Genomic DNA, 57,325 nt, shown 5'->3' with positions numbered 1-57,325 from the left:
GCACGATTGCCAGGATTTCCCTCACCAGCGCGTCGACCTGTTCGGCGGTGCGGGCCTCGACGTTGAGCCGCAGCAGCGGCTCGGTGTTGGAGGCGCGCAGGTTGAACCAGGCGCCGTCGGCGAGGTCGACGGTGACGCCGTCGAGCCGGTCGACCGATTCGGCACGATCGCCGAATGCCTCGAGCACGGCGGCGGTGCGCTCCGCGGCGTCGGCGACGGTGGAGTTGATCTCCCCGGACGCCGCGTACCGGTCGTAGCCGGCCATCAGCTCGGACAGCGGCCGGTCCTGCCCGGCGAGCGCGGCGAGCACGTGCAGCGCGGCGAGCATGCCCGAGTCCGCGCCCCAGAAGTCGCGGAAGTAGTAGTGCGCGGAGTGCTCCCCCCCGAACACGGCCCCGGTCTCGGCCATCTGCTGCTTGATGAACGAGTGCCCGACGCGGGTGCGGACGGGCTTGCCGCCGAGTTCGGCGACCAGTTCCGGCACGGCGCGCGAGGTGATGAGGTTGTGGATGATCGTCGACCCGGGTTCCTTGGCGAGTTCCCGCGCGGCCACCAGCGCGGTGACCGCCGACGGAGTGACCGGCTCGCCGCGCTCGTCGACGACGAAGCAGCGGTCGGCGTCGCCGTCGAAGGCGAGTCCGAGGTCGGCACCGGATTCGCGCACGAGCTTCTGCAGGTCCACCAGGTTGGCGGGATCGAGCGGGTTGGCCTCGTGGTTGGGGAAGGTGCCGTCGAGTTCGAAGTACAGCGGCACGAGGTCGATCGGGAGCGCGCCGAACACCGCCGGCACCGTGTGCCCGCCCATGCCGTTGCCGGCGTCGACGGCGACCTTCAGCGGACGCATCGCCGACAGTTCCACCCGCGAGCGGACGAACGCGGCGTAGTCGGCGAGCACGTCCCGTTCGGAGACGGTGCCGGGGGCGCCGTCGAAGTCCGGGACGCCGGCGACGAGTTCGGCGGCGATGGTGGCGAGGCCGGTCTCCTGCCCGACCGGCTTCGCCCCGGCCCGGCACAGCTTGATGCCGTTGTAGCGCGCCGGGTTGTGGCTCGCGGTGAACATGGCGCCGGGGGCCTCGAGGATGCCGGAGGCGAAGTACAGCTGGTCGGTGGAGGCGAGTCCGATGTGCACGACGTCGAGTCCCTGGGCGGTGACGCCGGCGGCGAAGGCCTGCGACAGCTGCGGGGACGATTCGCGCATGTCGTGGCCGATCACGATGCGGGTGGCGCCGCCGTCGCGCATCAGGCGAGCGAAGGAGGCTCCGACATCACGGACGAACCCCGCATCGAGCTGTTCTCCCACCACGCCACGCACGTCGTATGCCTTGACCACGGCGGACACGGACTCGGCAGATCTCGCCACTGTTGCTGCTCCTGATCGTCGACTGGCACCGCCGCCTCCGCGGCGGGGCACGGTCAGCCTAGTGGGCGACGATCAGGACGTGGGATCGGGCAACACGCGCAGGTGGCCACGGCGGCCGGTGCGGGCCGTGGGCGGCGCGGCCAGCGCCGTGGGGACACCGGAATCGGTGTCGTCGGAGTCGGTTCGGGCACGCTCGCCGAGACCGGCCTCACGCACCGCTTCGGCCAGGGCGGTCAGGTCGTCCTCGTCCGGAGTGCCGGTGGTGAAGGCACCCTCGTACCGGACCAGCTCCCACCCCTTCGGCGCGGTGATCCGCGAGCCGTGCGATTCGCACAGATCCCACGAGTGCGGCTCGGCGACCGTCGCCAGCGGACCGACGACCGCGGTGGAGTCCGAGTACACGTAGGTCAGCGTCGCAACAGCAGGGTTCTTGCACCCAGGCCGGCAGCATCGACGCAGTGATCTCACAGTCGGAGAGTAGCGCGCCGTCCGCCCGGGGACTATCCGGACACACCGGAGAACCCGGTACGGATTTTCGTGTCGTACTGTCCAGAGCATGCACCGATCGCGCCGTTCCCGCCCCGTGACGTCCCGCTCGGTCGCGCGACGCGGCCGCGGCGTGCGCGGGCCGTTGTTCCCGCACGAGTTGCCGGCGTGGCGCTCACGGGCGGAGAAGTTCGACCTGCTCGTGCTGGGGGCGTTCGCCCCGATCGACGCGCAGTGGCACGACCGGCTGACCAAGCTCGATATCGCCGTCGACGAGGTGCCCAAGATCCGCGCCCTCGACCCCGACTCGGTGAACTGGCCGTCGGAGGTGGTCGCGGACGGTCCGGTGCCGCTGTCGCGACTCGTGCCCGCGGGGATCGACCGCCGCGGCGCCGCGACGCGGGCCCGGATCGTGCTCTTCCGCCGCCCGCTCGAACTGCGGGCGAAGGATCCCGAGGATCTCACCGATCTGGTCCACGACGTGCTCGTGCACCAGGTCGCCACCTACCTCGGCGTGGAACCCGAGGTCATCGACCCCGAGCTCGGCGGCTTCGACGAGGACTGACGTCCTCAGACGATGCCGCGCTTGAGGCGCCGGCGCTCCCGCTCCGACAGACCGCCCCAGATGCCGAAGCGCTCGTCGTTGGCCAGCGCGTATTCGAGACACTCGTCCCGGACCTCGCAGCCCAAGCAGATCCGCTTCGCCTCCCGGGTCGATCCGCCCTTCTCGGGGAAGAACGCCTCGGGATCCGTCTGCGCGCACAGCGCGCGTTCCTGCCACTGTTCGTCGCCACCGTCGGACGGGTCGCCGAAACCATCGATCAGGCTGAGCACGGGTCGCGCGGGCGCGTCCCCCCCGATGCCGTCGATGTCGTCCCGAACGTCCTCGCCTGCAGTGTCGATGCCTGCAGTGTCGATCCGAGAGCTCTCGAACCATTCGCGCTCGTCGGCCATCGTTCGCCTCCTCACCTGCAGCGCTGCAACTCTCGTCGAAACCGGCCCACTCCGCGCCATCCCCGGTCGAACATGCGTTCGAATGCAGTTCACCACAACCGATCTCGGCCCCGGTTCACTGGAAATGACACTTATGTGATTAGACACGTGGGGCGTGTCGCGGTCAAGCCGAGCGGCGCCGCTGCCTTACCATCCGGGGTTCTCCACCGTGCCGGTGCGCACCCGCCGCCCGGGCGCGCAGGCACCCCGGCAGCCCACCCGGCGCACCGCCTAGGCTTGCCCTGTGAACGTGACTGTATTGGTCGGCGGCGTCGGAGGTGCGCGTTTTCTCACCGGCGTGCGCCGGCTCCTCGGCATCGAACCCGGCCGCGACCTCGACCCCGACGCCGCACACCGGGTCACCGCGATCGTCAACATCGGCGACGACGTCTGGATGCACGGGCTGCGGATCTGCCCCGACCTGGACACGTGCATGTACACCCTCGGCGGCGGGATCGACACCGAACGCGGATGGGGCCGGGCCGACGAGACCTGGCACGCGAAGGAGGAGCTGGCGGCCTACGGCGCCACACCCGACTGGTTCGGTCTCGGCGACCGCGACATCGCGACCCACCTGCTGCGCACCCAGTTGCTGAGCGCCGGATACCCGCTCTCGGCCGTGACCGAGGCCCTGTGCGACCGGTGGAAGCCCGGCGTCACCCTGCTCCCGGTCTCCGACGACCGCAGCGAGACCCACGTGGTCATCACCGATCCGGCCGACGGCGAGCAGCGCGCCGTGCACTTCGAGGAATGGTGGGTCCGGCACCGCGCGCAGGTCCCCACGCACAGCTTCGCGCACATCGGCGCCGAGAAGGCCGCCCCCGCTCCCGGAGTGCTCGCGGCGATCGAATCGGCGGACGTGGTGATCCTCGCCCCGTCGAACCCGGTGGTGAGCATCGGCGCGCTCCTCGCGATCCCCGGCCTGCGCGGCGCGCTGCGCACCACGTCCGCGAAGATCGTCGGCCTCTCGCCGGTGATCGACGGAAAGCCGTTGCGCGGCATGGCCGATGCCTGCCTCGACGTGATCGGCGTCGAGTCGACCGCCCAGGGCGTCGGGCGGCACTACGGCGCCCGCAGCGGCGCGGGCCTGCTCGACGGGTGGCTGATCCACTCCACCGACACCGCCGATGTGCCCGGCGTCGAGGTGCGCAGCGTGCCGCTGCTCATGACCGATCCGGACGCGACAGCCGAGATGGCTCGCGCCGCATTAGAACTGGCAGGAGTGACCCCGTGACCATGCCCACCGACACGGCCACCGGGACCGCCGCCGGAGTGCGCGACCACTCCCCCGGACGGCCGATCGAGATCCTCCCGGTGCCGGGCCTGCCCGAGTTCCGGCCCGGCGACGACCTCGCCGCCGCAGTGGCCACCGCCGCACCCTGGCTCGCCGACGGGGACGTCCTCGTCGTCACCAGCAAGGTCTTCTCCAAGGTCGAGGGCCGCATCGTCGACGCCCCCACCGATCCCGAGGCCCGCGACACGCTCCGGCGCCGCCTCGTCGACCAGGAGGCCGTACGCGTGCTCGCCCGCAAGGGCCGCACCCTCATCACCGAGAACCGGCTCGGGATCGTGCAGGCAGCCTCCGGGATCGACGGCTCCAACGTCGCCGCGTCCGAGCTCGCCCTGCTGCCCGAGGACCCGGACGCGAGCGCCGCGGCGCTGCGGGAGCGCCTGGGGACCCTGCTCGGCGTGACGGTCGCGGTGGTCGTCACCGACACGATGGGCCGGGCCTGGCGCGTCGGCCAGACCGACGCCGCGATCGGTGCGGCCGGGATCCCGGTCCTGCACGAATATGCCGGATCCCGGGACGCGCAGGGCAACGAGCTGTTCGTCACCTCCGTCGCCGTCGCCGACGAGATCGCCGCCGCGGGCGACCTCGTCAAGGGCAAGCTGGGCGGGGTACCGGTCGCGGTGGTCCGCGGTCTCGACCTGCCCGACAACGGTTCCACCGCACAGGAACTGATCCGCGGCGGGGAGGACGACCTGTTCTGGCTCGGCACCGCCGAGGCACTCGAGCAGGGCCGCCGTGAGGCGCTGCTGTTGCGCCGGTCGGTGCGCGAATTCTCCTCGGAACCGGTCGATCCCGAGGATCTGCGGGACGCGGTCGCCGAGGCGCTCACCGCTCCGGCGCCGCACCACACCCACCCGGTGCGGTTCGTCTGGGTCCGCACCGAGCAGGTCCGCCGGCGGCTGCTCGACCGCATGCGCGAACGCTGGGCCGCCGACCTCGCCGGCGACGGGCTCGACCCGGCGGCGATCGACCGCCGGGTCGGCCGCGGCGCCCTCCTCTACGGCGCCCCCGAAATGGTGATCCCGTTCTGGGTTCCCGACGGCGCACACAGCTACCCCGACGCCCGCCGCACCGCTGCCGAGGCCACGATGTTCACCGTCGCCGCCGGCGCTGCCGTGCAGGGGTTGCTGGTCTCGCTCGCCGTGCGCGGGCTCGGCAGCTGCTGGATCGGGTCGACGATCTTCGCCCCGGACGTCGTGCGGCGTGAACTCGGCCTGCCCGGGGACTGGTCGCCGCTCGGCGCGATCGCGGTCGGGCACCCCCTCGAGCCGGCGACGCCGCGCGTCGCCCCCGCGGCCGGCGACCTGCTGCTGGAGCTTTGAGGTGACCGCGTCCACGCTGCACGCCTCGGCCGTCGACCGGCTGCAGACCTGGCGGACCGACTCGGTGGATGCGGAGTCGCTGCGGCACACCATGCTCGCGTTCCTCGACGCCGCGCCCGAGGGGTGCCTCCGCAGGCACGTGCCCGGGCACGTCACGGCGTCGTCGCTCGTGCTCGACGCCGACCGCCGGCACGTGCTGCTCACCCTGCATCCCCGGGTGGGGCGGTGGATCCAGCTCGGCGGGCACTGCGAGGAATCCGACGAGACGGTCGTCGGGGCGGCGCTGCGGGAGGCGACCGAGGAGTCCGGCATCGAGAACCTGGTCATCGATCCGGAACTGCTCTCGGCGCACACCCATCCGATCACCTGCTCGCTGGGCCGCCCGACCCGGCACCTGGACCTGCGGTTCCTCGTCGTCGCGCCGCCCGGGGCCGTGCCCGTCCGCAGCGCGGAATCGACCGACCTGCGCTGGTGGCCGGTCGACGCGCTGCCGCCGGAGGCCGAGCACGACACCCTCGGGCACCTGCTCGGCCTCGCCGCCGTACGCACCGGGGCGGGCCCCGCCGTACGCACCGGGGCGGGCCGTTAGACCGGCTGCAGCGTGGGGCGTTTCGGTTCGATGCCGTCGCCCGAGGAGGTGCCGCGCAGGCGCCGCCCGACCCAGGGAATCAGGAATTCGCGTGCCCACCGGCGGTCCTCGGCCCGCTTCGCCGCCGAGACCACCGGCGCGGCATCGAATTCGGCCGGGGTGAGCGTGTGCGACACACCGAGGAGATCGAGCACGCGGATCGCCATGTTCCGGTGCCCGGCCGGCGACATGTGGAGCCGGTCGAAATCCCACATCCGCAGGTCGCGGTACTCGTCGAACCGCCAGAAGTCGACGATCGCCGCACCGTGGCGGTCGGCGATCGCCCGGACCAGCTCGTTGTAGACGGCCCAGCGGCCGCGCAGCACCCCGAACACCGGCGCCCAGCTGCCGTCGTAGGCCGTCCACACGAGCACTCGCGCACCCGTGGCGGCAAGCTTGCCGATCGCGTCGTCGTACTCGGCCGCCAACGCGTCGAGGTCAAGCTTCGGGCGCATGAGGTTGTTGCCACCGGCGTAGATCGTCACCAGGTCGGGTCGCATCGCGATCGCCGCGTCGAGCTGCTCGTCGAGGATCGGGCGCAGCAGCCGTCCGCGCACGGCGAGGTTCGCATACCCGAACCCGGGGTTGTCGCGGGCGAGCTCCTCGGCGACGAGGTCCGCCCAGCCACGCAACCCGTTGGGCCGGGCCGGATCCGGGTCCCCGACGCCTTCGGTGAACGAATCACCCAGCGCCACATACCGTTCGAACTTCATTCGTGGACCCCCCGTGCTCACACGTCGGTGCTGAAACGGATCCCCCCGTCGGGGATCTGCACACCGGGCCAGACCCGGGCGCCGCGCAGCAGCTCGCAGCGCGCCCCGATGTCGGCGCCGTCGCCGATCACCCCGTCGCGGATCAGGGCGCGGGGACCGACCCGGACCCCGAATCCGATGATGGACCGCTCGATCACCGCACCGGCCTCCACCCTCGCGCCGTCGAAGATCACCGCGCCGTCCAGGCGTGCGCCGGCGCCGATCTCGGCGCCGCGGCCGACGACGGTGCCGCCGATCAGCAGGGCACCGGGCGCGACGGAGGCACCGGGATGGACGAGGGATTCGCCGCGCTGCCCACCGAGCGCGGGCGACGGTGCGATGCCGCGCACCAGGTCTGCCGAGCCGCGCACGAAGTCCTCCGGCGTGCCCATGTCCCGCCAGTAGGCGGCGTCGACGTGCCCGTACACGCGCTTGCCCTCCGCCAGCAGGGACGGAAAGACCTCACGTTCCACGGAGACCGGACGACCCTCGGGGATCGACTCGATGATCTCGCGCTTGAAGACGTAACAGCCGGCGTTGATCTGGTCCGTCGGCGGATCCTGCGTCTTCTCCAGGAACGCGGTGACCCGGCCCTCCTCGTCGGTGGGCACGCACCCGAACGCGCGGGGGTCGCCCACGCGCACCAGGTGCAGCGTCACGTCGGCGTCGGTGCGCAGGTGCGTGTCGAGCACCGCACCGAGATCCGTGCCGCCGAGGACGTCACCGTTGAAGACCATGACGTTGTCGGCGCGCAGCCTGGGCAGCACGTTGCGGATGCCGCCGCCGGTGCCCAGCGGCTCCGCCTCGGTGACGTACTCGATCTCGAGACCCAGTTCCGAGCCGTCACCGAAGTAGTCCTCGAACACCTCCGCCTTGAAGGATGTTCCGAGCACCACGTGCTTGATGCCGGCCGCACGGATACGCGTGAGCAGGTGCGTAAGGAACGGCACGCCGGCGGTGGGCAGCATCGGCTTCGGCGCGGACAGGGTCAGCGGCCGCAGCCGGGTCCCCTGCCCGCCCACCAGGATCACCGCATCGGTGTGCGGCGCAGCATCGTTCGTCATCGTGTCCCCTGTTCCGTGGTGTTGCCCGCCTCGGCCGCCCGCGCCCGTTCGCGTGCCGCCGCGGCCACCGACATCCTCGACCGGGCGGCGAGCCCGGCCCGCAGCGCCCACCGCAGCGGCGCCTGCCACGGATGCGGGTGCCGGTCCGCCTGGAACCGGTACGCGCTGTCGTGGTGGGCCGGCAGCATGAGTTCGGGATGCCGTCCTGCGGCGTGCCCCTTCGCGTGGGTGACCTCTGCCGAGGGCACGTATACGTTGAGCCAGCCCGCCCGGCCGAACCGGTCGCCGAGATCGACGTCCTCCATGTACATGAAGTAGCGCGAGTCGAAGCCGTCGACCGCGTCGAACGCCGCCCGCCGCACCAGCAGGCACGACCCGGACAGCCAGCCCACCGGGCGTTCGGACACGGTCTCGTTCTCCTGCCGGTACCGCTGCGTCCACGGGTTCTTCGGCCACACCGTGCCGAGCAGCGCGTGCCCGGCGCCGGAGACCAGCCCGGGCACCGAGCGCGCCGACGGATAGACGGTGCCGTCGGGTTCGTAGATCAGCGGGCCGAGGGACGCCGCGCGCGGCCAGCGACGCGCCGCCTCGAGCAGCCGGTCCAGCGACCCGGGTCCCCAGCGCACATCGGGATTGGCGACGACGACGAACTCCTCCGCCGGATCGACCTCCGCGACGGCCCGGTTGACGGCCCCGCCGTAGCCGATGTTGCCGCCGGTGTGCAGCAGCCGCACGTTCGGGTGCCGGGCCGCGGCGTCTTCGGGGGCGCCGTCGGTGGACCCGTTGTCCGCCAGGATCACACGGGTGGGCAGGTTCGTCGCGCCGGTCAGCGAGGTCAGGAAGTGCTCCAGATGCTCACCGGGCGAGTAGGTCACCGTCACCACGGTCAGCTTCGAACTCACGCCGTCACCTTAGCCGCCGGGCGCGGTCCCGCCGAATCACGCCCTGGCCCGCAGGGCGCCGATCGCGGCGTGCAGCGCAGGCCGCCACGGCCGGAGCGGCGTCAGCCCGGCCGCGGCCCACGCGCTGCCGTCGAGGACGGAGTACGCCGGGCGGGGCGCGGGCCGCACGAACTCGTCGCTGCCGCAGGGCTGCACGCGGCCCGGGTCGGCACCCGCCTCGGCGAACACCGCACGGGCGAGGTCGAACCAGCTGGCCTGCCCGGAGTTCGTCGCGTGCAGGACCCCGCCGGGCACCGCACCGGCGCGGGTGGCGAGTTCGAGGAGGCCGTCGGCGAGATCGGCGGCGTAGGTGGGGCAGCCGACCTGATCGTCGACGACGCGCACGGTGTCGCGTTCGCGTTCGAGCCGCAGCATCGTCGCGACGAAGTCGTTGCCCTCGCCGGTGTAGAGCCACGCGGTGCGCACCACGTGGGCGGTCGGCAACCGGTCGAGCACCGCGCGCTCCCCCGCGAGCTTGGTCCGGCCGTAGACGGTGCGGGGCCCGGTCGGATCGCCGACCCGGTACGGACGGTCCCCGTCGCCGGCGAACACGTAGTCGGTGGACACGTGGATCAGGTGCGCTCCGGCGGCGGCGCACGCGGCGGCCAGATGGGCCGGTCCCCACTCGTTGACCGCGGTGGCGTCCTCCACATGGGTCTCGGCCGCGTCGACGGCGGTGTAGGCGGCGCAGTTGAGCACGACGGCGCCCGGTTCGACGAGCGCGGCGACGGCATCCGGATCGGTGATGTCCGCCTCCTCCGCGCCGACGCCCCGGATCGGGAGGCCTGCCGCGGCGCCGCGGGTGAGCAGGTGACGGCCCAGCTGTCCGCGGGCTCCGGTGACGAGAACGGTCTGCACGGGCACGAGTCTGGCACGCCGGGGCGGCTGTCACCCGGTAGCCGGCACGGCTGTCACCCGGTAGCCGGCGCGGCTGTCACCCGGTAGCCGGCGCGGCTGTCACCCGGTACGAGCCGGGCACGCCGCGGCGGGTGCCACAAGGGCCGCGGTCTCGGCAGTAGCCTGGGTGCGACCGCCGACGCCCGACGAGAGGACCGCCAGGTGCCGCCAGAGCCGCCCACACGCCGAGTGCCGGCGCGCGACGCGGGGGGAGGATCGGGGGTCTTCCGCGGCCGCCCGCTGCGGATCGCCGTCAGCGTCGCCGCGGCGCTCACCCTGGTCGTCACCGGCGTCGCATGGCGCGGCATCGATTCGCTGCGCTCGTCGCTCGCCACGGTGGGCGGGCTCACCCTGGGCGACGGCCGGGACGGCGCCCTCGACATCCTCCTGGTGGGCACCGACAGCCGCACCGACGCGCACGGCAATCCGCTGTCCCAGCGCGAACTCGACGCGCTGCGGGCCGGCGAGGAAGTGGCCAACAACACCGACACGATCATCCTGGTCCGGGTGCCGCTCGACGGCACCTCGGCCACCGCCATCTCCATCCCGCGCGACACCTACGTCGAGGTGCCCGACATCGGGATGTCGAAGATCAACGCCGCGTTCGGCGCCACCAAGGAGACCGAGCGGCTGCGGCTCGTCGAGGCCGGCGAGTCCGATGCGGCCGCCGAGAAGGCGGCCACGCAGGCGGGCCGGGAGGCACTGGTCGAGTCGGTCGCCGACCTGACCGGCGTCACCGTCGACCACTACGCCGAGGTCGGCCTGCTCGGGTTCGTGCTGCTCACCGATGCCGTCGGCGGCGTCGACGTGTGCCTGAACAACCCCGTCGACGAGCCGCTGTCCGGGGCGAACTTCCCCGCCGGCGAGCAGACCCTCGACGGCGCGGACGCCCTGAGCTTCGTCCGGCAGCGCCACGACCTGCCGCGCGGCGACCTGGACCGAATCGTGCGCCAGCAGGTGTTCATGGCCTCACTCGTACAGAAGGTGCTCAGCGCGAAGACGCTGAGCAACCCGTCCAAGCTGAACCAGCTCAGCGCGGCCGTGCAGAGGTCGGTGGTCCTGGACTCCGACTGGGACATCCTCGACCTGGCGACCCGGATGCAGGACCTCGCCGGCGGCGCCGTGCAGTTCTCCACGATCCCCGTCCAGGACCTCAACGCGATGACCGACTACGGCGAATCGGTGGTGCAGGTGGATCCGGAGGAGGTGCGCCGCTTCGTCGCCGACCTCGTCGATCCCGGCTCCGGCGACGACGGGTCGCAGCCGACGACGAGCGCGGCACCGGAGGTCGATGCCGGCACGATCACGGTGGACGTCGCCAACGCCGGTGGTGTCGGCGGCCTGGCCTCCCGCGTCGCGGCCGTGCTCGTCGGCGACGGCTTCGTCGAGGGCGGCGTCGGCAACCACACCGGCCGCGCGGTGGACGAGTCGACGGTCTTCGCCGCCGACCCCGAGTCCGACCAGGCGCGTGCCGTCGCGGAGGCGCTCGGCGGCCTGGCTACCGCCGCCGACCCGTCGCTCGACGCCGACACGGTGCGGGTGGTGCTCACCGCGGACTACGCGGGGCCGGGCACGGATGCGAACGTCACCTCCGTGGCCTCCGGATCGGATCTCGTGAGCGCCGGGGCCACCCCGACGTCCGTCCCGGCCGCCCCGCCGATCGACGCCGGCTCCGCCGGCCCCCGCTGCGTGAACTGAGGAACGAGGAAGCTGTGACCACCCTGACCGACACCCTGCTCGATCCGATCCTGGCCGCCGACCCGGCCGGCCCCCGCATCACGTGGTACGACGACGCGTCCGGCGCCCGGATCGAGCTGTCCGCGGTCACCCTGGCGAACTGGGCCGCCAAGACGGCGAACATGGTGCGCGACGAGTTCGGTCTGCTGCCCGGCGGCCGGGTGGCCGTCCTGCTCCCGGCTCACTGGCAGAGTGCCGCGGTCCTGCTCGGCGCATGGTGGGCCGGCGCCGAGGTGGTGCTCGAACCCGACGACGCGGACCTCGCGCTGGTCAGCGCGGACCGTCTCGACGATGTCGCGGACGTCGCCGAGGTCGCCGTCCTCTCGCTCGACGCGTTCGGCCGGCCCGTGCCGGACCTGCCGGTGGGGGTCACCGACTACGCGACGCACGTGCGGGTGCACGGTGACCAGTTCCGCTCCGCCGGGGACGGCGGACCGGTGCTCGACGGACGGACGGCCGGCGAAGTGATCGCGGCGGCCCGGGACGCGGCCGCGGCCGCCGGCATCACCGGCGCGGACCGGGTGCTGTCGAGCCGCGACTGGGGCACCCCGCAGGCGCTGATCGACGGCCTGCTCGCCGTCCTCGCCGTCGGCGCGTCGCTGGTGCAGGTGAGCAACCCGGATCCCGCCGCCACCGACCGACGGGTCGAGAGCGAGAAGGTCACCGCCCGGCTGAACGGCTGACGCGCGGCAGGCTCAGGCGACGTAGCCGCCGTCGGCGAGGCCGGCCTCGATCTCGAACCGGTTGCGGGCACCCGGGTGGCGTAGCTCCTCCCACACGTAGCGGACGGCGAATCCGGCCCCGTACCGCGCCCACTGATCGGCGTGGACCGCCTCGTGCCGCAGGATCCGGCGCGACGGTGGCCGGCCGGTGAGGAACACCCCGCCGATCGTCGTGCCCGAGCGGGCGTAGCCGCCGCGCATCCCGGTGCACACGTAGAGTCCGAACTCGTCGTCGAAGCCGACGCGGCCGCCCCATCCCCGAGCCCACAGCAGGGCCAGGGCCGTCACCGCCCGGGCCTGCGCGTCGCCCCGCGACGCGCGCGACCGTTGCAGGTCGGCACGCGCGTCGCGGGGGCTCACGGGCCCGAGCCTATCCGGCCGACAGTGCCTCCACCGGCGACACCGCCGCCGCGCGCCGCGCCGGAAGCAGCGCCGCGACCACACCGGCCACGCCGCCGGCGACGACGATCCCCAGCAGCTGCAGCCACGGCACCGACGGCAGGACGAGCTTGTCCACGCCGAACACCGACGCGGTCCCGGCGACACCGAGGATCAGTCCGAGCGCGACGCCGAGGCCCGAGGCCACCCCTGCCACGAGCAGCGCCTCCTGCACGAGCAGCGACCGGATGCCGCCGCGGCCGAGCCCGACGGCCCGCAGCAGTCCCGTTTCCCGGCGCCGCTCGAGCACCGACAGGGCCATGGTGTTGCCGACGCCGATCAGGGCGATGAGCACGGCGACCGACAGGAGGCCGCCCACCACGAGCAGCATCGTGTCGAGCACCTGCTCGATGGTGCGGCGCATCGCGACGGCGCCGCCGACCTCGCTGCCCGGGGCGGCCTCGGCCGCGGCGCTCGTGACGGCGCGCTGCGCGGCGGCGATCGCCGCGTCGTCGTCGATGTCGGCCAGCCGCAGCCACACCGCCTCGGTGCGCGTCGCCCCGGTCAGCGCGGGCAGGTCGGCGTCATCGACGAGGGCCGGGGCACCCTCGGTGCCGTCGACCACGGTGAGGGTCCGACGCCCCCGCTCTCCGGCGACGTCGAGCCGGGAACCCGCGGACACGCCGCGTCCGGCACGCTCGTCGGGCGACAGGGCGATCTCCCCCGGTCCCGGCAGCGTGATGTCGGTGCGCAGGGTGCGGCCGACGTCGACCCGATCCACGCCGAGCACGCGCAGGTCCACTCCGCCGACGGCGAGGGTGACCGCCTGCAGGTCCGCGGTCTCCGCGACCCCGTCGATCGTGTGCAGGCGTTCGCCGAGGCCCGCCGGAAGGCCCTCGTCGCCGGCGGCCGTGACGGTCACGTCGACGGGGAACTGGCCGTCGATGGCCGCGGGCGCGCTCGCCTTCACCGTGGCCACGCCCACGACGATCGTCGCGGTGAGGGTGACGCCGAGGATCAGCGCGGTTGCCGTGGCGGCGGTGCGGCGCGGATTGCGGCCCGCGTTGCCGGCGGCGAGCTCGCCCACGGGCCCGCCGATCCGCGCCAGGGCACGCCCCGCACCCTGCACGACCGCCGGGACGATGCGCCGGGTCGCGGCGAGGAATCCGACGAATGCGAGCAGCCCGCCCGCACACGCGACGAGGACGTTGACTCCCAGGACGCCCGCGGTCAGCAGCAGGGCCCCGGCGACGAGGCCGACCGTCGCGACGATGCGACGCAACCAGGACGACCGTGCCGGCTCCGGCGTGCTCTCCATCGGATGGAGCGCGGCCAGCGGCGCGACGCGGGTGGCGGCCCGTCCGGGGCCGGTGGCGGCCAGGACCGTCACGAGGATGCCGACGAGCAGGCCGACGAGGACGGTGAGGGGCCCGACGGCGAGCGATCCGATGGGCAGCGGTGCGTCCCACGCCCGGGCCGCCGCGACCACCGCCGCGGCGAGCCCGATTCCGGCGAGGACGCCCGCAACCGAGGCCACGGCGCCGACGAGCAGCGCCTCGAGCAGGACACTGCGCCGTACCTGTGCGGCGGTGACCCCGACGCAGCGCATGAGGGCCAGTTCCCGGGTGCGGGCGGCAAGCACGACCGCGAAGGTGTTGGCGATCACGAGCGCGGACACCACGACGGCGATCGCACCGAACGCGAGCAGCACGTTGCGCAGCAGGTCGGCGTCGCCGAAGTAGCGCGCGGCCACTGCGGCGGACCGTTCGGCGCCGGTCCGGACGGTCCATCCGGGCAGCGCCTCGGACACCCGGTCGACGAGGTCGGCGGCGGTGACGGTGCCGTCCCCCGCCAGGCGCAGTTCCCACCCCGGTGCGCCGCCGGCCCATCGGTCGACCTGCGCTCCGGTCCCGAACACCGCCGCGTCCGCGGCCTGCGGGGTTCCGGCCAGATCGACCTGCCCGACCACCGTCACGGTCGCGGGCTCGCCGCCCTCGGCATCCGTCACGGTCAGGACCGTGCCGAGCGGCACACCGGTGGTCGAACCGACCGCGATCTCGGAATCGGCGGCGGGCCATCGGCCGTCGGCCAGCCGCTGCCAGCGCAGGGCCTCGTCGCCCCCGGCGGAGGTGACGTCGGCGTACGAGGGCACACCCTCGGGACCGGTGTAGCGCACCGGCGCGGTCAGGTCCACCGCGACGGCGCTCACGCCGGGCACCGCGGCCGCCCGGGCCGCGAGCTCCTGCGGCCGCTCGACGGGCGCCGGCGGCGACTCGGGCGCGGTGACGACGGCGTCGGTGCCGCGGTACTGGGCCGCGAGCGAATCGGTCACCCCGGCGCGCACCGTGTCTCCGAGGACGAGAGTCGTCACGACGTAGGCGACCGCGACGAGGACGGCGAGGACCGAGGAGAGGTACCGGCCGGCGTGTGCCCGGGCCTGGGCGAGCGCCAGCCGTCGCATCAGCGCACCTCCTGGAGCGCGGCGGTGCCGAGGCGGCGCATCGTGTCGAGGACGGTGTCGGGCGTGGGCGCGGCGATCTCGCCGGCGGGCCGGCCGTCCGCGAGCAGCACGACGCGGTCGGCGTAGGACGCGGCCACCGGGTCGTGGGTGACCATGACGACGGTCTGACCGGTCTCGCGCACGCTCGCCCGCAGCAGGCCGAGCACCTCCGCCCCGGAGCGGGAGTCGAGGTTCCCGGTCGGTTCGTCGGCGAAGACCACATCGGGTTGGGGCAGCAGGGCCCGCGCGACGGCGACCCGCTGCTGCTGGCCGCCGGACAGTTCGTGCGGCAGGTGCCGCAGCCGCCCGTCGAGGCCGAGGCGGGTGACGACGTGGTCGCGCCATTCGTCGCTCGGTCGCCGCCCGGCCAGCCGCATCGGCAGCAGCATGTTCTCCTCGGCCGTGAGCACGGGCAGCAGGTTGAACGCCTGGAAGACGAATCCGATGCGGTCGCGCCGTAGTTCGGTCAGCCGCCGGTCCCCTGCCCCGCTGATCTCGTCGTCCCCCAGGAAGATCCGCCCCGAGGTCGCGGTGTCCAACCCGGCGAGACAGTGCATGAGGGTGGACTTCCCGGATCCCGACGGCCCCATGATCGCCGTGAAGGCTTCCTTCTCGAAGGCCACGCTCACCCCGTCGAGCGCACGCACCTCGGCGTCGCCCCGGCCGTACACCTTCACCAGCTCTTCCGCACGCACGGCGGCGGTTCCCACATCGTTGTCGTCCATGCCGTCGACGCTAGGAACCGCGCCGCACCGGCACATCGGAGCGCGGGCGGATCTTCCGGCCGCCGCGGGTCCTACCGTGGTATGACCGGCCGCGACCACGACGGGCGGACGGCCGGAGCCGCGCAGCCGTGCGCCCGCAGGTTCACGGTCCGTCCGCCGCGCCGAGCAGATCCTCCGGCCGGACCAGTCCCGCACGGAACGCGAACAGCACCGCCTGCACGCGGTCCCGCGACGCTGTCTTCGAAAGAACCCTCCCCACATGCGTTTTCACGGTGGCTTCCGACAGCACGAAGCGTTCGGCGAGTTCGGCGTTGGTGAGGCCGTGCGCCATCGCGACGAGCACCTCGAGCTCACGCGGGGTCAACTCCGGCGGAACCCGCACGGCCGGACGACGATCGGGCGCGCCGTCGCCCCCGAGCAGCGGACCGACGTGCCGCAGCAGACGGCGGGTGGCGCGGGGCGCGATCACCGCGTCGCCGCGGTGCACCGTGCGGACCGCGGCGAGCAGATCCTCCGGCGGCGCGTCCTTGAGCAGGAACCCGCTCGCGCCCGCGCCGAGCGCGGAGACGACGTACTCCTCGGTGTCGAAGGTGGTGAGCATCACCACCTTCGGCGCGTGCGGGCGGGTGAGCAGCCGGCGGGTGGTCTCGATCCCGTCCAGGCCGGGCATCTGCACGTCCATCAGCACCACGTCCGTCTCGGCCCGTGCGAGCGCGTCGAGGGCGGCGTGCCCGTCCGCCGCCTCGGCGACCACCGTCAGGTCCGGTTGCGAGTCGAGCACCATCCGGAAGCCGGCCCGCACGAGGTGCTGATCGTCGACGAGACCGACCCGGACGGGTCTCGGCTCCGGGCCCGAGTCCGGCACGGTCTCTCTCCTCTCAGTGGTACGGAAGCAGCGCATGGACACGGTAGCCGCCGCCCGGCGCCGGACCGGCGGACACGGCGCCGCCGTGCAGCCGGGCGCGTTCCGCCATGCCGATCAGTCCCTGCCCGCCCGGGCGGGGCTCGACGAGGGCCGCCGCGCCGCGACCGTTGTCGACGATCTCCACCTCCACGCGTTCGGGCAGCCATGCGAGGCGGACACGGGCGTGGGCGCGGGGGCCGGCGTGCCGCAGCACGTTGGTCAGCGCCTCCTGCACGATGCGGTACACGGTCAGGCCCGTGCCCGCGGGCAGGTCGCGCCGCGGACCGGTGACCGTGAACTCGACGTCGAGCCCGCCGCCCCGCAGATCGGCGATCAGCTCGTCGAGGTCGTCCGGCCCGGGTGCGACGCGGAACTCGCGGGGTCCGTCCTCGCGCAGCACCGCCAGCAGCGAGCGCATGTCGCTCAACGCGCGCCGGCCGGTGTCGGCGATGGCCGTCAGCGCGGACACGGCCTCCTCGGGGTGCTGCGGGGCGGCGTACCGGCCACCGTCGGCCTGGGCGATCACGACGGTCAGCGAATGCGCGACGATGTCGTGCATCTCCCGGGCTATGCGGGTGCGCTCGCCGAGCGCGGCGAGCTCGGTCTCCTTCTCCCGTTCGAGTTCGAGAAGGCGGTTGCGCTCGCTGAGGTTCGCCATCTCCTCCAGGCGCAGATTCCGGATACGCCCGAACGCCCATGCCCCGGCGAGGAATACGACCACGAACACCGCGGACACGGCCATGCCGAGGGCGGAGCGGTCTTCGATGTTCCCGAGGTAGCGGATGCCCGCGAGGGCACCGCCGGCGACCGCCGCGGCGAGGCCGAGGGTGCTCGCCCACCGCGGGCCGTAGGCGGCGAGGGCGTAGACCGCCGCCGGGACGGCCACCGGGGCGACGGGGCTGACCGTCGGCACGGTCGCCAGGTGCACGAACGCGGCGGCGGCGACCACGGCCGTGGCCGGCACCACCCGGGTGCGCCGCCACGCCAGCGGCACGCTCAGGACGAGCACGAGGACCGCGTCCCACCAGCCGGGCTCGGAGGTGGCGACGACGAGCAACCCGAAGGCGGTCAGCAGAGCGGCCAGGACCGCGTCGATGGTGCCGGTGTGGGTGCCGCTCCACCGGTACCACCGCTCGAGGCGAGTGGGGGCGGGCACGGCGCGGCCGTCAGCCCAGCAGCTTCCGCCGCAACGCGTCGTCCTTCTCGAGCACCATCTGCTCGAGGCCCGCCTGGAACTGCTCCATCCGGCCCCGCAGCGCGGGGTCGGCCGCGCCGAGGATACGGGCGGCGAGCAGGCCGGCGTTGCGGGCGCCGCCGATGGAGACGGTCGCGACAGGCACCCCGGCAGGCATCTGCACGATCGACAGCAGCGAGTCCATGCCGTCGAGGTACTTCAGGGGGACGGGCACGCCGATCACCGGGAGCGGGGTCGCGGAGGCGACCATGCCCGGAAGGTGGGCGGCACCACCGGCGCCGGCGATGATCACCTTGATGCCGCGTCCGGCGGCGTCGCGGGCGTAGTCGAGCATGCGCTGCGGGGTGCGGTGGGCCGAGACGACCCCCACCTCGAAGCGGATGCCGAACTCGACGAGCGCCTCGGCGGCGGCCTCCATCGTCGGCCAGTCCGAGTCGCTGCCCATGATCAGGCCGACCTGTGCTCCGTCAGTCACCGTGAGAATCCCATCCGTCGGTCCACACTCCGTGCGAGAGCCAGTGCGCCGCGCGTTCCGCGCGTTCGCGCACCGCCGCCACGTACTGCGGGTCGTCGATCGACCCGGACGCGTCCCCGAGCACGTTGACGTGCCCGATCTTGCGGTCCTTGCGCTCGCCCTTGCCGTAGAGGTGCACACGCACGTCGGGCATCCGGGCGAACAGGTGGTGCAGCCGCTCGTCCATGCTCATCGCGGGCGCCTCGGGGGCGCCTAGGACGTTCGCCATCACCGTCACCGGGGCGATCGGTGACGTGTCGCCGAGCGGGTAGTCCAGCACCGCGCGCAGGTGCTGCTCGAACTGCCCGGTGCGGGCGCCGTCCATGCCCCAGTGCCCGGAGTTGTGCGGCCGCATCGCGAGCTCGTTGACGATCAGCTCGCCGGTCTCGGTCTCGAACAGTTCGACCGCCATGACTCCGACCACACCGAGCTCGGCGGCGATGCGCAGGGCCAGCTGCTCGGCGCCGGCCTCGATGTCGGCCCGCAGGTTCGGGGCGGGCGCGATGACGACGGCGCACTGCCCGTTCAACTGCACGGTCTCGACCACGGGCCAGCTCGCGCCCTGCCCGAACGGCGAGCGCGCGACCATCGCGGACAGCTCCCGCCGCCACGAGACCTTCTCCTCGGCGATGAGCGGCACCCCGGCCGCGAGCTGCTCGGCGACGATCCGCTGCGCCTCGTCCACGTCGTCGGTGATCCACACACCGCGACCGTCGTAGCCGCCGCGCGCCGACTTGATCACGACGGGCCACCCGTGCTCGTCGCCGAACGCGGTGAGGTCGTCGACCGAGGTGAGCTCGGTGAACGGCGGCACCGGGGCACCGAGCTCCGCGAGGCGCCGGCGCATCGCGAGCTTGTCCTGCGCGTAGATCAGGGCCTGCGGCGGCGGCTGCACGCTGACGCCCTCACGCTGGAGCACCTCGAGATGCTCGGTGGGCACGTGCTCGTGGTCGAAGGTCAAGGCGTGGACGCCGGTCGCGGCACTGCGCAACGCGTCGAGATCGGTGTGGCTGCCGAGCACCACGTCGGGGCTGACCCGCGCGGCCGGATCGTCCGGGCTCGCGGCCAGCACCCGCAGGGTCTGGCCGAGCGCGATCGCGGCCTGGTGGGTCATCCGGGCGAGCTGGCCGCCGCCGACCATCGCGACGACCGGCATACCGGTGGGCAGCGTGCGGGGAGGGTGCGAAGGGGCGTCGCCGGCCGCGGAGGCGGGAGTCGCGGCGGCCGAGTCCGGGGGTGTAGCGGTCACGGCTCACCATGGTGTCACAGCGGGCGGCGGGCGCGGCGCCGCGCTCCCGCGCGACACCCCGTCGTTCCTGTGGTAAAGCTGATAAACCGCCCGCGGGTTCGTGTGTTCGGATCCCGGTTTCGTAGACTCGTCCGGGTGTCTTTCGTCGATGCTGCCGTGAACCGAGTCCCCGAGCCTCTGCGGGGCCTGTTGCTGCGGCACCACGAGTTGATCAAGTTCGCAATCGTCGGCGGCACCACCTTCGTCGTCGACTCGGTCATCTTCTACACCCTCAAGCTCACGGTGCTCGAGGAGAAGCCGGTGACCGCCAAGGTCATCGCCGGGGTGATCGCGGTGATCTGCTCGTACGTCCTCAACCGGGAATGGTCGTTCAAGAACCGGGGCGGCCGGGAGCGGCACCACGAGGCGCTGCTGTTCTTCGCCGTCAGCGGCATCGGCGTGGTCCTCAGCTTCATCCCGTTGTGGATCTCGAGCTACGTGTTCGACCTGCGGGTGCCGAACGTCAGCCTCACCATGGAGAACATCGCCGACTTCGTCAGCGCCTATCTCATCGGCAATCTGCTGCAGATGATCTTCCGGTTCTGGTGCTTCCGCCGTTTCGTGTTCCCGGAGGAGATGAACCCCGGCGAAGACGACGTTCCCGAGCACGAGGAACTCGCCGAGGAAGGCCTGGGACACTCCTGAGTCCGGTCCCCGCCGCCGCGGGTCAGCCGAATCCGGTCCCCGCCGCCGCGGGTCAGCCGAATCCGGTCCCCGCCGCCGCGGGTCAGCCGAATCCGGTCCCCGCCGCCGCGGGTCAGCGTGGTTCCCGGATCCCCGCGGGGGCGGACTCGTCGCGGGTCGAGCCGAGGAACAGGGCGAACAGGGCGGGCCGCCGGCGTTGCAGTTCGAGGCGCCCGCCGTCGGCCTCGGTCAGGGCACGGGCGAGCGCGAGGCCCACCCCGGTCGAGCCGGTACCCGAGAAGCCGCGGTCGAAGATGTGCGGGGCCAGCTCGTCGCTGACGCCGTCACCCTCGTCGGTCACCTCCACGCACACGGTCGATCCGCCGCCGTGGGTCGATACCCGCCGCACGGACACCGTGCACGTTCCACCGCCGTGCATGAGGGCGTTGTCGACCAGCACCGCGACGGCCTCGCGCAGCCGGGATCCGGTCACGCGGCTGCGCAGCGACGGATCCCCGCTCAGCAGCAGTTCCCGGCCCGCCTCCTTGTAGGGCCCCCGCCAGTCCGCGATCACCCCCGCCAGCTCCCCCACGACGGACACCTCGGTGCGCAGCTCGGAGCCGCTGTTACGGGACGCGCGGACCAGCTCGTCGATGGCGGTGGTGAGCCGGTCCACCTGGCGCATCGCCTCCTCCGCCTCCTCGACGACGGCCGGGTCGGCGTGGGTGGACAGCTCGTCGAGGCGCAGCCGCACCGCGGTCAGCCGGGACCGCAGCTGGTGCGAGACGTCGCCGACGAGGGCGTGCTCCCGCTGCAGGCGCCCGGCGATCTCCACGGTCGCGGCGTCGAGGACGTCCGAGACGCGGTCGAGTTCCGGGATGCCGTGCCGGCGTGGATCGGGCCGGAAGTCGCCCTCGGCCAGCCGGCGGGCCCGTGCCGCGACGTCGCGCAGAGGGTCGGCCAGCCGCCGCGCGGTGACGACGGCGACGACGGCGCCGACGGCCATGGACAACAGCACCAGCAGCGTCACCCCGACCAGGACCTGCCGCTGCAGCAGGCGCATGTCCTCGGACGGCGCCTCGAGCCGCAGGGATCCCGACGTTCCCATCGACAGGGACTCGACCAGGGGGTTCGGGACTGCGGCGGCGCCGATGTCGAGGCGGGCCGCGGCGTCCTCGGGGGTCGGGTAGACGACGAGGAGGCGGCCGCCGTCGGGAACGACGAGCCGCAGCGAACTGGTGTCGAGGCCGCCGACGACCAGGCCGTCGGCGCCCTCCTGGGCGATGATCTCCGCGGACATGCGGTCGAGCCGGTCCTGCAGGTCCCTGCGCGCGGTGTCCTCGACGAACAGCCAGGCGGTGTAGGCGAGCGGGACTCCGAGCAGCAGGGCCACGAGCAGCGAGCCCGCGAGGACCGCGAACAGGATTCGGCGGCGCACTCCGGTCCCGTCAGTCGGTGTTCAGGCGGAAGCCGACGCCGCGGACGGTGGCGATGCGCCGCTCCCCGGCCGGGCCCTCGTCACCGATCTTGCGGCGCAGCCAGGACATATGCATGTCGAGAGTCTTGGACCCGCGCAGGTCGGCGTCGCCCCACACCTCCTGCAGGATCACGTCCCGCGAGACCACCTGGCCGGCGTGCTCGAGCAGCACCCGCAACAGTTCGTACTCCTTGTTGGCGAGGGTGACCTCGGAGCCGTCGACGAGCACGCGCCGGGCCGCCCGCTCGAGCCGGATCCCCGCGACCTCGACGATGTCCTCGGGCTCGCCGCCGCCACGGCGGCGCAGCAGCGCCCGGACCCGGGCCATGAGTTCGGCGAGCCGGAAGGGCTTGCCGACGTAGTCGTCGGCGCCGGCATCGAGGCCGACGACGAAGTCGACCTCGTCGGTACGGGCGGTGAGCATCAGGACGGCGAGGTCGGAGCGGTGGGCCCGGATCTGCCGGCACACCTCGAGGCCGTCGATGCCAGGCAGCCCGAGGTCGAGGATGAGCAGTTCGTAGTCACCGGACAGGGCCCGTTCGAGCGCGGCGGGACCGGTCTGTTCGACGGTGACGTCGTATCCCTCCCGGCCCAGCGCCCGGGACAGGGGCGCGGCGATGGCTTCGTCGTCTTCGGCGAGCAGGACTGCGGTCACGGATCCAGCGTACGGATCGGCACCGGCCGTCCGGCGCGTTACCAGGCTTTGCGACTCGGCCCGTCGGGTCGGGGTTCCCGGTCCCGCGCCGGGTCGGCGTGGAACGCCTGCTGGTACAGCAGGGCATGCACGCGCTGCACGTCGGGGATGTCGTCGAACTCGAGCGGATCGTCGGCCGCGGAGACGATGACGAGGGTGCCGGTGCGCAGGATCCGGTCCAGCAGGCCGTGCCGGAACTGCACGTTGCTGATGCGGCCCATCGGGATGTCGATGCCGGAGTGGGTGAGCACGCCCTGCCGGACGAGCACCCGCCGGTCGGTGACGATGAAGTGGGTCGACAGCCAGCTCACGAGCGGCGCCAGGCACTGCCACGCGACGATCGCCGCCCACAGCACCGCGAGCACGATCGTCAGCGTGCTCGCGGTGGAGCCGTCGAGCCGGGCCTGGCTCAGGCCGAGCAGGAATCCCGCGAGCGCGGTGGCGACCAGGAAGATCGCCGCCGGCACGATGAGCATCTTCCAGTGCGGGTGCCGGTGCAGCAGCAGCCGTTCCTCGGGGGCGAGGGCGTCCTCCGGGTATCCCATGCCGGACACGATGGCACAGCCGCAGCGCCGGGCGCCCGTGCCGGGTCAGGGCACTGGGCGCAGGTGGGTGATGTCCCCGGCCGACACCGCGATCGGCTCGCCACCGTCGTCCGGGGTGATGACGATGCGGCCCTGCTCGTCGATGTCGACCGCGACGCCGTGCAGTTCCGTGTCGCCCGGCAGGACCGCCCGCACCCGGCGGCCGAGCGTGCCGCACCGGTCGCGGTAGGCAGCGGCCAGCCCGGCGACGTCCCAGCCCGCGACGTACCACTGCTCCCACCGGCGGCCGAGTTCGCGCAGCAGGGCCTCGGCGAGTGCGGTGCGATCGAGTTCGGTCGCCCCGGCGAGCGCGAGCGACGTCGCGGTGGGAACCGGCAGCTCGTCCTCGGTGAGCGAGACGTTGAGGCCGATGCCCACCACCACGACGGGCTCGGGGTGGGTACCGGCGACCTCGGCGAGGATGCCGGCCACCTTGCGACCCTCGACGAGCACGTCGTTGGGCCACTTCAGTTCGGCGTCCACTCCGGTGACCGAGCGGATCGCGTCGACGGTGGCGATGCCGGCCAGCAGCGGCAGCCAGCCCAGGTCGGCGAGGTCGATGCCGGGCATGCGCAGCAGCACCGAGACGATCACCTGGGCGCGGGGAACACCGGCCCATCCACGCGAGTGCCGGCCCCGGCCGCCGTGCTGGAACTCGGCGAGCAGGACGCGGCGGTCGGCTCCGGGTTCGCGAGCGGCCGCGAGCAGGTCGGCGTTGGTCGAGGCGGTCTCGGTGACGACGTCGAGGCGCCGGTAGAACGCGTCGGGGTCGGCGCCACGCACGAGCGCGGCGCGCAGCCGGGCGGCATCCAGCTCGCGCCGCACGGGCGCGGGGTCGACGGGCGGGCGCTGCGGTTCGGGTTCGGTGGGCATCCGCACAGCCTAGGATGGGCAGCGAAACGTACTCGCCGGTAGCTTCAGTTCAATGATTCAACACAAGCGGGGCCTCGGTGCGCGATCGCTGACTGACGCTCGCTAAGCTCATGGGCCATGACCACTGTCCAGGAGCCGTCCGCGCCCGAGGCGGCGAGTACGCCCGATATCCACACGACTGCCGGCAAGCTGGCGGACCTGCGCAATCGCCAGGCTCAGGCTCAGGCCCCGAGCGGTGAGGCCGCCGTCGAGAAGGTGCACGCGAAGGGCAAGTTGACCGCCCGCGAGCGCATCGAAGCGCTGCTCGACGAGGGCTCGTTCGTCGAGCTCGACCAGCTCGCCCGGCACCGCAGCACCAACTTCGGCCTGGCCGAGAACCGCCCGGTCGGCGACGGCGTCGTGACCGGCTACGGCACCATCGACGGCCGCGACGTGTGCGTGTTCTCGCAGGACGCGACCGTCTTCGGCGGCAGCCTCGGCGAGGTCTACGGCGAGAAGATCGTCAAGGTCATGGACCTGGCGCTCAAGACCGGCCGCCCGCTGATCGGCATCAACGAGGGGGCGGGCGCGCGCATCCAGGAGGGTGTCGTCTCGCTCGGCCTCTACGGCGAGATCTTCCACCGCAACGTGCAGGCCTCCGGGGTGATCCCGCAGATCTCGCTGATCATGGGCCCGGCCGCCGGTGGACACGTCTACTCCCCCGCCCTGACCGACTTCGTGGTGATGGTCGACCAGACCAGCCAGATGTTCGTCACCGGTCCCGACGTCATCAAGACCGTCACCGGTGAGGACGTCACCATGGAGGACCTCGGCGGCGCGCACACCCACATGGTCAAGTCCGGTGTCGCGCACTACGTCGCCGACGGCGAGCAGGACGCCCTGGACTACGTCAAGGACCTGCTGTCCTACCTGCCGAGCAACAACCAGGCCGCCGCGCCGCGCACCGAGCCGACCGACCCGATCCTCGGGTCGATCGAGGAGTCGCTGACCGAGGAGGACATCGAGCTCGACACGCTGATTCCCGACTCGGCGAACCAGCCGTACGACATGCACGAGGTGATCCGTCGCCTGCTCGACGACGACGAGTTCCTCGAGGTCCAGGCCGAGCGCGCCCAGAACATCATCGTCGGCTTCGGCCGCGTCGACGGCCGGTCCGTCGGCATCGTCGCCAACCAGCCGACCCAGTTCGCCGGCTGCCTGGACATCGACGCGTCGGAGAAGGCCGCGCGCTTCGTGCGCACCTGTGACGCGTTCAACGTCCCGATCGTCACGCTCGTCGACGTGCCGGGCTTCCTGCCGGGCACCGAGCAGGAGTACAACGGCATCATCCGCCGCGGCGCCAAGCTGCTGTACGCGTACGGCGAGGCCACTGTCGGCAAGATCACCGTCATCACCCGCAAGGCCTACGGCGGCGCGTACGACGTGATGGGCTCGAAGCACATGGGCGCGGACGTCAACCTGGCCTGGCCGACCGCGCAGATCGCCGTCATGGGCGCCTCCGGTGCCGTCGGCTTCGTCTACCGCAAGCGCCTGCTCGAGGCGGCCAAGAACGGCGAGGACGTCGACGCGCTGCGCCTCGAGCTGCAGAACGAGTACGAGGACACCCTGGTGAACCCGTACGTCGCCGCCGAGCGGGGCTACGTCGACGCGGTCATCCCGCCGTCGCACACCCGCGGGCAGATCGTGGCGGCCCTGCGGCTGCTCGAGCGCAAGATGGTCACGCTTCCGCCGAAGAAGCACGGGAACATCCCCCTCTGACGGCCGCACGGCCGAGACCATCCCGGCCGGCTCGGTCCTTCCGAGCCGGCCGGGCCACGACCCCACGAGAGGGACGACATGACTTCGAACGCGCAGCGATCCCGCTCCCGCGTCCTGCCCACCGGCTCCGGTAGCCTCCCGGGAGGTGTGTTGTGACTGCGGTAGCTGAGGAGAAGACCATCATCGACACCGAGGTGACCGAGGTCGCGGCGGCCGAGGAGGCCCCGGCGGCGGCGCCGGCGGCCGAGACCGCCGCTCCCGAGGCGGCCGCGGCGATCCGGATCGTCAAGGGCCGGCCCTCGGACGTCGAGATCGCCGCGCTGGTGGCGGTGCTCGCCGCGGCCTCCGGGTCCGCCGCCCCGGCAGCGGACGACCGCCCACGCGAGACGTGGGGCGACCCCACCCGGATGCACCGCCGGACGGCGCCGTTCTCGCCGTACTCGTACCCGAACCTGGGCTGATCATGGCGAGGCTGGTGCTCGCGTCGGCGTCCCCGGCCCGGTTGTCCGTGCTGCGGTCGGCCGGCGTCGCGCCCATCGTGCGGGTGTCCGCGGTGGACGAAGATGCGCTCGCCGCCGCACTCGGTCCCGGGGCACCGCCCGCGGTGGTGGTCACCGAACTGGCCCGCGCGAAGGCGGCGGACGTGGTGCCCGGCCTGGTCCGGGACAGCCTCGGCGACGACACCCTCGTCGTGGGCTGCGACTCGATGCTGCTCGTCGACGGGCAGTTGCAGGGCAAACCGGGGACGGTCGAGGTGGCGCGCGAGCGCTGGCGGGCGATGGCGGGACGCAGCGCCGACCTGCTCACCGGGCACAGCGTCCTGCGCCTGCGCGACGGCGAGGTCGTCGCCCAGGCCGCCGACCACAGCAGCACCACCGTCCACTTCGGCCGCCCCACCGAGGACGACCTCGAGGCGTACCTGGCCAGCGGCGAGCCGCTGCAGGTGGCGGGGGCGTTCACGCTCGACAGCCTCGGCGGCTGGTTCGTGGAGCGCATCGAGGGCGATCCCTCCTCGGTGATCGGGATCGGCCTGCCGCTGGTGCGTCGGCTCCTGGCCGACGTGGGGGTGTCGGTGGCGCGGCTGTGGGCCGCGAACACGGCCGAAAGCCCTTCAGTTTAGGCTTGCCTTGCCTTAGCATCGGGGCATGAGCGATTCCCGTGCCCTGCCCATGTCCGAGCGCGACTCCGCACACCTGCCCGGCCACTGGCTGCTCGCCCGGCTCGGCAAGCGCGTGCTGCGCCCCGGAGGCGCGGGGATGACCACCCGCCTGCTCGTCGATGCGGACATCGAGGGCAGCGACGTCGTCGAACTCGCGCCCGGCCTCGGCCGCACCGCGCGGGAGATCCTGGACCTGGCGCCGCTGTCGTACACCGGCGTGGAACACGACGAGGCCGCGGCCGAGCTGACCCGCGCCGCGATCGGCGACCACGGCCGCTGCGTCGTCGCGGACGCCGCTGCCACCGGCCTCCCCGACGCCGGCGCCGACGTCGTCGTCGGGGAGGCCATGCTCACCATGCAGACCGACGCGGCCAAGGCGCGCATCGTCGCCGAGGCCGTGCGGACGCTGCGCCCGGGCGGCCGGTACGCGATCCACGAACTCGCCCTCGTCCCCGACGAGCTCGACGATGCGGTGAAGACGGAGATCCGGCAGGGCCTGGCCCGTTCCATCAAGGTCAATGCCCGGCCGCTCACCGTCGCCGAGTGGCGAACCCTGCTCACCGAGGCGGGCCTGAGCGTCGACGTCGTGCGGCTCGCCCCGATGGCGCTGCTGCAGCCCGCCCGGTTCGTCGCCGACGAGGGCGTCCTCGGCACCCTGCGCTTCGTGCGCAACGTGCTGCGCGACGGCGACGCCCGCACGCGGGTGCTGGGCATGCGCGCGACGTTCACGACGTACCGCAGGTCGATCGCGGCCGTGGCGATCGTCGCGACGAAGCCGCGGTAGCCTGCGGTCGTGAGCCCCGCCGCCGCGCCGCAGCCCGAACCCGCGACCCCCGCCCTGTCGTATCTCGCCGACGTCCGCGACGCCGTCGAGCCCTACCCCGACCGGCCGCGCCCACAGCGCGTCCTCGTGGCCGAGGGCGCCCGCGTGGTGATCTTCGCGTTCGACGCCGGGCAGGAACTGCGCGAGCACACGGCCGCGTTCCCGGTGCTGCTGCAGGCCCTCACGGGCCACCTGCAGGTCACCGCCGACGGGCGCACCGTGGATCTCGAGCCCGGCGGGGTGGTGCACATGACCACCCGCCTGCCGCACGCGGTGCGGGCCGTCGAGCCGTCCCGGCTCATGCTGACGATGCTCGATCCAGCTGCGCGCTGAGCGCCGCCGCGATCGCGGCCGCCTTCGCCTTGGCCCGGTCCGCGTTCGCGCCGGCGAACAGCGCGTCGACGCTGTCCGTCCACAACCGCACCCAGCGGTCGAAGCGCGCCGCGCCGAGACCGTGCTGCCGGTGCAGGGCCGTGTGCACCGGAACCAGCCGGCCCCGATAACGGCCGGTGCCGAACAGGACCTGCTCCCAGAAGTCCCCGACGACCGGCAGGTGCTCGTCGAGACCCACGACGGCCAGCGTCGCGAACGCCGCCTCGAGGTCCGGATCCGTCAGCGCCCGGTCGTAGAACCGGCGCAGCAGCCGATCGATGTCGGCGCGCGTCGCGAGGTCGGTCGGGGCGGACGGGGAGCGCAGCACGTGTCCCGACGGTACCGCCTAGAATCGACGGCGCACCTCGTCGTCACCGGATTGCCGATCACCGAACTGTCACCACTGCCTCAGGAGCCACCTGTGCCCGTCGCGCCCGACGCCAACCCGTCCTTCGCCGCCTACGCCGATCCGACCCGCCTGGTGTCGACGGAGTGGCTGTCCGCCCATCTGGGTGCGCCCGAGGTGAAGGTCGTCGAATCGGACGAGGACGTGTTGCTCTACGACGTCGGCCACATCCCCGGCGCCGTGAAGATCGACTGGCATCTCGACCTCAACGACCCGGTCACCCGCGACTACATCGACGGCACGCGGTTCGCCGCCCTCATGGACCGCAAGGGCATCCGCCGCACCGACACGGTCGTCGTCTACGGCGACAAGTCCAACTGGTGGGCCGCGTACGCGATGTGGGTGTTCACCCTGTTCGGCCACGAGGACGTGCGCCTGCTCGACGGCGGCCGCGACGCCTGGATCGCCGAGAACCGCGACACCACCCTCGACATCCCGGTGAGCACCACCACCGGCTACCCGGTGATCGAGCGGGACGACGCCGCGATCCGGGCGTTCAAGGACGACGTGCTGGACCATCTCGGCAAGGGCCCGCTCGTGGACGTGCGTTCCCCGCAGGAGTACACCGGCGAGCGCACCCACATGCCGGACTACCCCGAGGAGGGCGCCCTGCGCGGCGGCCACATCCCCACGGCCGTGTCCATCCCGTGGGCCCGCGCGGCGGCGCCGGACGGCCGGTTCCGGTCGCGCCCCGAGCTCGAGGAGATCTACGCCGACATCGCGCCGGACTCCGACGTCATCGCCTACTGCCGCATCGGGGAACGGTCCAGCCACACCTGGTTCGTGCTGACCTACCTGCTCGGCTACCAGCACGTGCGCAACTACGACGGGTCGTGGACCGAGTGGGGCAACGCGGTGCGGGTGCCGATCGTCAAGGGCGAGGAGCCCGGAGAGGTGCCGGCCCGGTGACCCTGCCCGCTCCCCTCGCCGAGATCGTCGACGATTTCGCCGCCGTCGAGGGCCAGGACAAGCTGCAGCTGCTGCTCGAGTTCAGCCGGGAACTCCCGCCGATTCCGGCCGAGCTCGAGGAAGCGGCGATGGAGCCGGTCCCCGAATGTCAGTCGCCGCTGTTCCTGTCGGTCGATACGGCCGACCGGGAGCACGTGCGGCTGCACTTCAGCGCGCCCCCCGAGGCCCCGACCACCCGCGGATTCGCATCGATCCTGCATCAGGGGCTCGACGGTCTCAGCGCCGAGCAGATCCTCGAGGTGCCCGACGACTTCTACTCGGCCCTCGGGCTGGCCGACGCGGTCAGCCCGCTGCGCCTGCGGGGAATGAGCGCGATGCTGGCGCGCATCAAGCGGCATCTGCGTTCCTGAGATGCCATGGAGTTCACCGAACTCGAGGACTACCCCATCCCGGCGGGTGTACTGACCGAATGGCTGCCGTGCGTCGCAGCGGATGCCTGGAGCACCGATCCGCGACCGGTGTCGTACGTGCACGAGGCACATCTGCGGCGCACCGCGGGCAGCCGGTACGGCGACGTCCCGGACGCGTGGCTGGGCACCGCCTTCGAGGTCGCGGGACGCCTCGAGGAGGAGCCGTTCCGGCGCGCCCTGGAGCGGTGGATCGACCGGCACGAACCGCTGCGCAGCCAGGTCGTCCTGAGCGGTGACGGCGCCGTCGGCTCCGGCGGCGTGACCCGGCGGACCGCGCCGCCGGGCGCGGTGTCGGTCCGATTCGTCCGGCACCTGCCGTCCGCCCCGGACGACATCCGCGAGCACCTCGAGCAACTGCTGGCCGACTGCACCGAGCCGCACACGTGGCCGGCGTATGTCTTCGCCACCCTCGAGCCCGAGGACGGGGACGCGTCCGCGGCGTCGTTCACGGTGTTCTTCGCCGCCGACCACGCCGTCGCCGACGCCTACTCGGTCGTGCTGGTCGCCCACGAGATCACGGCCCTGTACGAGCAGGAGCGGTCCGGCCGGCCGGCCGGACTGTTCCCCGTGGGCAGCTACATCGACTTCGGTGCCGCGGAGCGGGCGGACGCCGCCGATCTGGCCGGCGAGCACGAGGCCGTGCGGATCTGGCGGGAGGCCCTGACCGCCGGCGGCGGCGCGATGCCCGAGTTCCCGTTGCCCCTCGGCCCCCGGCCGGCCGGTGCGGTGCCGCAGCGCCGTCTGTCGACGCGGATGCTCGACGACGACCGGGCCAACCGCTTCGCCGCCCGCTGCCGGGAGGCCGGGCACGGCTTCTTCGCCGGCACGCTCGCGTGCCTCGCCCGCGCCACGGTCGAGCTCGCCGGGGTCGACCGGTTCCGGACGATCGCGCCGTCCCACACCCGCAGCGGTCCGATGTGGGCCGGGGCCCTCGGCTGGTTCGTGGGGCTGCGCCCGGTCGACATCGATGCGGCCGGGGCCACGGACTTCGCGACGCTCACGGCGCGCGCCGGCGCCGAGCTGCGCCGCACGCGGGCGAGCGCCCGGGTGCCGTTCGACCTGGTCGGCGAACTGCTCGAGGTACCCATGCGACCGCGATTCCTGGTGTCCTACATGGACGTTCGCTTCGTCCCCATGGCCGCGCAGTGGCCGCAGTGGAACGCCCGGACGCTGCGCAGCCGCAGCTACACGCACGACGTGTTCCTGTGGTTCAACCGCAGCCCGAAGGGAGTGAACCTGGCGGGCCGGTTTCCCGACACGCCGACCGCCGCGGCCAACGTGCCGTCGTTCGTCGAGCGGGTCCGGGAATTGATGCACGAGGCGAGCGAGGGCCGCGAGTGGGACACGCCGGAACACGGGAACGAGGGCGCTTCCGCTACCGGCCGGTAATGTTGCCGGGTTCCGGGCGACCCGTAGGGTGTAGGGGCTATCCGGTTACATCGTCTATCGGATTGGCGCCTACACTCCCAGAGACGGCAATAACCTAACGATCGATCAACAGGAGGCTCCGTGCCCAGTCATGCCAGCGCGCACATCACGAAGGTGCTCGTCGCCAACCGCGGCGAGATCGCTGTGCGGGTCATCCGAGCCGCCAAGGATGCCGGTTACGGGAGCGTGGCCGTCTACGCAGAACCCGACGCCGACGCCCAGTTCGTGAAGCTCGCCGACGAGGCATTCGCGCTCGGTGGCCAGACCTCCGCCGAGTCCTACCTGGTGTTCGACAAGATCCTCGACGCCGCCCGCAAGTCCGGTGCCGACGCGATCCACCCCGGCTACGGCTTCCTGTCCGAGAACGCCGACTTCGCGCAGGCCGTGATCGACGCCGGTCTGATCTGGATCGGCCCCTCCCCGCAGGCCATCCGCGACCTCGGCGACAAGGTCACCGCGCGGCACATCGCCGAGCGCGCCAAGGCACCCATGGCCGCCGGCACCAAGGATCCCGTCAAGAACGCCGACGAGGTCGTCGAGTTCGCGAAGCAGTACGGCGTGCCGGTCGCGATCAAGGCGGCCTTCGGTGGTGGCGGCCGCGGCATGAAGGTCGCGCACACCATCGAGGAGATCCCCGAGCTGTTCGAGTCCGCGACCCGCGAGGCCATCGCCGCCTTCGGCCGGGGCGAGTGCTTCGTCGAGCAGTACCTCGACAAGGCGCGCCACGTGGAGGCGCAGGTCATCGCCGACCAGCACGGCAACGTCATCGTCGCCGGCACCCGCGACTGCTCGCTGCAGCGCCGCTTCCAGAAGCTCGTCGAGGAGGCCCCCGCGCCGTTCCTGACCGACGAGCAGCGCCGCCGCATCCACGAGTCCGCCAAGGCCATCTGCCGCGAGGCCGGCTACTACGGCGCCGGCACGGTCGAGTACTTGGTCCAGGGCGACACGGTGTCCTTCCTCGAGGTCAACACCCGCCTGCAGGTCGAGCACCCGGTCACCGAGGAGACCGCCGGCATCGACCTGGTGCGCCAGCAGTTCCGCATCGCCAACGGCGAGAAGCTCGAGCTCACCGAGGACCCGGCCCCGCGCGGGCATGCGTTCGAGTTCCGCATCAACGGTGAGGACGCCGGCCGCGGCTTCCTGCCGGCCCCCGGTCCGATCAGCGTGTACCGCGAGCCCTCGGGCCCGGGCGTGCGCGTCGACTCCGGTGTGGTGCAGGGCGACGTCATCGGCGGCCAGTTCGACTCGATGCTCGCCAAGCTGATCGTCACGGGCGAGACCCGCACCCAGGCCCTCGAGCGTGCTCGCCGCGCCCTCGCCGAGTTCGAGGTCGACGGCCTGGCCACCGTGATCCCGTTCCACCGGCACATCGTCGAGCACCCCGCCTTCGTCGGGGACGGCGAGAAGTTCGACGTCTACACCAAGTGGATCGAGACCGAGTGGGAGAACACCGTCGAGCCGTACACCGGCGGTGGGGTCGCCCCCGAGGACGAGGACGAGGCGCTGCCGCGGCAGAACGTCGTCGTCGAGGTCGGCGGCCGCCGCGTCGAGGTGTCGCTGCCCGGCCAGTTCACCCTCGGCGCCGGCGGCGGTGCCGCCGGTGGGGCGCTCCGCAAGAAGCCGAAGCCGCGCAAGCGGGGCGGCGCCCACGGCGGCAAGGCCTCCGGTGACGCGGTGACCGCGCCGATGCAGGGCACCGTCGTCAAGGTCGCGGTCTCCGAGGGTCAGGAGGTCGCCGAGGGTGACCTGATCGTGGTGCTCGAGGCCATGAAGATGGAGAACCCGGTCAACGCGCACAAGGCCGGCGTCGTCACCGGCCTGTCGGTCGAGCCCGGCGCCGCCATCACCCAGGGCACGGTGCTCGCCGAGCTCAAGTAGCAGTTCCGCCTGCGACGGCGCGCCCCGCGAATCCTCGGATTCACGGGGCGCGCCGTCGTTCGTTCCGGGACTAGGGTGGTGATATGGCCGATTCACCGGAGGTCCGTATCGGCACGGCCGAGCGCGAACAGGCCCAGCGCCTGCTCGGCGAGCACTTCGGTGCCGGTCGCCTCACCCTCACCGAGTTCGAGGACCGCAGCGGCCGCATCGCCGCCGCCGTCACCCGCCGCGATCTCGCGGTCCTGTTCACCGACCTGCCCACCGTGACCGGCCGGGCCGACGGGCACCGGCGCGGGTGGTGGCTTCTGGTCCCGGTGGTGGTCCTCGGACTGGTCGCGTTCTACCAACTCCTGGAACCGAACGTGTGGATCATGACGGGCGCGACGGTCGCCGCCACCGTCGCCGTCCTTGCCGCCCGCGCCCGCAGCGGACGACCGCGCACGGCCGAGCCGGCCTTTCTCCGCGACGTTCCGCCGCTCCCCGCCCCCGCCGCCCGGGACCCGCACTCCCGGGACCCACAGCCATCCGCGACGCGCGACGTCCCGGACCTGGTGTGGCTGCTGACGATGAGCATGTTCGCCGTCGCGCCGGCGCTGGTGCTGCGGCACCCCATCGCGCTGCTGATCTCCGCCGTCGCGCTGATCCTGATCATCTCCCGGGCATTCCGGACCGGGACCGGCGGGACCGGTCGCTGACGACCCATTAGTGTGGACCCATGGCCGACTCCCCCGAGGTCCGCATCGGCACCGTCGAACGCGAACAGGCACTGAACCTGCTCGGTGAGCACTTCGGTGCGGGCAGGCTCACCCTCGTCGAGTTCGACGAGCGCAGCGCGAAGGCGGCCGCCGCCACCACCCGCGCCGAACTCGACGCCCTGTTCACCGACCTTCCCCCGGCGACCCCGAACACGCCTGCGCCGGTGGACGACACCGCGAAGGCCGAGCAGCGGGAGAGGTGGCGCACCGCCGCCATGGGGCTGATCCCCCTCGTCGCCCTCCTGCTGTTCTTCGTCTTCGACAACTGGTTGTGGTTCCTGCTGATCCCGGCCGCAGGCATCCTGTACTCCGCGACCAAGGGCACGAAGGGCGGCTGCTGAGTGGACCCCGTCGAGATCAACGCCGGCAACTGGTACCTGCTCGCCGAACGCCCCGACGAGTGGGCCGCCGGCACGGGCTACCACTGGTCGGTGCGGGAGGCGACGACCGCCGATGTCGAAGCCACCGTGGAACTCCGGCCCGACGGGACGCTGACCGGGTCGGCCGAACCCGGTTGCGAGGATGCGCTGGCCGCCGCGTTGGCCGCCGTGCGCCGGTTCGCCGAGAGCGCCTGGAACATGGCGGTCACCGAATCTACATGACCGCCCGGTTCGTTCCGGTGGCGCTCACGCTCGTGGTCGTCACCGTGCTGCTCATGCTGCCGGGCGATACGACTCCGTCGGCGTTCCCGCACGCCGACAAGATCACGCACGCACTGATGTTCGCGGTGCTCGCGTACGCATCCCGCTTCGCCCGGATCCCGCCCGCCGCGACCGTCGCGTGGCTCGCGGTGTACGGGGTGGTCACGGAGGTCCTGCAGGCGACCGTCGCGGTCCGGCGGTCGGGGTCGGTGTGGGACTGGTGCGCGGATCTGCTCGGCGTGGCGATCGGTGTCACGGTGTTCGCGGCCGTACGCCGACGGAGTCGCTCGGAACCGTAGGGCCCGGCGCCTGCGCCGTCCGCTCCCCCGGCCCTCATTCCAGGAGTCGTTGCCGTAGCAGCGCCCAACCGGAGTCCGTGAGCCCCAGGGCGTCGCTCAGGTAGCGGTCGAACGACCCGAACGCCTCCTCCGCCGCCGCGAGCGCCGTCGCGAGGTACTCGGCGCGGACACCGAGGACGGATTCGAGGTCCCCGCGGGGCACCCCCTTCGCCGTGAGCGCTTCGAGGACCGGGGCGAACACCGGCAGCAGCCGCTCGTTGGTGAGCAGGTAGTCCTCGAAGACGGTGTCCTCGTCCACGCCCAGCGCGAGCAGCAGGACGGCCGACGCCCACCCCGTGCGGTCCTTGCCGGTGGTGCAGTGCACGAGCACCGGGTCGGCGTCGCCGGTCAGCAGGGTCTGCAACAACGTCCGGTATGCGGCGCGGGCGCTCGGCAGCAGGACGAAGTCACGGTAACTGCCCCGCAGGTATTCGGCGCCGCGCCCGTCCCCGAGGACCTCGCGGGCGAACGCGGCGTCGGTCAGAAGCTCCTTCATGTGCGCGGCGATCGAACCGTGCTCGCGGTCGGCGAGCACGTCGAGGGCGAGGGTACGCACACCCTCCGGGAGCCGGTCCGGCGCCGCCTGCCGCTCCGGTTCGGTCCGCAGGTCCACGACAGTCGCCAGGCCGAGCCCGGACAGCACCCGCGCATCGGCGTCGGTCACCCGGCTCAGGTCGGTGGACCGGAAGACGATGCCCCGGCGCACCGACGCACCGTCGCGCGTGGCGTATCCACCGACATCGCGCAGGTTCGGTATCGAGGTCGCTTCGGGACCGGGCATCGGCCCTCGGGAGGTGGGGGTACCGGGACGACCGGCGGAGTCCGACATGCGCCCACCCTAACCGGGTCGGTTCACCCGTCCGGATCGGTGCACCCGGTCCGATCCGCCGGAGCGGCGCCGGGCGCACGCGGAGATCCGGGCGATCGACGCGAGTGCCGGATTCGCCGGCAGCCGAGTGTCACAGGACCCACCCACTACCGCGTGAGGGCGCGGATCACGTCCTTGATGCTCGCGTCGTCGGGCAACACGAGCGGCAGCAGGTTCGTGAGGGCATTCACGATGATGGTGAACCGCATGACCTTCTCCTTCGGTTCTTGCGGCGCTCTCGCTACCGCTACCGCTTCCGTGCGGCCCGGCGGGTTCCGGACCCACCACAACTGTGCGGTTCGGCCCCCGTCGCTGCATCCGTGGTGACACCGGAATGCGGGACCGTGGTGACACCCGCACGCGGTCCGTGCCAGCACGGTGGTGCCGGCGACGGCGCGGGAGGAGACTGAGACGGTCCGGGAGGAGACCGAGACGGTCCGGGAGGAGGCCGGCCGTGCGGCACCGAGTCATCCAGCTGCTCGTCGTGGTCACCGCGGTGCTGGTCGCGGCGATCGCCGCGGCGGTGGACTGGTCGCCGGCGGCGCTGCGGGATCCGGCCCGCACGCTGCTCCTCGGGCCGCGGGAATCCTTCGCCGCCGCCGAGGGGCCGTTCCTGCCGGTGTTCGGGCCCACCGAACTCGCGCTGTTCCTCGGCACCGGAGTCGCATTCGTCGTCTCCGGAGCGATCGCATGGAACAACCGCCCGCACGACCTGAGCGGGCCCCTCATCCTCATGGCCGGCCTGTTGTGGTTCCTCGGCGGCCTGCGACGTTCCGGCGAGCCCGTGGCCTTCACCGTCGGCGTGGCGGCGACGAACCTGTATCTGCCCGTCCTGCTGCAGGCCCTGATCGGGTTCCCGACCGGCCGGCTGCACCGACGGTGGCAGCGTCTGTTCGTGGGCGCCGCGTGGCTTCTCGCCACGATCGGCATCGTGGCCGAGTGGCTGTTCTTCGATCCGCGGACCGCACCCGCGGCATCACCGTCGACGTCGACGAATCTTCTTCTGCTCCGGGATGATCCGTCCCTGGCACAGGCGGTGCAGCTCGTCGTCGGGTTCTGCGCGTTCCTGATCGTGGGCACGCTCGTGCTGGTGGTGATCGTTCGCTGGCGTTCGGGCTCACCGGCGTACCGGGCCGGCTTCGCGCCGCTCGGCGTCGCGTACGGCCTCTCGGCGGTGATCACGATCGTGGTGCTGTCGAGTGCGGTGAGCCTTCCCTGGTCGCCCCCGCCGTGGGTGCTCAACCTGCGCTACCCGACCACGGCGCTGTTTCCGCTGGCGGTGGCGGTCGGTCTCGTCCGGTACCGGCTGGCGCGTGCTGCGGTCAGCGACGCGATGGTGGAGATCGGTTCCGCCCCCATCGGTGTCGGATTCGTCGACGCGCTGCGGCGGGCCGTGCACGACCCGAGCCTGGTGCTGTGGACCTATGCGCCGGAGCGCGCGGCCTACGTCGATCCGGACGGGTCGGTCCACGCTCTTCCCCGCCGTTCCGATTCTCTCGCGGCGACCATCCTCGAACGCGGCGGCACTCCCGTGGGGGCCTTGGTGTACGACCCGTCCCTCGAGACCCAACCCGAGCTGCTCGCCGCGGTCCACAGCGCCACCGCGCTGGCTCTCGAGCACGAACGGTTGCAGGCGGACCTGCAGCTCCGGCTCGACGAGGTACGGCGCTCCCGCGAACGGATCGTCGCGGCCGGCGACATCCAGCGGCGACGCCTCGAGCGCGACCTGCACGACGGTGCGCAGCAACGGCTCGTCGCCGCGTCGCTGTTGTTGCGCCGCGCCCAGCGCGCCGGGGAGGAGGCCGATCTGCGCCGGCTGCTCGCGGACGGTGCCGCCGAACTCGACACCGCCCTGACGGAACTGCGGGAGCTCGCCCGGGGTGTCTACCCGGCGGTGCTCACCGAGCGCGGGCTCGCGGCTGCGCTGCGCTCGCTGGCCGAGCGGGCACCCGTGCCCGTCGGCATCGACGACGGCCTCCCCGGCCGGCCCTCGCCTCCCGTCGAGCTCGCCGCGTACCTCATCGGGGCGGAGGCCGTCACCAATGCCGGAAAGCACTCCGGGGCCACCGCCGTCCGCATCTGCCTGCACCGGGCGGGTGATGCGCTGCGCATGACGATCCGTGACGACGGATGCGGTGGCGCGCGGCCGACGCCCGGCGGGGGGCTGGACGGGCTGCGGGATCGGACCGAGGCTCTCGGCGGCGACCTCGTGCTCGACAGTCCCGAGGGCCGCGGCACGACCGTCGACATCACGCTCCCGTTCCACCTCGACGTCGAGTCCTGACCGGGTCCGACTCTGCCGGACGGTTCCCGGCCCGGCGGATCAGTGCCGTGCCACCTCTCCCAGCACGCGGTCCAGCGCGTCGAGCGCCTCGTCCAACTCGGCGGTGGTGACCGTCAGCGGCGGCCGGAACCGGATGCCGCGCTGCCCGGTTCCGATCATCAGCACGTGCTCGTCGACCCGCAGGCGGGTGAGCACGGCGTCGCGGACGGTGGGCGTGGGCAGGGTGAACGCGCACATCAGGCCGCGTCCGCGCGGCTCGCCGACCAGCCGGTGGCGGCCGGCGAGCTGGTTCAGCCCGGACAGCAGATGCGCCCCGGTCATGCGCGCCCGGTCGACGAGCCGGTCCCGCTCGATCACCTCCAGAATGCGCCGGGCGCGGACCATGTCGGTCAGGCTGCCACCCCAGGTGGAGTTGAGCCGCGACGAGACCATGAAGACGTTGTCGGGGATCTCGTCGATCCGGCCGCCGGCCATGATGCCGCAGACCTGGGTCTTCTTGCCGAAGGCGACGATGTCGGGTGCGACGCCGAACTGCTGGTACGCCCAGGTGGTTCCCGTCAGCCCGACGCCGGTCTGCACCTCGTCGAAGATCAGCAGCGCATCGTGCCGGCGGCACAGTTCCGCCATGGCCTGGAAGAACTGCGGCCGGAAGTGATGGTCGCCGCCCTCGCCCTGGATGGGTTCGGCGATGAAACACGCGATGTCGTGCGGATTCTCGGCGAACGCCCGGCGCGCCTGCTGCAGCGCATGCGCCTCCGCGGCCTCGATGTCGCGGTCGTCGGCGAGGTAGGGCGCGTCGATGCGCGGCCAGCGGAACTTGGGGTACCGGGCCGTCTTGATCGGGTCCGTGTTGGTGAGGGACATCGTGTAGCCGGTGCGACCGTGGAACGCCTCGGTCAGGTGGAGAACGCTGCCCCCGAGGTCGGAGCCGAGTCCGCGCGCCTCGTTGAGCCGGCTCTTCCAGTCGAAGGCCGCCTTGAGTGCGTTCTCCACCGCGAGCCCGCCGCCGTCGACGAAGAACAGGTGCGGCAGGGCCGGGTCGCCGAGCACCCGCGCGAAGGTGTCGACGAACCGGGCCATCGCCACCGTGTAGATGTCGGAGTTGCTGGGCTTGTTCGCGGCGGCCGTGGCGAGTTCGGCGGCGAACGCCGGGTCGTCGACGATGTCGGGCGGGTTCATCCCGAGCGCGGAGGATGCGAAGAACCCGAACATGTCGAGGTAGGTCGTGCCGTCCCGTTGATCGACGAGCCGCACGCCCCGCGATCGGTCGAGGTCGAGGACGAGGTCGAACCCGTCCACCAGCAGATGTTCGCGCAGAACGGCGTGTACCCGGCTCGGGGGCAGCTCGCGGGCACCGTCCGGGTGTCGGAATGCAGTGCTCATGCCCAGAGAGTACGTCAAAGTTCCGCCAAGATCGGCGCGATAAAGGAAGATCACCCCTTCCTTCGACTATCGTTCGTAAAATGTTTGGAGGATGACGGTGCTGCGGGTGGCCACATTCGCCGTCGCGCGGATCTCCTGGAGCAGTTGTTCGAGCGCCCGAGGCGAGGCGACGCGCACGAGCAGGATGTAGCTCTCGTCCCCCGCCACGGAGTGGCAGGATTCGATGGCGTCGATGTGCCGCAACCGCGCCGGCGCGTCATCGGGTTGGGACGGGTCGAGAGGGGTGATCGCGACGAACGCCGACAGCATCAACCCGAGCGCTTCGGGATCGACCTTCGCCGCGTATCCGCGGATCACCTGCCGGGCTTCGAGGCGGCGAACCCGGGACTGCACCGCGGAGATCGACAATCCGGCCTTCTCGGCGAGAGTGGCCAGCGTCGCCCGGCCGTCCACCACCAGTTCGCGCATGAGCAGCCGGTCGATCTCGTCCAGGGACTCCTTCGAGTTTTCCGCCATCAGCGCAGGCTAATCGAACCGGAAAGGACATCGACGATGAATCCGACTGGCAATCTGCACGATCGCGCCGCGGCCGCGCTGCGTCGCTGCGGGGCGAGCGCCCCCGCCCTCGACGGCGCCCACACGGTCACCAGCCCGATCGACGGCTCGGAGCTCGCGCGGTTGCACCCCGCCCGCGCCGCGGACGTCGACGCCACGGTCGCCGCGGCGAGCGCGGCCTTCGGGCACTGGCGGCAGGTCCCGGCGCCGATGCGGGGACGGCTGGTCCGCAGGCTCGGGGACCTGCTCGGCGAGCACAAGTCCGATCTCGCCGAGCTCGTCACGCTCGAGGCCGGGAAGATCCCCTCCGAAGCGCTCGGCGAGGTGCAGGAGATGATCGACATCTGCGAGTTCGCGGTCGGCCTCTCGCGCCAGCTCTACGGCCGCACGATGCCCTCCGAGCGACCCGGCCACCGGCTGATGGAGACGTGGCATCCGCTGGGGGTGGTCGCGGTGATCTCTGCGTTCAACTTCCCCGTCGCCGTGTGGTCCTGGAACACCGCGATCGCGCTCGTGTGCGGCGATCCGGTGGTGTGGAAGCCCTCCGAGAAGACCCCGCTCACGGCGCTGGCCTGCCACGCGCTGCTCGAGCGGGCCGCGGGCGACGTGGGCGCCCCCGCCGGCCTGCACCACGTCCTGGTCGGCGACGCCGCCGTCGGCGAGGCGCTGGTCGACGATCCGCGCGTCGCGCTGGTCAGCGCGACGGGCTCGATCCGGATGGGCCGCATCGTCGCGCCCCGGGTGGCGGCGCGGTTCGGGCGCTGCCTGCTCGAACTCGGCGGCAACAACGGCGCGATCGTCGGCCCCTCCGCCGACCTCGACCTCGCCGTGCGGGCCGTGGTGTTCGCCGCGGCCGGCACCGCCGGGCAGCGCTGCACCACCCTGCGACGGCTGATCGCCCACCGCTCCGTCGTCGACGAGCTGACCGAGCGGATCGCCAAGGCCTACTCGGGGCTGCGGGTGGGCGATCCGTTCGACGACGGGGTGCTCGTCGGACCGCTGATCGACGGCCGTGCCCACGCCGCGATGCGGACCGCGCTCGAGCGCGCCGAACTCGACGGCGGCATTCTCGTCACCGGCGGCGACGCGGTCGAGGTCCCCGGTGACGGGGTGTACGTCCGGCCCGCGGTCGTGCGGATGCCGGCGCAGACGGACGTGGTGCGGGAGGAGACGTTCGCCCCGATCCTCTACGTGCTGACCTACGACGGCTTCGACGAGGCGATCGCCCTGCACAACGGGGTACCCCAAGGACTTTCGTCGTCGATCTTCACCACCGACCAGCGCGAGGCCGAGCGCTTCCTCGCCGCCTCGGACTGCGGCATCGCCAATGTCAACATCGGCACCTCCGGCGCGGAGATCGGGGGCGCGTTCGGCGGCGAGAAGGAGACCGGCGGCGGCCGCGAGTCGGGTTCGGACTCGTGGAAGGCGTACATGCGCCGCGCCACCAACACGATCAACTACTCCGACGATCTGCCGCTGGCGCAGGGTGTGGAGTTCGGTTGAGCGACAAGCTGGTTCCGTACCGACTGTGGGGGTGCCGACCGGACCGGTTCGACACCGAGATCGAGGGCGAGTTCGCGTGGACCGACCACATCGTGCGGACCCTCGGCGCGGCGTTCGAGCCGGCCGGCGCCGAGATCCGGAGGGAGGTGTCCCTGCTGCCGGAGACACACGGCGTCAGCGTGCGCGCGGACGGGCTGACGCTGGGCATCCTCGGCGACGGCGACGCGCTGCGCTACGGGCCGGTGCTCCGCCGTGTCGTCGCAGGCGGGTATCTGCCGACCGTGCCGGGCCGCATCTGGGCCGCCGATGCGGGCGCCTACAACGACGACCCGGCCCGCAGCGGCCGCGTCATCGCCCGCGTCTCGGTCAGCCTCGGCGCCCCGGCCCGACTGGTGCCCCGCAACGATCCTCCGGACGTGCCCTACACGCTGCTGCCCCCGGGCCGGACCCTCCAGGTCACCGGGGAGGAACGACACTTCGACCTGCTGCACCCCTACGCCGACCCGCCCGGCAAGTACGCCCTGCTCGTCACCCTCCACGAGGCGGACGGCGCGCTGGTGGAGGTGCGGGTGGACGACCGGGCGTGCGGATACCTGGGCCGGCGGTCCAGTGCGCGTCTGCTGCCGATCGTGACGCACCTGTCCGCGCGTGGACTCCGCACCGCCGCGCGGGCCGCGGTGAGCGGATCCCGGCTGGCGGCCGAGGTGACGGTGTCGGTGACGCCGGCCGACGAGATCGACGAGCGCGTCCTGGACGGACCGCCGGTGGTCGTGCCGCGGCTGGCGCCCGGCCCGGTCGCCGACCCGCCCGACCCGGTGCTGCCGATGCACCGGTACCACGGGTGGGGCGGGCAGATCGTCGTGCAGGGCGACCGGCTGTGGATCCTGCGGGAGGGCCCCGTGGCGCGGGCGTTGGGTCCGGTTCCGTTGACGCCCAAGCGGATCCGTCTGCGGGACGTGGTGGACGTGCAGTTCCGCCCGGCGCTGCCCCAGACCGACGGCATGCTCCGGATCGTGACGGGCAGCGGCCGGGACGGCGCGCCGGCGTCGGCGGATCCCGACACGGTGGTGTTCCACCATCCCGACCGGCAGCGATTCCAGGCGCTCGCCGAGTGGCTGCGGCACGTCGCAGCCGTGAACGCCGGACCGCCGTCGTGAGAGGCACCCCTCAGGGCCGCCGCAGCAGCTCGGCCTCCCCCGGTTCGACGACGATCGTGGCCGGTTCGGTCCGGCCGTAGTACCGCGTACGCAGGAGCCAGCTCCGCGCGTGGGACAGTTCCGAGCGCCACCCGGCCAGGTAGTACTTCCGGCCGAAGCGGGCCATGACGGTCGCCGGTGGCCCGCCCGGCCGCACGGTGGCCCGGCCGTGCAGCCGCAGGACGGGTCCCCGCTCGCCGTCGTCGAGCAGCACCACGACGTCGGGATTCGCGGCCGCGTTGCGCGCCGCCACGGTGCTGCGACCGGTGCCGAAGTACAACCGGCCGTCGACCTGCACGAACCACAGCGGGGCCAGGGCCGCCGCGCCCTTCGGGGAGCGGGTTGCCAGGCGCGCGACGAGGGCACGGTCGAGGAAGTCGCGCACGACGGCGTCGTCCGCCTTCACGCGTCCCGCTCCTCGTGCAGGGTCGCGTAGTCCCACGCGGTGGCCCGCCGGGGCGTGAACACGAACCAGGCGAGGTCCTCGCGACCGTCGGGGGCGGGGGCATCCGCCGCGGCGAGGCGTCCGCGCCAGTTCACCGCCCGCAGCTCGAACCAGAATTCGCCGTCGTCGAGCAGGACGGTGACCCGGTCGAGACCGGCCGACGGCGGCACCGACTCCCGCGGCACACCGACCCACAACTCGCCGTCGCGTCGCCGGACCCGCGCGGGCAGCGCAGTGACCGCACCGGCGTCGTCGAACGCGACCGCCGCCCGACCGTGCTCGAGCAGCCTGCCGGCAAGCGATTCCGGTTCGACGCGCTGGGTGATCCGCCCCATGCCGACAGACGATACCTCCGGATCATCCGCGGCGGCCGGGATCGCGCGGGGCCGGCCGGATCCGGATCGGTTCGGGCACCGTGACGGTCTCGTTGCCGGGCAACGGCTCCCCGCGGCGCCGCCCGACGTCGGCAACCGTGTCGACGTCCGCGAGCGGCTGCGCCCCCTGCCGCGCGACGGCCTCGTCGTAGAGCTCGAACCACGGGAATCCGCGCCCGGTGTAGTCGGCGGCGGCCAGGGGCCGGGTCGGTGGGTCCTCCCCGGTGACCGTGCGCCACTGCTCGCTGTTCACCAGGTGCACGTCGACGACCGAGCGGTGGTCGAGGTCCCACGCATCGTGCGGTTCGACCGGGGTGGCGACGCCCTGCTCGACGGACCCGCCGGCACCGAGCCCCATGGCCGCGGCCGGCGCGAAGGAGTGCATCGGACGCCGGGCGTCGAACTCGGCACGTTCCTCCCATCGTCGCGCCCGCATGGGGTACGCCGCGATGCGGATCCCGCCCTGCGCCGGCTCGGACCGCAGCTGCTCCTCGACGCCGTAGCCGGAACCGAGCGGCATCGCGACGAACTGGCGCACCCGCCCCTGCGCCACGACGAAGCCGTCGAGCCACGGTTGCGCCGGCACCTCGAGGTAGTCCTCGCGTTCGAAGTCCGGCACCGGCGACCAGGTTTCGCCGGTGAGCGCGTCGACGTCCCCGGCGGCGACCTTCACCAGGAACGGGTACCGGGACTCGAACCCGAGCCAGCACGCCTCCGACTGCCACATCGGCATCACCAGTCCGCCGCGGGACCGCCACGAGTCCGGTATCCGGGCGTCGTCGAGTCCGGCGACAGCCCGCAGCGGGAACCGTCCCAGGCCGGGCGGCAACGGGTAGGTGTTGCCGTCGTCCGGCACCCGCAGGGTGCGGTGGAACGAGACGGCCATGCGGGCGGCGGCGTGCACCTCGGGGAACTCGAACACCAGGCGGTCCTTCTCGAGAGCGAGCGCCACGTCGTCCCTCCCGTCCGCATGCTCCGGTGCCGTTCACGTGCGGGTGAGGGTACGCCGACCGGACGGGCCGGTCGAGCAGTTGCGCCGAGCGCCTATCGGCTCACGTGACCCGGGCCACAGCTGTGGTAGACCAAGGGGCATGTTTCCTGGGAACTTCGTCGCCACGACCCCCGACAAGCCCGCCATCGTGCGGCCCGCCACCGGGGAGTCGCTCACCTACCGGCAGCTCGACGAGAGCTCCGTCCGCCTCGCGAAATACCTGCGCGCCGCCGGACTCGAGCCGGGCGACCACATCGCGCTGATCTCGGACAACGACCTGCGGGTGATGGAGGTCTACTGGGCGGCGCTGCGTTCCGGCCTGTACGTCACGGTGGTCAACTGGCACCTCACCCCCTCCGAGGCCGCCTACGTGGTCAACGACTGCGGCGCGAAGGTGCTCCTCGCCTCGGCGGGCGCGGCGACCGCGATCGACACCCGTTCCGGGGCTTACCCGAACGTGATCCGCCGGCTCGTGTACGGCGGTGCACTGCCCGGCTTCGACGACTACGCCCACGCGCTCGCGGCATTCGACGCCTCGCCGCTGGAGTCGCAGCCGCGTGGTCAGGACATGCTCTACTCCTCGGGCACCACCGGCCGGCCCAAGGGCATCAAGCCGAAGCTGCCCGAGGGACAGGTCCAGGACGTCCCGGACCCCTACACGGCGGTGTTCGCCCCGATGTACGGCTTCGATGCCGAGTCGGTGTACCTGTGCCCGGCCCCGCTGTATCACGCTGCGCCGCTTCGCTTCTGCGGAGTGGTGCAGTCCGTCGGGGGCACGGTGGTCCTCATGGACCGGTTCGAGCCGGAGGAGGCGCTCGCCCTGATCGAGCGTTACCGCGTCACCCACAGCCAGTGGGTGCCGACGATGTTCGTGCGGATGCTCAAGCTCCCCGAGGAGGTGCGCGGCAAGTACGACATGTCGAGCCTGAAGGTCGCCATCCACGCGGCGGCGCCGTGCCCGCCGGAGATCAAGCGCGCCATGATCGAGTGGTGGGGCCCGATCGTGTACGAGTACTACGCCTCCACCGAGGGCGCGGGCGCCACGTTCATCGACTCGGAGCAGGCGCTTGCACACCCGGGATCCGTGGGTCGCGACGGCGTGATGGGCGTCGTCCACATCTGCGACGACAGCGGCGCCGAGCTGCCGGTCGGTGCCACCGGCACGGTGTGGTGGGAGCGCGACGAGCGGCCGTTCGAGTACCACAACGACCCGGAGAAGACCGAGGAGGCGACGCACCCCGATCATCCGACCTGGACCACCAGCGGCGACATCGGATACCTCGACGAGGAGCGCTACCTGTACCTCACCGACCGGGCCGCGTTCACGATCATCTCCGGCGGCGTGAACATCTACCCGCAGGAATCGGAGAACGTCCTCACCCTGCACCCCAAGGTGTACGACGTCGCGGTGATCGGGGTCCCCAACGAGGAGATGGGCGAGGAGGTCAAGGCCGTCGTCCAGCTCGCCGACGGCGTCGAGCCCGGACCCGAGGTCGAGCGCGAGCTCCTCGACTTCGTCCGCGAGCGCGTCTCCCACTTCAAGGCGCCGCGCAGCATCGACTTCTCCGACGACCTGCCGCGCACGCCCACCGGCAAGCTCGTCAAACACAAGCTGCGCGCCCGCTACCTCACCCCGGCAGGCTGACCGTGTCCGCCGATCTCGCCGAACTCGCCGACCAGCTCCCGGCCGGCGCGCTGATCACCGATCCGGACCTGCTCGCCGGGTACCGGCAGGACTGGGCGCGCGATCCGGACGCGGCGGTGCCGCGCGCGGTCGTGCGGGCCACGCGCACGGCGGACGTGCAAGCCACACTGCGATGGGCGAGCGCCCACCGGGTGCCCGTGGTGCCGCGCGGCGCGGGCACCAGCCTGTCCGGCGGGGCGGGCGGGGTGCCGGGCGGGATCGTGCTGAGCACCGAGCGGATGCGGGCGATCACCGTGGACCCGGTCACCCGCACGGCGGTCGTCCAGCCGGGACTGCTCAACGCCGAGGTCAAGCGGGCCGCGGCCGAGCACGGGCTGTGGTATCCGCCCGACCCGTCCTCGTTCGAGATGTGCACGATCGGCGGCAACGCGGCGACCAACGCCGGGGGGCTGTGCTGCGTGAAGTACGGCGTCACCACGGACTACGTCCTCGGCCTCGAGGTGGTGCTCGCCGACGGCACCGCGGTGCGGCTCGGCGGACCCCGCCTCAAGGACGTGGCGGGCCTGTCGCTGACCAAGCTGTTCGTCGGCAGCGAGGGCACCCTCGGCATCATCACCGAGGTGACCCTGCGGCTCCTCCCGCCGCAACCGCCGGCATCGACGATGGTCGCCACGTTCGGCTCGGTCCAGGCCGCGGCCGACGCGGTGCTGGCCGTGACGGCCACGTTGCGCCCGGCGATGCTCGAGTTCATGGACCGCGCCTCGATCAATGCGGTCGAGGACGCGCTGCACATGGGACTGGACCGCGACACCGAGGCGATGCTCATCGCCCGGTCCGACGCGCCCGGCACGGCCTCGGCGCAGGAGATCGCGACGATGGTGCGGGCGTGCGAGGACGCCGGTGCCGAGGAGGTGTTCTCGACCGACGACCCCGAGGAGGGCGAGGCGTTCGCGGCGGCGCGGCGGATGGCCATCCCGGCGGTCGAACGGACCGGCAGCCTGCTGCTCGAGGATGTCGGCGTGCCCCTGCCGGCCCTGCCGGCACTGGTCGGGGGTGTCGCCGAGATCGCCGACCGCAATGCGGTGACGGTGGCGGTGATCGCGCACGCCGGCGACGGCAACACCCATCCGCTGATCGTGTACGACCCCGCCGACGCCGACCAGACGGCCCGCGCGCACGTGGCCTTCGGGCAGATCATGGACCTGGCGATCGCGCTGGGCGGCACCATCACCGGGGAGCACGGGGTGGGCCGGCTGAAGAAGGCGTGGCTGCCGGATCAGGTGGGTCCCGACGTGATGGCCCTGACCCGGCGGATCAAGGCGGCGCTCGACCCGGAATCCATCCTCAATCCGGGCGTCATCCTCTGAAGCAAGATCGAGTACGGTGGCCGCGTGCGTGAGGACCGAATCCAGTGAACGCCCGTACGCCCTTGTCGCCGGCGGGCCTGCCGCTGCGCGACACCCGCTACCGGACGTTCGAGCAGTACCCGGAGTTCGCCGCGGCGACAGCCTGGCTGCGCGACTACGTGCGCGCCGCGGTGCCCAACCCGAGGATGAGTGAACGCGAGTACTGGTCGGTGGTGTGCCTGCCGCCGCACGACGGCTCCATCGAGGCGGAACCGCTGGTGAGCGTGCACGTCGGCGCGATCGAGGCCGCGGGGCTGTACGTGGAGGCCCCGGCGGCGCAGCCCCGCCGGATCGGCGGCCGGGTCACCGTGGCCGTCGACGACCTCGAGGCGGCCGCCGGAACGAGCGTGGACGTGCTCGCGGCGGCCCACTCGGACCTGCGGTTCCGCCCCGACGGGCCGGTCGTGTCGATCGGCTGGTCCGCCGGACCCGCCAGCCGCGCGCAGTTCGCCGCCGTACCGTGGGAGCCGGCCGCCGCCGCACTCGTCGGACGCGTGATGCGCAACGGCAAGTGCCGATGGTCGGCTCACCACTGCGCGCAGCTCGCTCGGTTCGCGCTGGCCGACTGACGTCCGGCCCCCGACCCGCCGGCCGGGGGCCACCGGCACGAGCGCGGCGTCCGGGAAACCTCCGGCGTGTCGTACCGGCGGTGCACCATGGAACGGTGACCGACGTCCTGACCCGTTTCTCCGAGCCCACCCGGCAGTGGTTCGCGGGCGCGTTCGAGGCCCCGACCGCCGCGCAGCTCGGGGCCTGGGAGTCGATCTCGTCCGGCGCGCACACCCTGGTGGTGGCCCCCACCGGGTCGGGTAAGACACTCTCGGCGTTCCTGTGGTCGCTCGACCGCCTCGCGGCCACACCGACCGAGCACTCCGGCACCCGCGTGCTCTACGTCTCCCCGCTCAAGGCCCTCGCGGTGGACGTGGAACGGAACCTGCGCTCGCCGCTGGTCGGCATCACCCAGACCGCGCGGCGGCTCGGCCTCGAGCCGCCGGAGATCACCGTCGGCGTACGCTCGGGCGACACGTCGGCGGCGGACCGGCGCGCCCTGATCCGCACCCCGCCGGACATCCTCATCACCACCCCCGAGTCGCTGTTCCTCATGCTCACCTCCGCAGCGCGCGAGACGCTCGCCGGCGTGGAGACCGTCATCGTCGACGAGGTGCACGCCGTCGCCGGAACGAAACGCGGTGCGCACCTTGCTCTTTCTCTCGAACGGCTCGATCTGCTGCTCGGGCGGCCGGCGCAGCGGATCGGCCTGTCGGCGACGGTGCGCCCGCACGAGGAGGTGGGCCGGTTCCTCGCCGGGACCGCGCCGATCCGCATCGTCGCCCCGCCGTCCGCCAAGACGTGGGATCTCACGGTGCGGGTGCCCGTCGAGGACATGACCGAACTGGGCGTGCAGCCGGAACCCTCGGACGACGGGATGCCGGGGGTTCCGCAGGCCGGGTCGATCTGGCCGCACGTCGAGGAGCAGATCGTCGACCTCATCGTCGCGCACCGTTCCACCATCGTGTTCGCCAACTCCCGCCGCCTCGCCGAGCGGTTGACGGCCCGGCTCAACGAGATCCACGCCGAACGCGAGGGGGAGGCGGTGGACCGCCGGCCCCCGCCCCCGGCGCAGATCGGGGCGCCCACCGAGGTCGCGTTCGGCGCGCAGCCGCTGCTGGCGCGGGCGCACCACGGCTCGGTGAGCAAGGACCAGCGGGCGCTGATCGAGGACGACCTGAAGTCGGGGCGGCTGCGCTGCGTCGTCGCCACCTCGAGCCTCGAACTCGGCATCGACATGGGTGCGGTCGACCTCGTGATCCAGGTGTCGGCACCACCGTCGGTGGCGAGCGGACTGCAGCGCGTCGGGCGGGCGGGCCACCAGGTGGGCGAGGTCTCCCGCGGGGTGCTGTTCCCCAAGCACCGCACCGACCTGGTGCACTGCGCGGTCACGGTCGAACGGATGGTGGGCGGGCACATCGAGGCCCTGCAGGTGCCGGCCAACCCGCTGGACGTGCTCGCCCAGCAGACCGTCGCCGCGGTCGCCCTCGAGCCGCTCGACGTGGACGAGTGGTTCGACACGGTGCGGCGCAGCGGCTCCTTCGCGACGCTGCCCCGCTCGGCGTACGAGTCGACGCTGGACCTGCTGGCCGGGCGGTACCCGTCGGACGAGTTCGCCGAGCTGCGGCCCCGGGTGGTGTGGGATCGCACCGCCGGCACCCTCACCGGCCGGCCGGGCGCGCAGCGGCTGGCCGTCACCTCGGGCGGCACGATCCCCGACCGCGGCCTGTTCACCGTGTACATGGTCGGCGAGAAGGCCACCCGGGTCGGAGAACTCGACGAGGAGATGGTGTACGAGTCCCGGGTGGGCGACGTGTTCGCGCTCGGCGCGACGAGCTGGCGCATCGAGGAGATCACCTTCGACCGGGTGCTGGTCTCCCCCGCCTACGGGCAGCCCGGCAGGCTGCCGTTCTGGCACGGTGACGGAGTCGGCCGCCCGGCCGAACTCGGCGCCGCCCTGGGGGCGTTCGTGCGCGAACTGGGACACGCCGATCCGGAGGACGCCGCCGCCCGGTGCCGTCGCGGCGGCCTCGACGACAACGCGACCGCCAACCTGACACGGCTGCTCGAGGAGCAGCGCAACGCCACCGGCCGCCTGCCCACCGACCGGACCCTGGTGGTCGAGCGGTTCCGCGACGAACTCGGCGACTGGCGCCTCGTGCTGCACTCCCCGTACGGGATGCGCGTGCACGCGCCGTGGGCGCTCGCCGTGGGCGCACGGCTGCTCGACCGGTACGGCGTCGAGGCCGCGCCCACGGCCTCGGACGACGGCATCATCGTCCGGCTCCCCGACACCGAGGATGCCCCGCCCGGCGCGGAGGTGTTCGCCTTCGACACCGACGAGATCGAGGACCTGGTCACCGAGCAGGTGGGCGGCTCGGCGCTGTTCGCCTCCCGCTTCCGGGAGTGCGCGGCGCGGGCACTGCTGCTGCCGCGGCGCACGCCCGGCAAGCGGGCGCCGCTGTGGCAGCAGCGGCAGCGCTCGGCGCAGCTGCTCGACGTGGCCCGTCGCTACCCCACCTTCCCGATCCTGCTCGAGACGGTGCGGGAATGCCTGCAGGACGTCTACGACCTGCCCGCCCTGCGGGACCTGCTCGGCCGCGTGGCCCGGCGGCAGGTCCGCATCGTGGAGGTCGAGACGGCCACCGCGTCACCGTTCGCGACCTCACTGCTGTTCGACTACGTCGGCGCGTTCATGTACGAGGGCGACAGCCCCCTGGCAGAACGGCGTGCCGCGGCCCTGTCGCTGGACTCGACACTGCTCGCCGAACTGCTCGGGCGTGTGGAGCTGCGGGAACTGCTCGACGCCGACGTCATTGCCCGGGCCGAACTGGAGCTGCAGCACCTGGCCCCGGACCGCAAGGCCCGCGACGCCGAAGGTGTCGCGGACCTGCTCCGGCTGCTCGGCCCGCTGACCGAGACCGAGATCGCCGAGCGCACCACGGCCGATCCCGCCGCATGGCTCGACGAGCTGGATGTGCAGCGACGGGTGCTGAAGGTGTCCTTCGCCGGCCACGAGCGGTGGTCGGCCATCGAGGACGCCTCGCGTCTCCGGGACGCGCTCGGGGTGCCGTTGCCGATCGGCGTGCCGACGGCGTTCGTCGAGCCGGTGCCCGATCCGCTGGGCGACCTGATCGGCCGGTACGCCCGCACCCACGGCCCGTTCACCGCGGCGGAGGCGGCGGCCCGGTTCGGGCTCGGCACCGCGGTGGTGCAGGACGTGCTGCACCGGCTGGCCGCCGAGAAGCGGGTCAGCGCAGGTGAGTTCCGGCCCGGCACGACGGGCGCCGAGTGGTGCGACACCGAGGTGCTGCGGCGGCTGCGGCGACGGTCGCTCGCGGCGGCACGACACGAGGTGGAGCCGGTCGGCACCGCCACCCTCGGCCGGTTCCTGCCGGCGTGGCAGCACGTGGGCGGCGGCCTGCGCGGGGTGGACGGGGTGGCCGCGGTCGTCGAGCAACTGGCCGGGGTGCCGGTGCCGGCGAGCGCTCTCGAGCCGCTGATCCTCGCGCCGCGGGTGCGGGACTACTCCCCCGCGATGCTCGACGAACTCACCACGACGGGCGAGGTGCTGTGGGCGGGGTCGGGGCAGATCTCCGGCAAGGACGGCTGGGTGTCGCTGCACCTGACCGACACCGCCCCCCTGACCCTCGCGCCGGCGGCCGAGATCGAACAGACCGACGTCCACCGCGGCATCCTGGACACGCTCGCGGGCGGCGGGGCGTTCTTCTTCCGTCAGCTCACCGAGGCCCTCGGCACCACCGACACGGAAACCGCCTCGGCACTGTGGGATCTCGTGTGGGCCGGCCTCGTCTCGGGGGACACGCCGGCCGCGCTGCGCGCCCTCGTCGGCGACACCTCCCGCGCGACCCCCGCGCACCGCACGCCCCGACGCGCCCCGCGCGCCCGGATGTACCGCGGCCGTCCGGCGCTGCCGAGCCGGACCGGGCCACCGACGGTCGGTGGGCGGTGGTCGCTGCTGCCCGACCGGGAAACCGATCCGACGGTGCGCGCCCACGCCGCCGCGGACCTGCTGCTCGAGCGCTACGGTGTGGTCACCCGCGGCGCGGTCGTCGCCGAGGGCGTGCCGGGCGGCTTCGCTCTTATGTACAAGGTACTGAGCCGGTTCGAGGAGACGGGGCGGTGCCGCCGCGGCTACTTCGTCGACACGCTCGGCGGTGCGCAGTTCTCCACCCCGGAGGTCGTGGACCGGTTGCGGTCCTACGGCGAGTCGCTCGAGGGCCGCCACACCGGCACACCCGCGGTGACGCTGGCCGCGTGCGACCCGGCGAACCCGTACGGCGCGGCACTGCCTTGGCCGAAGTCGGCGGCGCCCGAGGACTCGCCGCGGCACCGCCCCGGCCGCAAGGCCGGGGGGCTGGTGGTGCTCGTCGACGGCGAGCTGGGTCTGTTCGTCGAACGCGGCGGCCGCACGGTACTGACGTTCACCGAGGACCCGGGGATACTCCGCGGTGCGTGCGCGTCACTGGCCGGGTCGGTCAAGGGCGGGGGCCTCGACACGCTCGTCGTCGAGAAGGTCGACGGCAGTTCCATTCACGGTCACCTGTTCGCGGAATTCCTCGCCGAGGCCGGCTTCTCGGCCACCCCCCGCGGTTTCCGGTTGAGGGCCTGATGCCCGAGGGCGACACCGTCTTCCAGGCGGCCACCCGGCTGCGCCGCGCCCTCGCGGGAAAGCCGTTGACGCGCTGCGACATCCGCGTGCCCCGGTACGCGACGGTCGATCTGACCGGCACCGTGGTCGACGAGGTGCTCGCCCGGGGCAAGCATCTTCTGATCCGCGTCGGTGCGCACACCCTCCACACCCACCTGAAGATGGAGGGGGTGTGGGACGTCCACGCGCCCGGGACCCGCTGGCGCCGTCAGGGATATCACGCCAGGATCGTGCTCGCGGTCGCGGACGCCGAGGCCGTGGGCTTCGACCTCGGGATCGTCGAGGTGCTGGACCGCGACCGCGAGGAGGAGGCCGTGGGACACCTGGGACCCGATCTGCTCGGCCCGGACTGGGACCCGGCAGCCGCCGCCGCGAACCTGATGCGCGATCCGGGCCGACCCGTCGGTCTGGCGCTGCTCGATCAACGGGTGATGGCCGGGGTGGGCAACGTGTACCGGTGCGAGCTGTGCTTCCTGCGGGGCGTGCACCCGTCGACACCGGTCGCGGACGCGGGAGATGCGGCCGCCTGGGTCGATCTGGCGCACCGCCTGCTGGTGTTCAACCGGGACCGCGTCAGCCGGATCACCACCGGCGACCGCCGGCCCGGCCGGGGCACATGGGTATACGGACGCGCGGGCAAGCCGTGCCGCCGGTGCGGAACCACGATCCGGACCGGCATGCTGGGGTCGGCGAGCGACCCGGATCGCAAGATCGACTGGTGCCCGCACTGTCAGCCGCGCGACGGGGACGGCTGAGCCGGCGCGTCCCGCCGACTCGGTCGTCCCGCAGCTCGGTGGTTGCGCAGCTCGGTGGTTGCGCAGCTCAGTGGTTGCGCAGCGCGTCGATGAGCTCGCCCTTGCGCTTGGACGAGTAGCCCGAGATCCCGAGCTCCTTGGCCCTCTTCTTCAACTCGTCGACGGTCCAGTCCTCGTAGGACCCCGACGTACCGCCCTTGTGGCCGACGGAGGACCGGCCGCGCTTCGCCGCCGCGTTCGAGATCCGGGCGGCCTTCTCCTTGGAGGCGCCGTCGTCGCGCAGTTCCTGATACAGCTTCTCGTCCTTGATCGACGACCTGGGCATGATGCCCCTCCTTTCGTCGAGCGTGCCGTCGTCTCGCGAATACCCCTCCGCCTGCGGCCCTACACTTCCGGCCTGGACGAGCAGGCCCACGCAGTGCCGCACCAACCGCTCCGGCGACACCGCGACGGTGCCGTCCAGATAGCCGATGAACAGGCTCGTCAGCGCCCCGACGAGCCCGACCGCCACCATGTGCCGCTCCTCGCGGTCGGCGATCGCCGTGAGCTGCTGCTGGACGAGCAGCACGAACGTGGGAGCGAGGTCGAGTCCCTGACCACCGAGCGACGGCTCCCGCAGCGGGCCGAGCAGCAGCACCCGGCCCAGGGCCGGGCGGTCGACGATCAGCTCGACGAAGGCCCGGACCGCCGCCTCGGGAAGATCCCCCGGTCGCGGGGCCGTACCGACCGCGGCCTCCAGCGCCGTGCGCACCTGTTCGCCGACGGCGGCATACACGGCGCGCACGAACGCGTCCCGGTCGTCGAAGCTTTCGTAGAAGTACCGTTCCGTCAGTCCGGCCGCCCGGCACACGGCGCGCACGTTGACCGCCGGCCCCTCGGGCGCGCCGAGCAGATCGATGCCCACCGAGAGCAGCGCGTCGCGGCGTGCCCGCCGGCGTTCCGTCATGTCGGTGCCGCCCCAGCGCCGTCGCACCCTCTCCACCACCGCGATCCCGTCGTCGACCACCTGCGTCGTCGGATCCTACGCCGCGGCCCGGACGCAGCGGATGTGCGCGGTCGCAGGCTCCGTGCGACCGCCGTCTGTCACCCTTGTCGGCATGGACTCCGATGCCCACGCGCTCCTGCACGGTCCGTTGTTCTCCCGGCGCACACCTCTGGACCGGGACAACGCCGCCAGCCGTATCAGCGCCTACATCTACGGCAACGTCCTGGTGCTCGCGGCGCTGGTACCGATCATCACCGGCCCGAAGTACGTCGGCATCGCGATCGTGCTCGGTACGGCGCTGTCGACGTTCGTCGCCCACGCATTCGCCGAGGCGGTCGGGCACACCGTGCGCCAGGGGACCCCGCTGACCCGGGCGGAGAAGATCGCCGAACTGCGCAATTCGGTGCCGATCCTGAGTTCGGCGGTCCTGCCGTGCGTGATCCTGGGACTCGGCTGGCTGGGCTGGCTCGAGCCGCGCACGGCCCAGCTGCTCGCCGAGGTCGCCGTGCTGCTGCGGATCGGTGGCATCGTCTTCGTCATCGGCCGGCTCAACGGGGAGCGGCCGGGGCGCACCTCACTGGTGAGTGCCGTCGCACTCACCGCGGTTGCCGCGACCGTGGTGCTCGTCAAGGTCATCCTGACCCACTGACCTTCCCGGCCACTGACCTTCCCGGCCACTGACCTTCCCGGCCACCGACCTTCCCGGCCACCGACAGGGCTGGGACGCGCGCCGGTGGCGCCTCAGACGCCCGTCGGGACCGGCTCGAGGATCTCCGCGCGGGCCTCCGGGGCGGCGGCCCGCAGCGCATCGGCGGACTCGTCGTCGGGCCGGCTCTGCGAGCGGATCTCCGCTTCGACCCGGGCCCGGTAGGTCGCAATCTCCTGCTCCACCGTCGCGGCATCCCAGCCGAGGACGGGGGCGACCAGGCGGGCCGTCTGCTCGGCGCAGTGCACGCCGCGGTGCGGGTACTCGATGGAGATGCGGGTGCGGCGGGCGAGGATGTCCTCGAGATGCAGCGCTCCCTCCGCGGCCGCCGCGTACACGACCTCCACCTGCAGGTACTGCGGCGCATCCGTGAGCGGCTCGAGCAGCTCGGGACGGTCGGCCGCCAGTTCCAGCATCTCGTCGATCAGCGACCCGTACCGGTCGAGCAGATGCTTGACCCGGTACGGGTGCAGGCCGTACCGCTCGGCGAGCTGCATCGTCTGGTTCACGAGCGCGAAATAGCCGTCGGCACCCACCAGCGGCACCCGCTCGGTGATGGACGGGGCGATCCGCGCGGGGATGTCCTCGGCCGCCAGGTCGACGGCGTCCTCGGCCATCACGCGGTAGGTGGTGTACTTGCCGCCGGCGATCGCCACGAGGCCGGGTGCGACCCGGGCGACGGCGTGCTCGCGCGACAGCTTCGACGTCTCGTCGCTCTCCCCGGCCAGCAGCGGCCGCAGGCCCGCGTACACGCCGTCGATGTCGTCGTCGGTCAGCGGGACGACCAGGACCCGGTTCACGTGGTCGAGGATGTAGTCGATGTCGGCCTTCGTCGCGGCCGGGTGGGCGAGGTCGAGGTTCCAATCGGTGTCGGTGGTGCCGATGATCCAATGGCTGCCCCACGGGATCACGAACAGCACCGACTTCTCGGTGCGCAGGATGATCGCCGAGTCGCTGACGATCCGGTCGCGCGGCACCACGATGTGCACGCCTTTCGAGGCGCGCACCCGGAACCGGCCGCGCTGCCGGGACAGGGCCTGGATCTCGTCGGTCCACACCCCCGTGGCGTTGATCACCACGTGCCCCTTCACCTCGGTGACCGACCCGTCCTCCGAGTCGCGCACCCGCACGCCGGAGACGCGGTCGGCCTCGCGCAGGAACCCGACCACCTGGGTCGAGGTCCGCACCACGGCGCCGTAGTGCGCGGCCGTGCGGGCGACGGTCATGGTGTGACGGGCGTCGTCGACGACGGTGTCGTAGTACCGGATCCCGCCCACGAGCGAGTCGCGCTTGAGCCCGGGCGCCATGCGCAACGCCGCGGAGCGGGTCAGGTGTTTCTGCGCGGGCACGGACTTGGCGCCGCCCATCCGGTCGTACAGGAAGATGCCCGCGGCAATGTACGGGCGCTCCCACACCCGGTGGGTGAGGGGGAAGAGGAACTTCAACGGCTTGACCAGGTGCGGCGCCAGCGTCGAGAGCGACAGCTCGCGTTCCCGCAGCGCCTCGCGGACGAGCCCGAACTCGAGCTGCTCGAGATACCGCAGCCCACCGTGGAACATCTTCGACGAGCGGCTCGACGTGCCGGAGGCGAAGTCCCGTGCCTCCACGAGGGCGACCTTCAACCCGCGGGTGGCGGCGTCCAGGGCGGCACCGGCGCCGACGACGCCGCCGCCGATGACCACCACGTCGAACTGCTCCGAACCGAGCCGTCGCCACGCGTCACGGCGCTGCTGCGGCCCGAGAATCTGGACGCCTGGTTGGTTGGTCACCGCATCGCTCCCGTGAGTCGCCGACGTTTCCGCACTCAGGCTAGTAGGTTCGTCCGCAGACTGCCGTCCCGAACCATACGCCCGGAGAGGTTGCCGTGACCCGATACATCGCCGCGATCGATCAGGGGACCACGTCGAGCCGCTGCATCATCTTCGACCACGACGGCCGCATCGTGGCCTGGGCCCAGACCGAGCACGAGCAGATCCTCCCCCGCGCCGGCTGGGTGGAACACGATCCGGAAACGCTGTGGCTCAACACCCGCGAAGTCGCCGCCCTGGCCCTGGCGAAGGCGGATCTGACACGCGCCGACATCGCCGCGATCGGCATCACCAACCAGCGCGAGACGACGGTC

General features: G+C 72.5%; 56 protein-coding genes and 2 pseudogenes (2 of these 58 running past the window's edge). 30 read left to right on the top strand and 28 right to left on the bottom strand.

All coding sequences use genetic code 11. The annotated features are described in order from the left end of the window. Together JYA75_RS14570 and JYA75_RS14565 are read right to left on the bottom strand one after the other, a co-directional pair. On the bottom strand, positions 1–1,360 hold the 5' portion of the coding sequence (locus JYA75_RS14570; RefSeq protein WP_065922401.1) for a phosphomannomutase/phosphoglucomutase. 8 nt of this gene lie to the left of the window's left edge; 1,360 of the gene's 1,368 nt are visible here — the first part of the coding sequence; it begins with the start codon at positions 1,358–1,360; its stop codon lies off the left edge, out of view. A 72-nt stretch (positions 1,361–1,432) separates the two neighbouring features. Further along, on the bottom strand, positions 1,433–1,828 hold the full coding sequence (locus JYA75_RS14565) for a DUF3499 domain-containing protein (RefSeq protein WP_170914101.1): 396 nt from the start codon (positions 1,826–1,828) through the stop codon (positions 1,433–1,435). Between the two features lie 88 nt (positions 1,829–1,916). On the opposite strand from JYA75_RS14565, the gene JYA75_RS14560 reads away from it, so the two are divergent. After that, positions 1,917–2,411, top strand: coding sequence for a metallopeptidase family protein (locus JYA75_RS14560; RefSeq protein WP_037201001.1), 495 nt, complete (start codon positions 1,917–1,919; stop codon positions 2,409–2,411). A 5-nt stretch (positions 2,412–2,416) separates the two neighbouring features. On the opposite strand, the gene JYA75_RS14555 is transcribed toward JYA75_RS14560, so the two are convergent. Then, a complete protein-coding gene (locus JYA75_RS14555; RefSeq protein ID WP_170914112.1) occupies positions 2,417–2,680 on the bottom strand; it encodes a WhiB family transcriptional regulator in 264 nt (87 codons plus the stop codon). A 403-nt stretch (positions 2,681–3,083) separates the two neighbouring features. Here JYA75_RS14555 and cofD point away from each other — a divergent pair, with 403 nt between their 5' ends. From cofD to JYA75_RS14540, 3 genes are read left to right on the top strand one after another with little or no spacing between them, the layout of a single operon-like run. Next, entirely contained in the window at positions 3,084–4,073 is a 990-nt protein-coding gene (gene cofD / locus JYA75_RS14550) for a 2-phospho-L-lactate transferase (RefSeq protein ID WP_029544620.1), read from the top strand. A 2-nt stretch (positions 4,074–4,075) separates the two neighbouring features. Then, positions 4,076–5,452, top strand: a complete 1,377-nt coding sequence (locus tag JYA75_RS14545) for a coenzyme F420-0:L-glutamate ligase (protein ID WP_072635634.1) — start codon at positions 4,076–4,078, stop codon at positions 5,450–5,452. A gap of 1 nt (position 5,453) precedes the next feature. Beyond that, a complete protein-coding gene (locus JYA75_RS14540; RefSeq protein ID WP_185712838.1) occupies positions 5,454–6,041 on the top strand; it encodes an NUDIX domain-containing protein in 588 nt (195 codons plus the stop codon). Here the strand turns inward: JYA75_RS14540 and JYA75_RS14535 are convergent. The 4 genes from JYA75_RS14535 to rfbD are packed head-to-tail and all read right to left on the bottom strand — an operon-like array spanning position 6,038 to position 9,695. After that, a complete protein-coding gene (locus tag JYA75_RS14535; RefSeq protein ID WP_006942636.1) occupies positions 6,038–6,793 on the bottom strand; it encodes an SGNH/GDSL hydrolase family protein in 756 nt (251 codons plus the stop codon). The two genes, JYA75_RS14540 and JYA75_RS14535, sit on opposite strands and share 4 nt — an antisense overlap. Positions 6,794–6,810: 17 nt before the next feature. Next, positions 6,811–7,896, bottom strand: coding sequence for an NDP-sugar synthase (locus JYA75_RS14530; protein WP_006942634.1), 1,086 nt, complete (start codon positions 7,894–7,896; stop codon positions 6,811–6,813). Beyond that, positions 7,893–8,798 (bottom strand): glycosyltransferase family 2 protein, encoded by a 906-nt coding sequence (locus JYA75_RS14525; protein ID WP_029544622.1) that lies wholly within the window; start codon positions 8,796–8,798, stop codon positions 7,893–7,895. Before JYA75_RS14525 ends, JYA75_RS14530 begins: the two co-directional genes overlap by 4 nt. A gap of 36 nt (positions 8,799–8,834) precedes the next feature. Further along, complete coding sequence (rfbD, locus tag JYA75_RS14520) at positions 8,835–9,695, bottom strand: dTDP-4-dehydrorhamnose reductase (RefSeq protein WP_065923432.1); 861 nt, start codon at positions 9,693–9,695, stop codon at positions 8,835–8,837. A 201-nt stretch (positions 9,696–9,896) separates the two neighbouring features. Here rfbD and JYA75_RS14515 point away from each other — a divergent pair, with 201 nt between their 5' ends. Together JYA75_RS14515 and JYA75_RS14510 are read left to right on the top strand one after the other, a co-directional pair. Then, positions 9,897–11,432, top strand: coding sequence for an LCP family protein (locus tag JYA75_RS14515; RefSeq protein ID WP_081637050.1), 1,536 nt, complete (start codon positions 9,897–9,899; stop codon positions 11,430–11,432). A gap of 14 nt (positions 11,433–11,446) precedes the next feature. Then, a complete protein-coding gene (locus JYA75_RS14510) occupies positions 11,447–12,154 on the top strand; it encodes a TIGR03089 family protein (RefSeq protein ID WP_043801451.1) in 708 nt (235 codons plus the stop codon). A 12-nt stretch (positions 12,155–12,166) separates the two neighbouring features. On the opposite strand, the gene JYA75_RS14505 is transcribed toward JYA75_RS14510, so the two are convergent. From JYA75_RS14505 to JYA75_RS14475, 7 genes are all read right to left on the bottom strand, one after another. Beyond that, positions 12,167–12,526, bottom strand: a complete 360-nt coding sequence (locus JYA75_RS14505; protein WP_037201800.1) for a hypothetical protein — start codon at positions 12,524–12,526, stop codon at positions 12,167–12,169. Between the two features lie 37 nt (positions 12,527–12,563). Continuing rightward, positions 12,564–15,032: an FtsX-like permease family protein gene (locus JYA75_RS14500; RefSeq protein WP_203330129.1), complete on the bottom strand. Its 2,469-nt coding sequence runs from the start codon at positions 15,030–15,032 to the stop codon at positions 12,564–12,566. After that, positions 15,032–15,796 (bottom strand): ABC transporter ATP-binding protein, encoded by a 765-nt coding sequence (locus JYA75_RS14495; protein WP_203330128.1) that lies wholly within the window; start codon positions 15,794–15,796, stop codon positions 15,032–15,034. Before JYA75_RS14495 ends, JYA75_RS14500 begins: the two co-directional genes overlap by 1 nt. A gap of 142 nt (positions 15,797–15,938) precedes the next feature. Beyond that, on the bottom strand, positions 15,939–16,661 hold the full coding sequence (locus JYA75_RS14490; RefSeq protein WP_029544636.1) for a response regulator transcription factor: 723 nt from the start codon (positions 16,659–16,661) through the stop codon (positions 15,939–15,941). A 13-nt stretch (positions 16,662–16,674) separates the two neighbouring features. Next, positions 16,675–17,856, bottom strand: a complete 1,182-nt coding sequence (locus JYA75_RS14485) for a sensor histidine kinase (protein WP_065922395.1) — start codon at positions 17,854–17,856, stop codon at positions 16,675–16,677. Positions 17,857–17,866: 10 nt separating this feature from the next. Next, positions 17,867–18,370, bottom strand: coding sequence for a 5-(carboxyamino)imidazole ribonucleotide mutase (gene purE, locus JYA75_RS14480; RefSeq protein ID WP_006939559.1), 504 nt, complete (start codon positions 18,368–18,370; stop codon positions 17,867–17,869). Beyond that, positions 18,363–19,565: a 5-(carboxyamino)imidazole ribonucleotide synthase gene (locus JYA75_RS14475; protein ID WP_202917709.1), complete on the bottom strand. Its 1,203-nt coding sequence runs from the start codon at positions 19,563–19,565 to the stop codon at positions 18,363–18,365. The genes purE and JYA75_RS14475 overlap by 8 nt, the downstream gene beginning before the upstream one ends. Before the next feature lie 228 nt (positions 19,566–19,793). Here JYA75_RS14475 and JYA75_RS14470 point away from each other — a divergent pair, with 228 nt between their 5' ends. Then, positions 19,794–20,342: a GtrA family protein gene (locus JYA75_RS14470; RefSeq protein WP_029544643.1), complete on the top strand. Its 549-nt coding sequence runs from the start codon at positions 19,794–19,796 to the stop codon at positions 20,340–20,342. A gap of 112 nt (positions 20,343–20,454) precedes the next feature. Here JYA75_RS14470 and JYA75_RS14465 read toward each other — a convergent pair whose 3' ends face one another. From JYA75_RS14465 to JYA75_RS14450, 4 genes are read right to left on the bottom strand one after another with little or no spacing between them, the layout of a single operon-like run. Further along, positions 20,455–21,759 carry a HAMP domain-containing sensor histidine kinase gene (locus JYA75_RS14465; protein WP_006939562.1) on the bottom strand — a complete coding sequence of 435 codons (1,305 nt, stop codon included), beginning with the start codon at positions 21,757–21,759 and terminating at the stop codon, positions 20,455–20,457. Positions 21,760–21,769: 10 nt separating this feature from the next. After that, positions 21,770–22,453, bottom strand: coding sequence for a response regulator transcription factor (locus JYA75_RS14460; RefSeq protein ID WP_006939563.1), 684 nt, complete (start codon positions 22,451–22,453; stop codon positions 21,770–21,772). 38 nt (positions 22,454–22,491) lie between these two features. Further along, on the bottom strand, positions 22,492–23,037 hold the full coding sequence (locus JYA75_RS14455) for a PH domain-containing protein (protein WP_006939564.1): 546 nt from the start codon (positions 23,035–23,037) through the stop codon (positions 22,492–22,494). Between the two features lie 45 nt (positions 23,038–23,082). Next, positions 23,083–23,949, bottom strand: coding sequence for a biotin--[acetyl-CoA-carboxylase] ligase (locus JYA75_RS14450; RefSeq protein ID WP_029544649.1), 867 nt, complete (start codon positions 23,947–23,949; stop codon positions 23,083–23,085). Between the two features lie 117 nt (positions 23,950–24,066). On the opposite strand from JYA75_RS14450, the gene JYA75_RS14445 reads away from it, so the two are divergent. The 5 genes from JYA75_RS14445 (at position 24,067) to JYA75_RS14425 (ending at position 28,022) form a co-directional block, all read left to right on the top strand. Further along, on the top strand, positions 24,067–25,707 hold the full coding sequence (locus JYA75_RS14445) for an acyl-CoA carboxylase subunit beta (protein WP_006939566.1): 1,641 nt from the start codon (positions 24,067–24,069) through the stop codon (positions 25,705–25,707). Between the two features lie 152 nt (positions 25,708–25,859). Then, positions 25,860–26,168 (top strand): acyl-CoA carboxylase subunit epsilon, encoded by a 309-nt coding sequence (locus JYA75_RS14440; protein ID WP_006939567.1) that lies wholly within the window; start codon positions 25,860–25,862, stop codon positions 26,166–26,168. 2 nt (positions 26,169–26,170) lie between these two features. Further along, the gene (locus JYA75_RS14435; RefSeq protein WP_203330127.1) at positions 26,171–26,827 is read left to right on the top strand and encodes a Maf family protein; all 657 of its coding nucleotides are present in this window, start codon (positions 26,171–26,173) and stop codon (positions 26,825–26,827) included. Positions 26,828–26,852: 25 nt separating this feature from the next. After that, positions 26,853–27,650, top strand: a complete 798-nt coding sequence (locus JYA75_RS14430; RefSeq protein ID WP_203330126.1) for a class I SAM-dependent methyltransferase — start codon at positions 26,853–26,855, stop codon at positions 27,648–27,650. A 9-nt stretch (positions 27,651–27,659) separates the two neighbouring features. Continuing rightward, entirely contained in the window at positions 27,660–28,022 is a 363-nt protein-coding gene (locus JYA75_RS14425) for a cupin domain-containing protein (protein WP_006939570.1), read from the top strand. Here the strand turns inward: JYA75_RS14425 and JYA75_RS14420 are convergent. Further along, on the bottom strand, positions 27,988–28,389 hold the full coding sequence (locus tag JYA75_RS14420; RefSeq protein ID WP_029544655.1) for a group III truncated hemoglobin: 402 nt from the start codon (positions 28,387–28,389) through the stop codon (positions 27,988–27,990). The two genes, JYA75_RS14425 and JYA75_RS14420, sit on opposite strands and share 35 nt — an antisense overlap. A 93-nt stretch (positions 28,390–28,482) precedes the next feature. Between JYA75_RS14420 and JYA75_RS14415 the strand changes: the two genes are divergently transcribed. The 8 genes and pseudogenes from JYA75_RS14415 to JYA75_RS14380 all read left to right on the top strand — a co-directional run bounded on the left by JYA75_RS14415 (position 28,483) and on the right by JYA75_RS14380 (position 34,847). After that, positions 28,483–29,376: a sulfurtransferase gene (locus JYA75_RS14415; protein WP_044476114.1), complete on the top strand. Its 894-nt coding sequence runs from the start codon at positions 28,483–28,485 to the stop codon at positions 29,374–29,376. Next, a complete protein-coding gene (locus JYA75_RS14410; RefSeq protein ID WP_006939577.1) occupies positions 29,373–29,786 on the top strand; it encodes a SufE family protein in 414 nt (137 codons plus the stop codon). Before JYA75_RS14415 ends, JYA75_RS14410 begins: the two co-directional genes overlap by 4 nt. A 6-nt stretch (positions 29,787–29,792) precedes the next feature. Continuing rightward, the gene (locus tag JYA75_RS14405; protein ID WP_065922391.1) at positions 29,793–31,235 is read left to right on the top strand and encodes a condensation domain-containing protein; all 1,443 of its coding nucleotides are present in this window, start codon (positions 29,793–29,795) and stop codon (positions 31,233–31,235) included. A 120-nt stretch (positions 31,236–31,355) separates the two neighbouring features. Continuing rightward, a complete protein-coding gene (locus JYA75_RS14400; RefSeq protein WP_006939582.1) occupies positions 31,356–33,152 on the top strand; it encodes an acetyl/propionyl/methylcrotonyl-CoA carboxylase subunit alpha in 1,797 nt (598 codons plus the stop codon). Positions 33,153–33,235: 83 nt separating this feature from the next. After that, positions 33,236–33,412, top strand: a pseudogene (locus JYA75_RS28820) (DUF1707 domain-containing protein); the annotation flags it as partial. A gap of 455 nt (positions 33,413–33,867) precedes the next feature. Beyond that, a complete protein-coding gene (locus JYA75_RS14390; RefSeq protein WP_006939585.1) occupies positions 33,868–34,248 on the top strand; it encodes a DUF1707 domain-containing protein in 381 nt (126 codons plus the stop codon). After that, positions 34,249–34,509: a hypothetical protein gene (locus JYA75_RS14385; protein ID WP_006939587.1), complete on the top strand. Its 261-nt coding sequence runs from the start codon at positions 34,249–34,251 to the stop codon at positions 34,507–34,509. Beyond that, positions 34,506–34,847, top strand: a complete 342-nt coding sequence (locus JYA75_RS14380; protein WP_185712847.1) for a VanZ family protein — start codon at positions 34,506–34,508, stop codon at positions 34,845–34,847. Before JYA75_RS14385 ends, JYA75_RS14380 begins: the two co-directional genes overlap by 4 nt. A 34-nt stretch (positions 34,848–34,881) precedes the next feature. Here JYA75_RS14380 and JYA75_RS14375 read toward each other — a convergent pair whose 3' ends face one another. After that, complete coding sequence (locus JYA75_RS14375) at positions 34,882–35,667, bottom strand: tyrosine-protein phosphatase (protein ID WP_185712848.1); 786 nt, start codon at positions 35,665–35,667, stop codon at positions 34,882–34,884. 541 nt (positions 35,668–36,208) lie between these two features. On the opposite strand from JYA75_RS14375, the gene JYA75_RS14370 reads away from it, so the two are divergent. Beyond that, positions 36,209–38,038 carry an ATP-binding protein gene (locus JYA75_RS14370; protein WP_239010586.1) on the top strand — a complete coding sequence of 610 codons (1,830 nt, stop codon included), beginning with the start codon at positions 36,209–36,211 and terminating at the stop codon, positions 38,036–38,038. 39 nt (positions 38,039–38,077) lie between these two features. Here JYA75_RS14370 and lat read toward each other — a convergent pair whose 3' ends face one another. Both lat and JYA75_RS14360 read right to left on the bottom strand, forming a co-directional pair. Continuing rightward, complete coding sequence (lat, locus tag JYA75_RS14365; RefSeq protein ID WP_203330125.1) at positions 38,078–39,421, bottom strand: L-lysine 6-transaminase; 1,344 nt, start codon at positions 39,419–39,421, stop codon at positions 38,078–38,080. Positions 39,422–39,487: 66 nt separating this feature from the next. Next, entirely contained in the window at positions 39,488–39,937 is a 450-nt protein-coding gene (locus tag JYA75_RS14360) for an Lrp/AsnC family transcriptional regulator (protein WP_006939604.1), read from the bottom strand. Positions 39,938–39,973: 36 nt separating this feature from the next. Between JYA75_RS14360 and JYA75_RS14355 the strand changes: the two genes are divergently transcribed. Both JYA75_RS14355 and JYA75_RS14350 read left to right on the top strand, forming a co-directional pair. After that, complete coding sequence (locus JYA75_RS14355; protein WP_006939606.1) at positions 39,974–41,479, top strand: aldehyde dehydrogenase family protein; 1,506 nt, start codon at positions 39,974–39,976, stop codon at positions 41,477–41,479. Beyond that, complete coding sequence (locus JYA75_RS14350; protein ID WP_102799822.1) at positions 41,476–42,636, top strand: hypothetical protein; 1,161 nt, start codon at positions 41,476–41,478, stop codon at positions 42,634–42,636. The genes JYA75_RS14355 and JYA75_RS14350 overlap by 4 nt, the downstream gene beginning before the upstream one ends. 10 nt (positions 42,637–42,646) lie before the next feature. Here JYA75_RS14350 and JYA75_RS14345 read toward each other — a convergent pair whose 3' ends face one another. From JYA75_RS14345 to JYA75_RS14335, 3 genes are read right to left on the bottom strand one after another with little or no spacing between them, the layout of a single operon-like run. Next, entirely contained in the window at positions 42,647–43,081 is a 435-nt protein-coding gene (locus JYA75_RS14345) for a pyridoxamine 5'-phosphate oxidase family protein (protein ID WP_006939609.1), read from the bottom strand. Continuing rightward, positions 43,078–43,455, bottom strand: a complete 378-nt coding sequence (locus JYA75_RS14340; RefSeq protein ID WP_065922383.1) for a hypothetical protein — start codon at positions 43,453–43,455, stop codon at positions 43,078–43,080. Before JYA75_RS14340 ends, JYA75_RS14345 begins: the two co-directional genes overlap by 4 nt. A 22-nt stretch (positions 43,456–43,477) precedes the next feature. Then, on the bottom strand, positions 43,478–44,446 hold the full coding sequence (locus tag JYA75_RS14335) for a hypothetical protein (protein WP_029544674.1): 969 nt from the start codon (positions 44,444–44,446) through the stop codon (positions 43,478–43,480). Between the two features lie 139 nt (positions 44,447–44,585). On the opposite strand from JYA75_RS14335, the gene JYA75_RS14330 reads away from it, so the two are divergent. The 5 genes from JYA75_RS14330 (at position 44,586) to JYA75_RS14310 (ending at position 53,512) form a co-directional block, all read left to right on the top strand. After that, a complete protein-coding gene (locus JYA75_RS14330; protein WP_203330124.1) occupies positions 44,586–46,130 on the top strand; it encodes an AMP-binding protein in 1,545 nt (514 codons plus the stop codon). Beyond that, entirely contained in the window at positions 46,127–47,497 is a 1,371-nt protein-coding gene (locus JYA75_RS14325) for an FAD-linked oxidase C-terminal domain-containing protein (protein WP_029547231.1), read from the top strand. Before JYA75_RS14330 ends, JYA75_RS14325 begins: the two co-directional genes overlap by 4 nt. Positions 47,498–47,541: 44 nt before the next feature. Continuing rightward, the gene (locus tag JYA75_RS14320) at positions 47,542–48,105 is read left to right on the top strand and encodes a hypothetical protein (RefSeq protein ID WP_161995062.1); all 564 of its coding nucleotides are present in this window, start codon (positions 47,542–47,544) and stop codon (positions 48,103–48,105) included. Positions 48,106–48,200: 95 nt separating this feature from the next. Further along, positions 48,201–52,718, top strand: coding sequence for an ATP-dependent helicase (locus JYA75_RS14315; RefSeq protein WP_161995063.1), 4,518 nt, complete (start codon positions 48,201–48,203; stop codon positions 52,716–52,718). Continuing rightward, a complete protein-coding gene (locus JYA75_RS14310; protein ID WP_065922379.1) occupies positions 52,718–53,512 on the top strand; it encodes a DNA-formamidopyrimidine glycosylase family protein in 795 nt (264 codons plus the stop codon). Before JYA75_RS14315 ends, JYA75_RS14310 begins: the two co-directional genes overlap by 1 nt. Before the next feature lie 67 nt (positions 53,513–53,579). Here JYA75_RS14310 and JYA75_RS14305 read toward each other — a convergent pair whose 3' ends face one another. Both JYA75_RS14305 and JYA75_RS14300 read right to left on the bottom strand, forming a co-directional pair. Next, complete coding sequence (locus tag JYA75_RS14305; RefSeq protein ID WP_029544682.1) at positions 53,580–53,837, bottom strand: Rho termination factor N-terminal domain-containing protein; 258 nt, start codon at positions 53,835–53,837, stop codon at positions 53,580–53,582. A 69-nt stretch (positions 53,838–53,906) separates the two neighbouring features. After that, a pseudogene (locus JYA75_RS14300) lies at positions 53,907–54,458 on the bottom strand (TetR/AcrR family transcriptional regulator); the annotation flags it as partial. A gap of 151 nt (positions 54,459–54,609) precedes the next feature. Here JYA75_RS14300 and JYA75_RS14295 point away from each other — a divergent pair. Beyond that, entirely contained in the window at positions 54,610–55,146 is a 537-nt protein-coding gene (locus tag JYA75_RS14295) for a hypothetical protein (protein WP_006939619.1), read from the top strand. 92 nt (positions 55,147–55,238) lie between these two features. On the opposite strand, the gene glpD is transcribed toward JYA75_RS14295, so the two are convergent. Further along, positions 55,239–56,972 carry a glycerol-3-phosphate dehydrogenase gene (gene glpD, locus JYA75_RS14290; RefSeq protein ID WP_006939620.1) on the bottom strand — a complete coding sequence of 578 codons (1,734 nt, stop codon included), beginning with the start codon at positions 56,970–56,972 and terminating at the stop codon, positions 55,239–55,241. Between the two features lie 95 nt (positions 56,973–57,067). Here glpD and glpK point away from each other — a divergent pair, with 95 nt between their 5' ends. Then, positions 57,068–57,325: the start of a glycerol kinase GlpK gene (glpK, locus tag JYA75_RS14285; protein ID WP_006939621.1), read on the top strand. The gene runs 1,257 nt beyond the window's last position; the window shows 258 of its 1,515 coding nt (coding positions 1–258); the start codon lies at positions 57,068–57,070; the stop codon falls past the right edge of the window.

It is taken from the genome of Rhodococcus sp. PSBB066, from assembly GCF_017068255.1.
Classification (GTDB): Bacteria; Actinomycetota; Actinomycetes; order Mycobacteriales; family Mycobacteriaceae; genus Rhodococcus; species Rhodococcus aetherivorans.
The sequence above is the reverse complement of the archived record's forward strand: the minus strand, read 5'-3'. Positions and strand labels throughout refer to the sequence as shown.

Coding starts and splice junctions, on each gene's coding strand:
- JYA75_RS14560 (WP_037201001.1), top strand. CDS start 1,917: ATGCACCGATCGCGCCGTTCCCGCCCCGTGACGTCCCGCTCGGTCGCG.
- JYA75_RS14545 (WP_072635634.1), top strand. CDS start 4,076: ATGCCCACCGACACGGCCACCGGGACCGCCGCCGGAGTGCGCGACCAC.
- JYA75_RS14535 (WP_006942636.1), bottom strand. CDS start 6,793: ATGAAGTTCGAACGGTATGTGGCGCTGGGTGATTCGTTCACCGAAGGC.
- JYA75_RS14530 (WP_006942634.1), bottom strand. CDS start 7,896: ATGACGAACGATGCTGCGCCGCACACCGATGCGGTGATCCTGGTGGGC.
- JYA75_RS14500 (WP_203330129.1), bottom strand. CDS start 15,032: ATGCGACGGCTGGCGCTCGCCCAGGCCCGGGCACACGCCGGCCGGTAC.
- JYA75_RS14495 (WP_203330128.1), bottom strand. CDS start 15,796: ATGGACGACAACGATGTGGGAACCGCCGCCGTGCGTGCGGAAGAGCTG.
- JYA75_RS14475 (WP_202917709.1), bottom strand. CDS start 19,565: ATGCCGGTCGTCGCGATGGTCGGCGGCGGCCAGCTCGCCCGGATGACC.
- JYA75_RS14455 (WP_006939564.1), bottom strand. CDS start 23,037: ATGGGATACCCGGAGGACGCCCTCGCCCCCGAGGAACGGCTGCTGCTG.
- JYA75_RS14450 (WP_029544649.1), bottom strand. CDS start 23,949: ATGCCCACCGAACCCGAACCGCAGCGCCCGCCCGTCGACCCCGCGCCC.
- JYA75_RS14445 (WP_006939566.1), top strand. CDS start 24,067: ATGACCACTGTCCAGGAGCCGTCCGCGCCCGAGGCGGCGAGTACGCCC.
- JYA75_RS14435 (WP_203330127.1), top strand. CDS start 26,171: ATGGCGAGGCTGGTGCTCGCGTCGGCGTCCCCGGCCCGGTTGTCCGTG.
- JYA75_RS14430 (WP_203330126.1), top strand. CDS start 26,853: ATGAGCGATTCCCGTGCCCTGCCCATGTCCGAGCGCGACTCCGCACAC.
- JYA75_RS14405 (WP_065922391.1), top strand. CDS start 29,793: ATGGAGTTCACCGAACTCGAGGACTACCCCATCCCGGCGGGTGTACTG.
- JYA75_RS14390 (WP_006939585.1), top strand. CDS start 33,868: ATGGCCGACTCCCCCGAGGTCCGCATCGGCACCGTCGAACGCGAACAG.
- JYA75_RS14380 (WP_185712847.1), top strand. CDS start 34,506: ATGACCGCCCGGTTCGTTCCGGTGGCGCTCACGCTCGTGGTCGTCACC.
- JYA75_RS14375 (WP_185712848.1), bottom strand. CDS start 35,667: ATGCCCGGTCCCGAAGCGACCTCGATACCGAACCTGCGCGATGTCGGT.
- lat (WP_203330125.1), bottom strand. CDS start 39,421: ATGAGCACTGCATTCCGACACCCGGACGGTGCCCGCGAGCTGCCCCCG.
- JYA75_RS14360 (WP_006939604.1), bottom strand. CDS start 39,937: ATGGCGGAAAACTCGAAGGAGTCCCTGGACGAGATCGACCGGCTGCTC.
- JYA75_RS14355 (WP_006939606.1), top strand. CDS start 39,974: ATGAATCCGACTGGCAATCTGCACGATCGCGCCGCGGCCGCGCTGCGT.
- JYA75_RS14340 (WP_065922383.1), bottom strand. CDS start 43,455: ATGGGGCGGATCACCCAGCGCGTCGAACCGGAATCGCTTGCCGGCAGG.
- JYA75_RS14330 (WP_203330124.1), top strand. CDS start 44,586: ATGTTTCCTGGGAACTTCGTCGCCACGACCCCCGACAAGCCCGCCATC.
- JYA75_RS14310 (WP_065922379.1), top strand. CDS start 52,718: ATGCCCGAGGGCGACACCGTCTTCCAGGCGGCCACCCGGCTGCGCCGC.
- JYA75_RS14305 (WP_029544682.1), bottom strand. CDS start 53,837: ATGCCCAGGTCGTCGATCAAGGACGAGAAGCTGTATCAGGAACTGCGC.
- JYA75_RS14295 (WP_006939619.1), top strand. CDS start 54,610: ATGGACTCCGATGCCCACGCGCTCCTGCACGGTCCGTTGTTCTCCCGG.